Below are 57671 nucleotides of genomic sequence, written 5' to 3'. Positions count from 1 at the left end.
AAAATCACGGTTCACGGTATCAGTCAAAGTCTCCGTTTACAATCTGCTCCGTAACCGCCTTTGCCGCGGGAAAGAATATCCCGGCAAACTCTTCCATAGGATAATATAACACTGATTCTTTCTTTTTTGTTTTGCTAATCAGCGTATTGTCTCCGTCTATAAATTCGATGACACCAATCAGCAGGCTCGTCAGCAGGAGGTACTTCAAAGCCCCTAGACCAGCCCCCAACCAATGATTGAGCCAGCCCAGCGAGACGGCCTCCATTGCCCGGGTCAGCAGAGAAGCCACCAGGGAGAAGAGCAAAGGAACAGCCAGCCAGATGAAGACAAATGCCAGTACTTGCGCCACTGTCATAGAGTCTGTCAACGTGGGGCACAGCTTCACTGCCAACGAGGCATACAAAGCCTTTGCCGCCAGCAGACCGACAATCAGCCCCAGCAGAGAGGCCAATTGCTTCACAAAACCTTTCATGAAGCCGATGATTGCGCCCAAGCCGAAAGCAGCCAATATGATGATATCTATAATTGCCATAAAATTAATGTACCAATGTGACAATATGCTAATGTACCAATATGCTAATGGGTCAATGAGCAAATAACTAATATGCAAAATGTGCCAATTGCCCTGCGGCATTTTCTGTACGCGCAGCCAATTGGCACATTAGCATATTTGCACATTATTCAATTATAATGTTTGCTTCACTTCTATTTCTTCGTAAGATTCGATAATATCGCCCACCTTGATGTCGTTGCAGTTTGTCAGGCTGATACCGCACTCGAAGTTGGTACCTACCTCCTTCACGTCGTCCTTGAAGCGCTTCAGGGCATTGATGGCACCCGTAAAGATTACGATACCGTCGCGTATCAAACGGGCCTTGTCGCTGCGTTTCACCTTTCCGGTCTTGACCATGGCACCTGCCACCAGTCCCACCTTCGTGATGTTGAACACTTCGCGCACCTCGATGGTTGCCGTTATCTGCTCCTTCAATGTCGGTGCCAGCATACCTTCCATGGCAGCCTTCACCTCTTCGATGGCATCGTAGATGACGGAGTACTTGCGGATATCCACACCCTCCTGCTCTGCCATCTTGGCGGCAGCACCCGAAGGACGTACCTGGAAACCGACGATAATCGCATCCGAAGCGGCAGCCAGCGAGACATCCGATTCGGAAATCTGACCGACACCCTTGTGGATTACGTTTACCTGCACCTGCTCCGTAGACAGCTTGATTAAAGAGTCGCTCAACGCTTCCACAGAACCGTCCACGTCACCCTTCACAATCACGTTCAGCTCATGGAAGTCACCCAGCGCCAGACGGCGGCCCACTTCGTCGAGCGTCAGCATCTTCTGCGTACGCAAACCTTGTTCACGCTGCAACTGTTCGCGTTTGTTGGCAATCTCGCGTGCTTCCTGCTCCGTTTCGATTACGTGGAACGTGTCGCCAGCAGCAGGTGCACCGTTCAAGCCCAATATCAGGGCAGGTGTAGAAGGACCAGCCTCCTGCATGCGTTGGTTACGCTCATTGAACATAGCCTTCACCTTACCGTAGCTGGTACCCGCCAGCACGATGTCGCCCATTTTCAAGGTACCGTTGGAAACGAGTACCGTAGCCACATAGCCACGACCCTTATCCAATGAGGACTCGATAATGGAACCGGTAGCACGGCGGTTCGGGTTTGCTTTCAACTCCAGCATTTCTGCTTCGAGCAGCACTTTCTCCATCAACTCGGGTACACCGATACCCTTTTTGGCAGAGATATCTTGCGACTGATACTTACCGCCCCACTCTTCCACCAAGAAGTTCATGGCAGCCAGCTCTTCCTTAATCTTGTCGGGGTTGGCAGTCGGTTTATCAATCTTATTGATTGCAAATACAATAGGAACACCCGCAGCCATGGCATGGTTGATGGCTTCCTTTGTCTGCGGCATCACGTTGTCGTCAGCAGCCACAATGATGATGGCAATATCCGTAGCTTTGGCACCACGGGCACGCATGGCGGTAAACGCCTCGTGGCCCGGAGTATCGAGGAATGTAATCTTACGTCCGTCGTCCAGCGACACGTGGTAGGCACCGATGTGCTGTGTGATACCACCCGCTTCACCGGCAATCACATTCGCCTTACGGATATAGTCGAGCAATGAAGTCTTACCGTGGTCTACGTGACCCATCACCGTTACAATCGGAGCGCGAGGTTCCAAATCTTCCTCATCATCCTCTTCCTCTACGATGGCCTGCGCCACTTCTGCGCTTACATATTCTGTCTTGAAGCCGAATTCCTCAGCCACCAAGTTGATGGTCTCGGCATCCAGACGCTGGTTGATGGATACCATCATACCAATGCTCATACAAGTGGCGATGACCTGAGTAACAGAAACATCCATCATGCTTGCCAACTCGTTGGCCGTCACGAATTCCGTAATCTTCAGTACCTTGCTTTCTGCCATTTCCATGTCTTCCAATTCCTGCATACGGCTGGAAGCCATGTCACGTTTTTCCTTACGATACTTGGCACCTTTGTTCTTTCCTTTGGAAGTGAGGCGTGCCAAAGTTTCCTTTACCTGCTTTGCTACATCTTCCTCGCTAACCTCCTGCTTGATGACCGGCTTCTTGAAGCGGTCCTTATTGCGGTTGCGGTTATTATTGGCATTGTTTCCACCAGGCTGGTTTCCACCTTGCGGGCGGGCACCCTGACCTTGCTGGGCACCAGCGTGTCCACGGTCGTTGCCACCACGCTGGAAGTTGGAAGCATTGTTGATGTCCACTTTCTCCTTATTGATACGGACACGTTTCTTCTTGCCGTTGGCATCGCCGGCAGCGGTATCCTTCAACTTGCTGTCATCACGGCGGATTTCCTTGATGATAGCTTCCTTCATCTGCTTCTTCTGATCCTGGCGAATCTTTTCCTTCTCTTCACGCTCCTTGCGTTTCTCCTCTTTCGATTTCTTCTTCGGGCGTGTGGATTGGTTCAGAGCCGCCAGGTCTATCTGTCCGATGACATTAATCTTCGAAACAAACTCAGGCTGATGTATCTTGAAGATTTCTTCTCCTTCTTCTTTCCCCTCTTTTTCAACCGGTGCTTCTTCAGCCACCGGTACGGGAGCAGGCGCTTCTATCATTTCTTCCTTTTTAGATTCTTGTTGAGCCTCTACAACCGGAGCAGGCTCTTCCTTGACAACGGGTTGTGGCTGCGGTTCCGAAACGGGCTGCGGCTCGGGCTCAGATGCCGGCTGTACCTCCGGTTGCGACTGTGGTTCCGGTTGGGGAGCAGGAGCAGGTTCCGGTTTCGGCGTTTCTACAACTGCCGGTTCCTCCACCTTCTTCTCCTCTACCGCTTTTTCCGCTTCTTTCTCTTTTTCCTGAGCAGGAGCAGGTCTACGGTTCAGTTTGTCCAAATCAATCTTGCCTACCGGCTTGAACTTCGGACGTGCGTCTTCCGGAACAACCGTCTTAATCTCCTCGGGCTTCGCTTTCTCCTGCGTTTCCCTATAGCCGTCAATAGACACGGACGCCTTGTTGCGGTCCTTGCTCTGACGTTCCTGGCTGAAACGCTCCGACTTTATCTTAAGGTCCTTATCTGTACTAAACTCCTTTTTGAGCAGTTCGAACTGTTCATCCGTAATTTTTGTGTTCGGATTTGCCTCAACGGTAAATCCCTTCTTTTGCAGGAACTCGACAGCCGTCGTAATCCCTACATTTAAATCTCTTGTTACTTTGTTTAACCTTATCGTCATACTAATTTAATGAATTAATGTGCCAATATGCTAATGTGCTAATTGGCTGAGAAAAAAGGAGTGTGCACTTCATCCGATATGCTATCTGCATTGGCACATTAGCATATTACCCACATTACCACATTACTGCTCCTCCTCTTCAAACTCCTGTTTCAAAATGCGCAATACCTCGTCCACCGTCTCTTCTTCGAGGTCCGTCTTCTCAATCAACATCTCACGGGGAGCGTTCAACACAGCCTTAGCCGTATCGATACCGATAGCCTTGATGGCATCGATAACCCAACCGTCTATTTCATCACGGAATTCGTCCAAGTAGATGTCTTCATCCTCTATGGCCTCATCCAACTCACGGAACACGTCGATGGTGTACTCAGTCAACATACTGGCAAGCTTGATATTCAAACCGCCTTTACCGATAGCCAGCGACACCTCTTCGGGTTTCAAGAACACTTCAGCCTTGCGTTCTTCCTCGTTCAAGCGGATGGAAGAAATTTTGGCAGGGCTCAAGGCACGCTGTATAAACAACTGGATATTGGACGTATAGTTGATAACGTCGATATTCTCGTTGCGAAGCTCGCGGACAATACCATGAATACGGCTACCCTTCACACCCACGCAGGCACCTACCGGGTCGATACGGTCATCGTAGCTCTCAACGGCAATCTTGGCACGCTCGCCGGGGATGCGGGCAATCTTCTTGATGGTAATCAGTCCGTCATTGATTTCGGGTACTTCCATTTCGAACAGACGTTGCAGGAAGACGGGCGACGTACGGCTCAGGATAATCTTCGGATTATTATTCTTGTTGTCCACACGTGCCACTACGGCGCGGGCGGTCTCGCCCTTGCGGTAGAAGTCACTCGGTATCTGTTCGGTCTTGGGCAGCAACAGTTCGTTGCCTTCATCATCGAGCAGCAGCATCTCTTTCTTCCAAATCTGGTAGACTTCCGCATTGATGATGGTACCCACTTTATCAATGTATTTGTTGTAAATACTATCTTTCTCCAGTTCCAATATCTTGGAGGCCAGTGTCTGGCGCAAGTTCAAGATGGCACGGCGACCGAAGTTCGCGAAGATAACTTCATCCGTCACTTCCTCGCCCACTTCATAAGAAGCATCAATCTTTTGTGCTTCGGACAATGCAATCTGCAGGTTCGGGTTTTCCAAATCCTCGTCTGCCACTACCTCACGGTTACGCCATATTTCGAAGTCACCCTTGTCCGGGTTTACAATTACGTCGTAATTCTCATCGGTACCGAACATTTTCGCAATCACACTACGGAACGACTCCTCGAGTACGCTTACCATCGTGGTTCTGTCGATATTCTTCAGTTCCTTAAATTCCGAAAATGTATCTATCAAGCTGACAGTTTCTACTTTTTTGGCCATAGTCTTATTTAAAACTGATTAAGTATTTAGTATATTTTATCTCTTCATACGTAAAGGTCAAGTCCTCGTCCACCAGCTTGGGACGCTTGGCACCTTCCTCTTTCACTTTCTTCTGAATGGTCACGACGAAATGCTGTTCGTCGGCTTCCTTCAACACGCCGCTGAGCTTGCGGCCGTCCTTTGCCAGCACTTCCACTTCCTTGCCGATGTGGTTAATGTACTGCTGCAGTACCTTGAAGGGCTGTCCGATGCCAGCCGAACCGACTTCCAACTCATAATCCTCATCCTCACGGTTCAACTTGGACTCGATGTAGCGGCTCAGCTCTACGCAGTCCTCAATCCAAACACCTTCTTTGTGGTCTATTTCCACCAAAATCTTGTCATCCGGGCTGATTGTCACCTCCACAAGGAAGTAGTCCTTTCCTGCCAGCCACTCGTCAACAATCTGACAAACAGTTTTCTTTTCTATCATAGATTAACCATTAGGAACAAAAAAGAGGAGCTTAATCGCCCCTCCACCTTTCATCCATTTTCGGTTGCAAAGATATAAATAATCTGTTCGACTACAAAATATTAGAGAAAAAAAGATTGATTTAACGGTTCAAACGGGAATTATATTACAGACAAGCCCTTTCAACACTTCAAGATAAGGGGTAAAACATATAATCTTATGAGACAGAAGCTTATACTTTATGAAATGAATTATCACGTTCCATACTACATGAGATGCACATGTCAAGCACAACGAGATGCGCATCTCAAACAACATGAGATGTACATCTCATGCATACAATCTCTATTGTTTCAAGAAAAGAAGTAAGGAGGTACAAGCGGAAAGAAGATACTGTTGAAAGACAACGCGGAAAAATAAAAGGCCGATAGCTTGTTTCATGCTATCGGCCCTTTTACTATGGTTCTAAAGGTCTAAAAGACCTTGTCGTATCACTTATTCGGAGTCTCCCACTTCTTGGTATCCGTACAAACCACGTTCACTGTCTGGTCACCCGTCTGGATGCGGAAGTCACCTTTCTCCAGAATCCACTTGCCGTCATAGCCTACAAAAGCAAGGTCGGAGCCTTTCAGTTTCAGTGTCACGGTCTTTGTCTCGCCCGGTTTCAGTTCCACCTTTTCGAAAGCGCGAAGACGGCGGGTATCGGGAGTAAGGGAGGCAACGAGGTCGCTGCTGAAGAGCAGCACGCTTTCCTTACCAATGCGGTTGCCGGTATTCTTCACATCAACGGTGAAAGTAAGCACATCATCAGCGGTAAAGTCCGACTTATCCACCTTGAGGTTGCTGTATGCAAAAGTGGTATAGCTCAATCCATAACCGAACGCCCACTGTACGGACACTTGCGCATCGTAGTTATAAGCACCTTCCATCTGCTTGCCGATGTGTTCGCACGGTTTGTAGTCGTACGTAATCAGAGAGTTGATTTCTTTCGGATAAGTGAAAGGCATCTTTCCGCTGAAGTTGGCGTCACCGGCAATGAGGTTTGCCAACGCATCACCGCCGTAGTTGCCCGGAAGCATAGTATTGACAACCGCTTTAGCCAGTGGCTCGATGTCGGCAATCAGACGGGGACGGCCTTCGTTCAACACCAGAATGATGGGCTTCCCGGTCTTGGCAAGAGCCTTCACCAAATCGAGCTGGTTCTGTGAGAGGAAGAGGTTCGTCAGGTTACCCGGAGTCTCGCAGTAAGAGTTCTCACCGATGCAGGCAACGATGTAGTCGGCACCGGCAGCGGCAGCTACAGCTTTCTCTATCTCCGGAGTGTTTTCTTCCCACCAGTTGCCACCTTGCTTATAAGTGACACCGGCTTCGTAAATGATATTGTCCGCACCGAATTTATTGGTGAAGGCTTCAAGAATCGTATTGTATTGGCCTGCATGCTCATCGGCCTTGTCACCCTGCCAAGAGTAGGACCAGCCGCCGTTGAGGCAACGCATGGAGTTGGCATTCGGACCGGTAACCAGCAACTTCTTGCCTTTTGCCAGCGGCAATATACCGTCTGTATTCTTCAGGAGTACCAAAGATTCCTCGGCAGCCTGGAGGGCGGCGGCGGCATGTTCTGCACCACCGAACAAGGGGAAGTCTTTCAAATCATAATAGGGCTTTTCAAATAGGTTGAGACGGTACTTCAAACGCAGCACACGACGTACAGCATCGTCTATACGGCTCATGGGAACTTCACCTTCTTCCACCAGCTCCTTCAAGAGTGTACAGAACTTCCAGTCGTACGGGTCCATCGACATGTCGATGCCGGCATTGATGGCGAGCTTGATGGCTTCCTTCTTATCCTTGGCTATGTGGTCGCGGCTATAAAGGTTGTTGATGTCCGCCCAGTCAGTCACAATCATACCGTCCCAGTTGAGGTCTTCTTTCAGCCACTTGGTCAGCAGCTCATAGTTGGCATGGAAAGGCAGACCGTTGTTCATGGCGGAGTTCACCATCACGGAGAGGGCACCTGCTTTCACCATTTCCAGATAAGGAGCGAAATGCTTCTCACGCATATCCTGCTCGGTGATGGAAGACGGCGTACGGTCCTTACCGGAAACGGGAACACCATAACCCATATAGTGCTTCATACAAGCGGCAACGTTGTTCTCGCCAATCAGGTTGGGGTTCTCGCCCTGGAAACCGATAACTGCTTCACGTCCCATTTCGGCATTGACGTAGGCGTCTTCACCATAGTTTTCCCACATACGCGGCCAGCGCGGGTCACGTCCGAGGTCGGTCACCGGGGCATACGTCCAGGGAATGCTTCCCGCCTTTGTTTCATAAGCGGAGATGCGTGCACCTTCACGTGTCAGTTCACGGTTGAAGGTAGCTCCCATATTGACGCCTTGCGGGAAGAAAGTACCACCCAGCGTATAGGTAGTTCCGTGTATCTGGTCTACACCGTACACACAAGGAATACCCATCACCTCCATGGATTTCTCCTGAATGCGTTTGATGATTTCCTGCCACTTCTCCACGCTCTGTGCCACACCGTTGGGCACGTTCAAGATGGAGCCTACTTTGTATTTTCCGATGACAGAGTCGAGCATCGCCTCGTCCAACTGGAAGCCCTTGGCATTCTCAATGCCTTGGATACGCATATAGAGCTTCATCATCACATCCTGCGAAGGCATCTCCTTGCCCAGCTTGAATTCCTTTTCAAGCTTGTATCTCTTGATGATTTTTTGCAGGTCCTTCACCGTGATGTTCTTCGGGTCGAGGCCGGCAAAGGGATTGGCGCGTTTCTGCAGGAGGTCGATAGTGAGTTCGCACATCTGACCGACTTTCTCGTCAAGCGTCATCTTCTTCAGCAAAGTCTCAATCTGCTGTTCTATTTTCTCGTCTCTTGGAATGGCAGGCGCAATAGTGGTCTGCGCCGTAGCAGTAAGTACTAACCCTGATAGGGCTAAAGATAAGATTAACTTTTTACTCATGGTTGTGATATTGGTTTATAATAGTTGCACTATCTGTTTATACGAGGCACAAAGATAAGAACATCCTGCCATACCAAAGGGTACAACAGGATGTTTTTTAGGGTATGATTTGTTATCTTTTCAGACAATCCTACTCTCATCTCTTCAAGAGGCTCATCGGTTCCTGAAGTTTCAAGATGTTGTTCGTCTTCTGCGTTGCGGCAGCTACTTCAGCCTCCAGCGTAGCCTTGATGTCGCGTGAGGAAGCCCCGACGAGGAACTTGTAGTTTCCGGGAGTTACCACCCATGCCGATGCAGCCTCATCATAGGAAGCCAGGTCGGCAGCATTCACTTTCAGCGTCACCACAGTAGCTTCACCCGGTTTCAGTTCCTTGGTCTTGGCAAAAGCTTTCAGTTCCTTTTCGGGTTTGTTGGCGTCTGCAGCATCGGGAGCGGATACATAAAGCTGAACCACTTCCTTACCTGCTACCTTACCGGTATTCTTCACTTCTACAGATACGATATAGACACCGTTGTCTGCCTTGACAGCAGCCTTGTCGTAAGCAAAAGTAGTATAGGAAAGACCGTAACCGAAAGGATAGGAAACCTGCTTGCCAAAGGTGTCGAAATAACGGTAACCCACGTAAATGTCCTCTTCGTAATTGGTATAGTCCACGTTCTTCACGTCGTTCTTCTTCCCACCTTTGTTCATGAGGTCGGTGCTCACACGCATGTCTATCGGGAAGTTGTCGGAAGAAGCGGCATCTTCAAACTTCACCGGGAAAGTCATTGTCAGCTTGCCCGAAGGAGAAGCCTTGCCACTCAGCACGTCAGCCACACTGTTTCCTCCCTCCTGGCCTGCCTGCCATGCACAAAGGATGGCATCGGGAACAGACTTCCAAGAAGCAGTTTCAATCACACCACCGATATTAAGTACCACCACTACCTTCTTTCCGGCAGCGTGGAAAGCATCGGACACTGCTTTCAACATGTTCTGTTCCTCTTTGGTGAGGTTGAAGTCGGCTACCATACGGTCAAGGAACTCACCGGAGGTACGTCCCAGCGTCACCAGTGCCACATCGGCCTTGGCAGCCTGCTCGCGGATGACTTGTGCGGAAACAGCCATCTCAGCCGGACGGGTATCGGGCATGAACCACTCTTTCTTATCTTTGGACAGACGTTCTTTCTCGGTTTTCAAGTAAGCTTCATAGCTATTCTTCAGCGCTTCATCCACCACATAGCCGGCATTCTTCAAGCCGTCCAATAGCGAAACGGTATAAGCGCGGTTCACATTGCCCGAACCTGTACCGCCTGCAATGAAATCGTAGGAAGTGCAACCGAAGAGTGCCACGTTCTTCACGTCGGCAGCCAGCGGCAGAGCACCGTTATCGTTCTTCAGCAATACCATACCTTCCGTTGCCGACTGGCGAGTAACGGCAGCATGCGCCTTCAAATCAGGCTTGTTGGAGTATTTATATCCCTTGAAGTGGGGAGTCTGGAGAATCATCTCCAGAATACGCTTCACATTCTGATTGAGGATGGCTTCATCTAACGCTCCGTCCTGCACACCCTTCACGATGGCTTCGTACTGCTTGGGCAGACCGGGCTGCAACATGTCGTTGCCCGCCACCATCTGTGCCACAGCATCTTTACCACCGAACCAGTCGGTCATCACCATACCCTTGAAGCCCCATTCGTCACGCAGCATCGTTGTCTGCAACTCCTTGTTTTCCGAAGTATAGACACCGTTCAGGTAGTTGTATGAGGACATCACGGTCCAAGGAGCGGATTCCTTCACGGCAATCTCGAACCCTTTCAAGTAGATTTCGCGCAAGGCGCGTGGAGATACATGCGCATCCGTAGCCATACGGTTGGTTTCCTGGTTGTTCACAGCAAAGTGCTTGATACTGGTACCCACACCGTTGCTCTGCACACCACGTACGTAGGCGGCGGCAATCTTACCCGACACCAACGGGTCTTCGGAATAATACTCGAAGTTACGTCCGCAAAGCGGGTTACGGTGAATGTTCAGCGCCGGAGCCAACAGCACGTCCGCACCGTATTCCAGCACTTCGTTACCGATGGACTGACCTACACTTTCCACCAGTTCCTGGTCCCAGGTAGAGGCGAGCAAAGTTCCGATAGGGAAATGAGTACAATAGTACGTAGCCGAATCCCCCTCACGCTTGGGGTCGATACGCAGTCCGGCGGGACCATCAGCCAGCACCACAGCGGGAATGCCGAGGCGTTCAATCGGGTATGTGGTTCCTGCCGCACCCGGCACCAGCTTTCTCGTTGCACCGATTACGGCACTGTCACCCGAGAAACCTGCCATACCGGTACCCACTACCAGATGCGCCTTTTCCTCCAAGGTCATGGCGCCAATCACCTCATCCAGAGAGGACTTTCCAAGCTGCGGCACACCCGGTCCGCAAGCTGACAAAACAGCCATTGCTGCTGCCATGGATATGATATTCTTCTTCATAATCTTATTTAAATATCTTCGGTGCGAATTCTGTCAGGTAAATACGCCAGTTCTTCCAGATATGACCTTCTCCGGTTTCATAATATTCATATTTGTAACCCTTCTCGTCCAACATCTTGCGGTAGTCGTTATTGGCCTGGAACAAGAAGTCTTTATTACCGATAGCGATGTAATAGAGTGCCGGTTTCTTGGCAAACTGGGTTTTCAGTTTGACTTCAAGGTTGTCATAAATCGGAGACTTCACATCTTTGTTGGGCATGATGGCAGCCGAGAACAGCCCTACATAGTCGAACATGTCCGGATATTGCTTGGAGATGTGCATGGAGTGGAAACCTCCCATAGAGAGACCAGCAATGGCACGCCCCTTCTTGTTGGCCTGTGTACGGTAAGTCTTATCAATGAATTTCACCACGTCGGGGAAAGCCGTTTCGAAAGAACCTTCCATCGTCTTGGGCAGATTCATGCTGGGAGCGGCAAAACCCAGTGACGATTCACCCGGAGCAGCCTCCAACGCAGCGTTACCGTTGGTCATTACTACAATCATCGGCTTGGCCTTGCCTTGGGCGATGAGGTTATCCAGAATCTGTGCCGTACGTCCCAGTTCGCTCCATGCGTTCTCGTCGCCACCCATGCCGTGTAGCAGGTAGAAGACGGGATAGCGCTTGCCGCTTGTCTCATATCCGGCAGGCGTATAGACAGTCAGACGGCGGTCCATACCCAGCGTAGGGCTGTTGTACCATACCTTAGATACCGTTCCATGAGGAACTTTATTCACTTTGTAAAGGTCGATGCGCTCGTCACCACCGATGATGAATACATTCGTCACGCTTGCCACGTCTCGAATCATATAGACGTTGGCAGGGTCGTTAATCTTCAGTCCGTCTACCAGGAAAGTGTAGCTGTAGAGTTCCGGTTTCAGCGGTTCGGGAGTAGTGAATTCCCACACACCGTCCTTGTTCTCTTTCAAATCTGCCACACCCGGACCATCAAACTCACCAAAAGGAGTCTTGATTTTCTGCGTAGGCAGGAAGTCGCCGGTTACTTGCACCTTTACGGCTTTCGGCGCCTTCAAGCGGAAAGTTACTGTATTGTTGTCGTGTATCTCAGGTGAGACCACGGGAGCGCCTCCCCAGAGAGCTTGTTGGGCGAAAGTCATCGCACACATCAGCAACAGAGCTGACAAAATAGAAATTCTTTTCATGATACGTATGTTATTTTGTTATTAAATTAGTTATACCAAATCCTCTTATTTGAACAACTTCGGCGCGAACTCCGTCAGATAGATTCGCCAGTTCCTCCAGATATGTCCCTCGCCCGTTTCAAGATACTCGTACTTATAACCATTGTCGTCAAGCAACTTGCGAAAGTCGGCCACACCTTTATAAACAAAGTCCGTCTTGCCGCATGCGATGAAGTAAAGAGCCGGTTTCTTGGCAAACTGAGTCTTCAGCTTACCTTCGAAGTCGGTATAGACCGGACAAGTCGATTTATCGTTTCCGGTACTTGCACCGGAGAAAAGACCTACATAGTCGAACATGTCCGGGTAATACTTGGAAATATTGCAAGAGTGGAAACTACCCATAGAAAGCCCGGCAATAGCACGGTTCTTCTTATTGGCAAGAGTGCGGAAATTCTTCTCCACGAACTTCACAATTTCGGGAAACGAGAGTTCAAAAGCACCTTCCGCCACCTTCGCTCTTTCGTCGGGACGCATGGAGGGGGCAACAAAACCCTTGGGAGATTCACCTGCAGCAGCATCTTGCCAAGCATTGCCGTTAGTCATCACCACAATCATAGGTTTAGCCTTGCCTTGTGCAATGAGATTATCCAATATCTGCGAAGTACGGCCAAGAGCAATCCAAGCTTCCTCATCACCACCTGCACCATGAAGCAGATAAAATACCGGATAACGCTTGCCGCTGGTTTCATAACCAGCCGGAGTGTAAATCGTCAGACGGCGGTCCATTCCCAGCGAAGGACTATTGTACCACATGCGACTTACCGTTCCATGGGGTACCTTATTCACTTTATACAAATCGGCACGGTCACCACCGATGATAAATACATTGGTCACGGTAGCCACATCCCGAATCATGTAAACATTGCTCGGGTCCATCATTCTCAATCCATCCACAATAAAGGAGTATCCATAAAGTTCCGGCTTCAATGGTTCGGGAGTAGTAAATTCCCAAACGCCATCCTTCCCCTCTGTCAAATCGGCAATGCCCGGTGCATCATAATCGCCACGAGGAGTCTTAATAGTTTGTGGAGGCAGAAAATCACCAGTAATCTGCACCCTTACAGCCTTAGGAGCTTTCAAGCGAAAAGTAACCGTGTTGTCGTCATGAATATCAGGAGAGACAACCGCCGCACCTCCCCAAAGAGCTTGCTGTGCAAAAAGGGTGACACAGCAGACCAGCAGCATCGCTGCCGAACTTAATAATCTTTTCATAATTTCTTATATTAAATGAATTAGCTTTTTGTTATTTAGCAAAGCTGCGACTTACAAAAGGCAGGCACATATAAAGTGCCGAATGCCAATATTCGCTGGTATGTCCGCCATCCCGCACACGGAACTGGCAAGGGATACCGGCATTACGCATCGCTTGGAAAAACTCTATATTACGGTCCAGCAGAAAGTCATCATCTCCGCAATCCACAAACCACTGTACTGTACGAAGCTGTGCCTTACGCGCATCATCTGCCTCAACCACATACCTGATGCAACTATGTTCCTGCACAGAACGCGTCAGCACAGCCATCTTGTTTGTGGGGTCGGGATCTTTTCCCACCTCCTCACCACTGACGGGGATGTTCATCAAAGCACTCATGGCATAGGCAGCACAATACATATCCGGATAGCGTTGTGCATAGCTCGTCGTTCCACCTCCGCCCATAGAAAGTCCGGCAATGGCACGATGCCGCTTATCACCTTTCACCCGGTAAGTCTTCTCTATATAAGGAAGGAACTCCTTATAGAAGAAATCTTCGTAAGCCCAGCCCGGCATGTTGAAGTAGCCGTTCCAGCAAGTAGCCGGATTGCCTCCTGCATTGGGGCTGACGATAATCATCTCGCAAGCCTCGCCCGATGCCACCAACTGGTCCATCACGTCCTTCACACGTTGGTCTGTAAACCAACTGGTATTCACCCCCGACATGCCGTGCAACAAATAGAGGATAGGATATTTCCTATCCGTTTCATTGCTATAGCTTTGCGGCAGATAGATGGTGTAGGCACGGTGTGCTTTCAATACCTGGCTGTAGATGCTGTCGGTCACTACCTTGCTTTGCGGTCCCCATGCAGGATTTTGTGCATTTGCCATCCACAGCAAGCAGACGGCTAAGAGAGAGAGTATCAATCTTTTCATGGTATCGATTTAAAAATGTACTACAAAATAAGCGTTTTCCATTCTAAAACTAATTGATATATATCAGTTTTTTCACGCATATCCCCCTCATCTCTTCACCATCGGATACACAGCCACAGGCACTTGCGCCCGCATGGCATCATGCACTTTCTGCTTGCGTGCCTTTGTCACCCTCTGTACCGCTGTGCAACGCACATCGGCCGAAGATGCGGCAACCATCCACTGATATTCACCCTTAGCCAACTCCCAAGAGCTGTTTTTCTCATTAAAGGAAGCCATGTCCATCACGTTCCAAGTCAGAATCAGTGTCTGGCTCTCGCCCGGCTGGAGCAAGGCAGTTTTGCCGAAGGCCTTCAACTCCTTGGCAGGCTTGTCAAGTCCCCCATTCGGAGCTTTCACATAGAGTTGTACAGCTTCACGCCCTGCCACCTTGCCGATGTTCTTCACGCTCACTTTCAACTCACAGCGGTCGGCATCCATTTTGGCGTTCTCTACCGCATAGTCAAAAGCAGTATAGCTCAAACCATGACCGAACGGATAGGAAACCTCTTTACCGAAAGTGTCGAAATAGCGATAACCCACATAGATTCCCTCTTCATAGTTGGTGAAATCCACATTTTTCTCCGGTTCCTTCGGTTTCTCCTCTTTCTTTTCGGACTTGAAGTTCATGCCGGTACCCATAGCAAACGACGGCATCTTGAACTCGTAATCAAAAGGGAAGTTAGCATCCGACGGCGCATCGCCATATTTCACGGCAAACGTCATGGGTAACTTGCCCGAAGGATTCACCTCTCCGGTCAGGATATCCGTGATACAATTGCCCACCTCTTGTCCCGGCTGGAAGGCACAAACCACTGCATCTGCCAGTCCCTTCCAAGAAGCAGTCTCCACCGGGCTGCAGATGTTGAGAACCACCACCAGTTTCTTGCCTGCAGCACGATAAGCGGCAGACACTTGCTTAATCAGAGCCAATTCGTTCTCCTTCAGGAGGAAATCTTCCACACGGCGGTCACAGCCCTCGCCACTGACACGCCCCAGCGTAAGCACGGCAATGTCGTTGGCTTTCACTTGTGCAGCCAGTTCCTCGGCAGTGGGCAGGAACTCCTCGGCACGGGGCAGCGGAGTAAAGGCGAAAGGCGGTTTTCCGTGAGGAAAAAGCCGTTTCTGCTCGTCGGCCATATGCTTCTTGTAGCGGTTCAGCAATTCTTTGTCCACGGTGTAGCCCGCATTGCGCAAACCTTCTACCATAGAAACCGTGTAATAACCGATGCCCGTACTGCCAAAGCCCATGCCGGCAGGAACCATGTCATAGGAAGTAGTTCCATAAAGGGCCACTTTTTTGATGCCGGCAGCCATGGGTAGCGCCTGCTTGTTATCCAGCAGCACGATACCTTCCGCACCTATCTCACGGTCTACTTGCGCATGAGCCTCCAAGTCGGTTTTATTGGGATACTCGTAGCCGGCAAAGGTATGGCTCTTGACCACAAACTCCAGCACACGCTTCACGCTGCGGTCGAGGAGTGCCAAATCCAGTGTACCACTCTCTACGGCTTTCAAAATAGCTTTATACTGGCGGTCCTGCCCCGGTTGAAGCATATCGTTTCCTGCTACGATGGAGGTCACGGCATCTTTTCCGGCATTCCAGTCGGACATCACCAGTCCCTTGAATCCCCATTCGTCGCGGAGGATGTCCTCTGTCAGTTCGCGGTCCTCGCAGGTATATTTGCCGTTCACCTTATTGTAGGCGGTCATCACGCTCCAGGGCTGAGACTCTTTGACAGCAATCTCAAAGCACTTCAAATACAGCTCGCGCAAGGGGCGCTGTGTCAGGCGAGAGTCGTTGTTATTGCGGTTGGTCTCCTGGTTGTTTACGGCAAAGTGTTTCAGGCAGGTACCTGTCCCCCGGCTCTGGATTCCGTTGATATAAGCAGCAGCCATTTTGCCGGTCAGCACCGGATCTTCCGAATAATATTCATGGTTACGTCCGCAGAGCACATTTCGCATCAGGTTGACACCCGGTGCCAGCAACACATCCAAACCATAATCCTTCACCTCCGTACCCAAAGTACGTCCCACCTTGTGGGCTGCATCCGGATTGAAAGTTGCTGCCACCGTGGTGCTGGAAGGAAATTCCGTAGCATGATAAGTACGGCTGTCGAATTCCCGCTTGGCAGCCATCGCCAACCGGTGCGGTCCGTCGGCAAGATAGGCGGAAGGGATACCCAGTCGGGGAATGTCGTAAGTACGTCCCGCTGTTCCGGGAAACTTGGTATCACTTCCCATCGACATTCCACAACCGATAACGAGGTGTACCTTCTCTTCGAGGGTCATGGCACTGACTACTTCGTCGATATTATCGGCACGCAGTCTGACTGACTGATTCGAACCGGTCGTCTGTGCAGTCAAGGCAGATGCCAGACAGAGTGAAAATAAAGTAATTGACAATCTTCTCATATATATTATATTTAAAAAGCCACAAAAGAAGCCCCCGTACAATTAGATGATTTCCACGGGGGACTTCTTCTACAAACAATTAATCAGTTAGAAAAATCTAATTTTGTCTATCTGCATCAGATGACGAAGTTAGATTTTGATTCTTTATGCGCTTTACCAACCTGCATTTTGTTCCATATTCGGATTCAAGCGGATTTCCTTTGCCGGAATAGGCAACAAATAATGTCTTTCCTTGAAACCATAACGCGTTTTATCCTTGTTATACTGAATGTATTCTACCGCTACATTATCCGGCTCATCTTTTCCTGCCTTATTTGACAAGATAGGTGTTCTTTCACCCTGATCCTTAAGCAAAGCCTCCGCATCTTTCCAACGGATAATATCCTGATAACGGGTATATTCAGAACAGAGTTCCAGTCTCTTTTCCAATTTAATGGCATCCAGGGTAGCTGTCTTGGCATCCAATCTTGCACGCTGACGCACCTCATTCAAGCAAGCATCAGCTTCAGATTGATTGCCATCCTTCAGGTTTGCTTCAGCCGCCAGTAACAAGACTTCAGCATAACGCATCCAACGATAGTTATTATATGAACACCAGAACCCAGCAGGAGATTCTACATTCGAGAAGCGACGCTTCCACATGAAATAACCTTCATTAATCAAACTCTGCCCTTTGGCAACCTTGACACCTAATTGAGAAATTTGGTCATAGGTTTTCATTGTCTGATTCAACCGATAACCATCTACACCCTCTTCCTGAACAAATGCATCATACAACTTTTTCTGAGGAACCATAAATCCCCATCCGGTACCATTAAACTGATTGTTAGAGCCAGACATATCCAACTTATCAGTGCGCCAATGATTCATCACCTCAAAGAAACTGAACTCATCCATGGAATTACTTGCATCAAAAATACGGTTACTTTCGAGCATACTTTCACAATTATACTCAGCCTTGTAGGTCAAGATATCCTCATAATTTCCATCATAAAGTTTATACTTACCGCTAGCTCTAACCTCATTCAAGACAACAGCAACTTCATTGCATCGTTTGCCTTATCCTTTCGTGCTTTGGCAACCTTTTGGGTGACGATACAACGTATGTCTGCAAAGGAGGCAGCTACCATCCACTTGTATTCACCTTTTGCCAATTCCCAAGCATTGATTTTATCGTTGAAGGAAGCCATGCCCATCACGTTCCAAGTCAGAATCAGTGCCTGGCTCTCGCCCGACTGGAGCAAGGCAGTTTTGCCGAAGGCCTTCAACTCCTTGGCAGGCTTGCCCATACCACTCTTGGGAGCCTTAACATATAACTATACAGCTTCACGTTCCATTAACTTACCAGTATTCTTCACATTCAAAAAGTAATCACCGTCAATATTGGTAATACAAGCGTTAGTAGTGCCTTTCTCCAGAATACTTACACCAATCATCTGTTCATTTAGGTTGTCCGTCACTATACCTGCCACTTTCAAGGCTTAGGTTTGCGCCTAACTGAAAGAGAGACAATACAGAAGCAGTACGGCAAATAACATATACCGCCTCAAGTTCATATTCTTTATTTTTTCATTTACAAATTAATTTAATTATTAGTTTAGCTTCGTACCATCGTTCATCGCCGTCACCCATACATTCACGTACAAGCAATCTAAGTTAGGTGGGAGGGAAGACCGTTGTTTCAATAAAAAAGATACCTATTTCGCATCATTTTTATAAAACATCTCTAATGCTTCACTATATATTATATCAAGACATCAACTTTATTATTTTCTTCCATGATAAATAAGCTCCTTCGTTTGTGGATCACGTGAGAATTGCATAAAATAATCCCACATCATTTTTGCTGCAGGTTTAAAATTCCAATGTCCATAATCATTGACCGCAACCATCTGAATAAGAGGTACCCCATTTTTACTCAACACACCAGTTTCCATCGAAATACCTTTATTCGTCCAAATTGTTTCACGATTCTCAAGAGTAATACCAAAAATAGTGTCCTTACTAAAATCTGGACGTTCTGTAACCGACATACCATTCATAATCTGATATATTTGCCATGCAGCAAAAAAAGCATTCTTCTGCCAATTATCTTTATTTATAAATGGTACTACAGTATCACTGGTTCCTGTTGCAGAAAAATAGGGCATTTCTACTGCACCACTCTTTTGGATCGCTTCACCCAACAAAGATTGCCGATCACAATCAAACCGGTAACTTCCAGGCAATATACCTGCCGAAAAGCCACCTACCGCAGCAAACAGATATGATTTTCGTATTCCTAATCCTGTAGAAGTGGCAGATCCAGCAGACAAACCTTCTGTGTAGACACGTGAAGCATCAAGCTGAGGATAAGTCTTCAACAAATAATATACAACCTGTTCAATACCATCCATACCCATCCGGGCATAATCTTTACTACCCTGCCATTCAAGTTCCACAACTACAAAATTTTCTTTTGCGCAGAGTTCAATGAAACCAGAGGTCTCAGCTTGTGTACGCGGATCATTCTCATTGCCATGCAGCAAGAGCAATAAAGGTACAGTTCCTCTAGGCGCTTTCAATGTTGCTTCAGGATGAAATTCATACCACAAAAAAGTTCCAGTACCCAGCAAATTCGTTTCCATAACCCGCCGAGTTATCCCCCACTCTTCAGGCATGATATATGGTTCAAGCTCATAAGTTCCATACTTTTCAGGAGTACCTCCCATATACCATGTATGTTTATAATTATTAAAACGATAGTTTTTAGACAACACTTGAACCCAAGCTTCCAAAAAAGTCTCTTTCAACGATGCACTTGTATCGCTCGATGAAACTACTTGCAACAGTTCTTCATCTGTATTGACATAGAATGTTAGGTTGCCCTTTACTGCAGTCTTAACAGCCTTATTAAGTTTTACATAAGAGTTGGTCACCTGTTTACTTCTAGCACCAGCAACGAATGTCGGTACAGGACAATCATCTAGTTCATACTTGCCAGGATTACCGCCAATAGTAACTATACCAGCCACAGCCTCAGCGTTCCGTGCTATGGCCTTGTTCACAAAAGTTGCTCCTTGTCCAATACCTATAACTTTTAGATTATTAACAACACGCATACCTTTAAAAAAAGTTTGGAAAGCCGACAAATCTTTTTCCATATCATAAGTATTACCCAAAGGATTCATAACACATACCGATGCAGAAAATTTATGTAGAATACTATCCATCCCCATCTCCTTAATCAAGGATTCAGCTTGAGTTACGTCACAACGTTTATCCGGATATATAAGGAAAAAAGGAGAAAAGCCCGCAAAACGGCCATCAACCTGCGTACAAGTATCACGATACATATATGCTTCTTGCTCTACTTTGGGGAGACGATCCAATATAATTGCATGATGCGAGTCAATACTTTTCCTTTTAATGACAATGTTTCTGACATCATAAACAATCTTGCAAAAACCGTCAGATATGCTACGAGTTGTAGAGGGTTGCGGAATTGCAAAATTATTGTATGGTCTGGCTCCATTTTGTTCTCCATCAGCCAACCGGCGGGACATTTTTTTCATAGTCTGAATATAGCTTAGAGACAGATAATTCTTTAAATATGGATAATGTCCACACCATATTCTACTGATACTTCCATCCGTCATCAGTTTCTCCATACGACAACAAGATTGATAAAAAGTTTCTATTGGAGACATTGGTACACATTGCAACCATACCTCTCCTGAGCCGAAAGCATCACCCGAATAACAATCTCCTTGTTCACGGTCAAGAAGAACAATAGAACCCGGTGTATGTCCTGCCATCAGCATAACTTCCAGTTTACGTCCTCCCAAATCAAATACTTGTCCTTCCTCCATATAACGTACCTTACCAGTATAGTTCACTGTTCGTTCCTTGATAAGTATACTATCGTTACGATGCATCCAAACCTCGTCGAAATAGCCGATACACCCAGCATGATCCGGATGTGCGTGAGTGATAATGACATCATAAGGTTTATTAGTGATACTCTCTACAATCTTATCCAAATCAGCGCAACGAGTACCCGCATCAATCAATGCAGCTTTATCATTACCCTCCAACAAATACATAGTAGTAAAATCCCATGTTTCAAACACCCATGTTTTATCTTTCAGCTTAGATACAGTCACCTCATCATTCTTGAAAACAACTTGTGACCATGTTCCCACAAAAGAAAATAGAACAACTATAAATAATAAACCTTTCTTCATAATCATATATTTAAGAATCTCTTGACACAGATAATACATTATAAACTACATAATCAACTTTCATATAAACTAGAGACAGCCTCCCCCCAGCAAAAAGAGAGAGGCTATATCATCAATCCACATCAATATCCCGGGTTTTGAACAATATTAGGATTTACCTCAATCTCATTTTCCGGATATGGCAGTAATTCATCACGATTAGGTGTCCAACCTGCCAATTCTCTTTCATTCTCTGTATAAGATACAGAAGTATCATACTGAGCATTATATATACCTTTAGCAGTAGTCAAATCATTTCCTTCTTTAGGAACTATAAGGAAGTTTGGCAATTTCTTACCTTTATCAGCCAACACAATAGGTGCATCTCCCCAACGTATCAAGTCTTGGAAACGCACTGCTTCCATAGCAAGTTCTAACCGACGTTCCAGCTTTAAGTCATCCATCGTAACATTTGACTTAGAAGGCAATTGAGCTCTTGTACGTACTTTATTCAGATAAATATCGGCATCAGGATCGTTTGTTTGAATACAGCATTCTGCCATCATCAGCAAGACATCAGCATAGCGAATAACCGGTGTACAGCTCTGATTACCGCACCAATATGACACATTTTCGTCATCTAAGCTTGCCAACCATTTCAAACGGAAATAGCCCTCATTGCCATATCTATTTGCTGTAGAATTTATACCAATGTTCATTCCTACAACTTGTTCAAAGGTACGAATCCAGCTACTTACACGATACCCATCCACTCCTTCTTCTGCTACATAAGCCTCATACAACGATTTAGTAGGATTGAAATAACTATAGCCACTGGTTGCATTAAATCTAAAATGAGAGGACGATTCCGGACCTGCTATAAACCCATAACCAAACGCCCAGTTAGCCAAAATACCATACCAGCCACCTTGTGCATACATATTAGCAGTATCATAATGACGGGTACACTCCAATACATATTCCTTACTTCCATTTCCTGCTGTATGATAGAAAATATTGATATCGTCTTCCAAATCATACTTACCAGAACCAATAACATCCTTGAACAGACTTTTAGCATCAGTAAATTTTTGTTGGTATAAGTAAGACTTGCCCAATAATGTCTTGGCTGCTTCCAAAGTAGCACGGGTACATCCATCCTTATCATCCACACTAGTTTTCGAAGTAAGCACACCGGAATTAATAGCTTCCGTCAAATCTGTTTCAATAAACTCCCACAATTTTTCACGTGTAGAATTAGACACTTTATATTCTTCCGAATTCTTCAACACCCTATCTACCAAAGGAGGATTACCCCAAAGAGTAGTCAGTTCAAAATAGCAAAGCGCACGATAGAACTTAGCTTCAGCAATATTGCGAGCTTTAATGACACTGTCCTCTGAATTGAATTTTTCTATCACCAGGTTACATAAATAGATCGTAGTATACAGATCCTTATAATAAGTCTCTATCCAGCCATTAGTAGGCATGGCTGCACTTTCAAATATTTCCTGTGCATAAGTCTGGTCTGATCGTGAACCTCCTGTATTAAAATCATCTGCCAAAAGATTCTTCACGAAAAAGCCGTTGGCATATTGCGAAGCTCCTCTATGACCTCCGGAGAAAGCCGTACGCCACGAACGATAAACGGCAGCAATAGCCTCTTCACAATCCTGGTCAGTTTTATAAAAAGCCTCTTCATTTGTCACACCTTGCTGTGGAATGTCCAATAAGTCAACGTCGCAAGATGTAAACGAGATCACACCTGCCATTAATCCCAATAATATTTCTCTTTTCATAAGTTTATTAATATTCAAAAGGTTATATATTAAAATGTTACCGATAATCCAAATACTACCTTTTTTGTTGTCGGATAGTTACCATAGTCTACCCCCATACCACTTGTGGTAGTAGAAGACACTTCAGGATCGAGTCCAGGATATTTGGTAAACAAGAAAAAGTTATCCAAAGATGCATAGACACGTAAGTTGTCTATCATGATTTTCTTTGTCCATTGTTTTGGGAAGGTATATCCCAACTGAATTTGCTTGATACGGAAATAAGAGCCATCGAAAACATAAGCATCAGACAAACCGTATTTATCCGCATTCGTCAGTTGCGGACGAGCATATTTGGCAGAAAGATTTTGTGGCGTCCAACGCTGATCGTACATCTCTTTCAACGAATACAGAATCCGGTTATAGCTGTAGGACATAAACACATCATTACCTACCGAACCATTACCAAATACCGACAAGTCAAAGTTTTTGTAGCTGGCTGTCAACGTAAGACCATAAGTAAAATCCGGCATTGGTTTGCCAATCATAGCCTTGTCATTGGCATTGATAGAACCATTACCATCATTATCTCTGAATACGGGATCACCGTTTTCATTCAAATGGTCTACTTGATAACCACGGAAATACCATACCGGAAAACCTTCCTCAAAAGCAGAGAATGAACCATTGGAAGCCATTGTAGTACTTCCTTCAATACGTCCACCACTAACGTGTGGATCAAGGTAAGTAACTTCATTCTTCAACGTAGCGATGTTTCCTGAAACCGAATAGCTAAAATCTCCAATATTATCGCGCCAAGAAGCTTCCAGCTCAAAACCTTCATTTACTACATTACCAGCATTCATAGGAGCAGCAGAATTTCCTGCCTCATACGGAATAATAATGTTAGATACAATCAAATCTTTCGTTTTCTTCTTATACCAATCCATACTCAAAGAAAAGCGGTCCTTGAAAGCGCGAAGGTCAAGACCAATATTCAATTGCTCAGAAGTTTCCCACTTCAAATCAGGATTATAAAGTTGGGAAGGCTGAGCAGATGTCATATAATTTATTTTACTATTGCTGAAAGGATACCCAGCTGCATTCGTAATCAAGGCATTAGAATATTTATACCCACTCAGATTACTTGTACTACCATTCTGTCCCCAACTGCTCCTCACTTTCAGAAATGTAATAGGAGTGTGATTGTTCTCTGCAAAAAAGTCTTCATTGGATATAGTCCATCCCACCGAAGCAGAAGGAAAGTATCCCCAGCGATTCGTCGGAGGCAATACAGAAGCATCAGCAGCGTCAGCACGCATGGCAAACTGAGCCATGTAGCGGTTCTTATAGTCATAACCCACACGACCAAAGTAAGACAGTTTGCGGTAAATATAATTATGTCCACCGGTACTTTTTACCGCATCGCCGGCCGGCCAGTCCACATCCGCATACAAAAGGTTATCTTTGGCTATCTTGTCTACACCAGCAGACACATAAATCTGGTCAGACTGCGAATAAGACATACCCAACATGGCAGAGATATTATGTGTATCCAACAAGGTGGTATTATAGTTGACAAAGTTCTCCCATTGGTAATAAGTAGTAGATAAGCTGGTGCGAGTTACGCCGTTTCTGTCTTTATTTGAAGCTGAGGCAGAACCATAATACAAATTGTTGTGAGTGTAAGTATTATCCGTGGCAATACGATAACCCAAACGAGTGGTGAACACTAAATCCTTAATCGGAGTAAAATTGGCATATAGGGTACCCATCAGGCTGTTGCCCGTATTCTTCTTGTCGTTCATACGGATAGCCACCATCGGATGTACTTGTTCCATTGTGCCCAAACAGCTGTAATAATCACCATTGGCATTCTGTAAAAGTGTAAAACCATTAGCTATCTGTGCTTGCATCTGTGTGGGCAAAGCGTCAGCCGGATAAGTATCAGCAATGTAAGGAGCCAAGGTCATAACAGTAGCTATCATACTTACATAAGAAGTTCCACCACTACCATCACTGATGGCTTTGCTCGTATAATTGGCATAATTGGCAGTAGTACCCACTTTCAGCCAAGGCTTGATCTTGTAGTCAGCATTCAGCATGACAGAAAGGCGCTTGTAGGTATCACGGTCCTCACGAATGATACCATTATCATACAAATTATTAAGTGACAAGAAATATGAGCCTTTGTCATTGGCACCTTGAAAGGTGACTGTATGACGGGAAGCAGGAGAAGCATTAAATGCCACATCATACCAATCTGTTGACGACACTCCATCCCATACACCATTGCTTATCAACTCTCGAATATTAACGTCAGTAAAAGTAGGGTCAGCTTCCTTCATCTGTGTAAGGTACTCCTGAGAATTCAACAATTCAGGACGACGTGCTAGGCTGTTGATAGAATACTGGAAATCGTAAGAGATACTACTAGTACCCTGACTTCCACTTTTGGTCGTAATCAATACAACACCATTACCAGCCTGGGCACCATAGATGGCTGCCGAAGCGGCATCCTTCAATACCTCCATACTCTTGATATTATTAGGGTCGATAGAGCTTAAATCGTTGACGATAAGTCCATCCACTACATACAAGGGGTCAGATGTTCCATTGGAAGAGAAACCACGGATACGGATAGTAGGTGATGAACCCGGCTGAGAAGTAGTAGACACCAGCTGTACCCCGGCCGTCTTGCCTTGTAAGGCTTCTTCGGCACGGGTTATAGAACGATTCTGGATATCCTCGGACTTCACCTGCGAGATGGCACCCGTCACTGAACTTTTCTTCTGTACACCATATCCCACTACAACTACTTCGTCCAATGCCTGAGCGTCTTCTTTTAAGATGATGTTCATTACTCCCGCTACGGCTTTCCGTTCAAGAGCGACATAGCCGATATAAGAATACACAAGGGTAGCCCCTTGCTTCACATTCAGAGTATAGTTACCATCAATGTCGGTAATACAACCGTTGGCAGTACCTTTCTCAACGATACTCACGCCAATCATCGGTTCGTTCAGGTCATCAGTAACTCTACCATTCACCTTCACCGTCTGAGCTTGTACCAGACTGAAAGGGAGACAAATCAATAGGAAGAGTGTCATAGCCGCAAATCTCTCCCGAGCTGTTTGTTTCAGATTTTGTTTCATTTGATTAAATATTAGATTTATGTTAATAATAAAAAGGGCTCTTAAAAAAATGTCAGAATCCACGCACCGGAAAGGTCATCACCACCTCAAGCAGTTCCTTGTCATGATTGTACTTCATGCCACAATCATTATCGAAAATCATCGTTGCTCCCTTATCAGCTGTATAAGGTTCCCACTCGGGCAAACCTTCAGTATTGGGATTCCCCGTACGGGCAAAGTTCAGCCACGCACTGCTCATCTTGTCCGCCAGCACTTGTGCCGCCTTTCCGCCTCCGGTCATCGAAGCATGGCGCACGACATTGTTGAACACAAAAGGAATCTCCATACAATGCGTGCTGCGGAGTATTCCGTCCATCACGGGCGATTCCCAAGCAAACATATACATATAGACCGGTGCACCTTGCTGTGCCGACTTCAGTTTGGCCTGCTCCACTGCGCCGGGGCGGAAAATGAAGTCCACATCCACCAGGTCCTTGGGCTGATAACCGGGGTAGGCCTGCTCAAAAGCTTTCAGAAAATCATCCGTACGTTCACCATATTTCTTTTTAATCTGCTCCACAACCTGCTCCTTCGTCATGCTCCGCAAAGGCGGGAAGTAAGTGCTTGCGGTAAACTCGTGCAGGGTAGTGCCTATCATCACCGGAATGTCCTTGCTTTGCACCGGAGCCTGAGGGTCGAAAGGCTGTGCTGGCAGCACATCGCCATCTACCGTGGGAGCCCAGCCAAAGATAAAAGAAGCCACTCCTTCTTTATCAGCCTCTACACGCATTTTGGCAACGGCCTTTTCGCCTGCGGCAAGCAATTTGTCGTAAGGTACTTTCTGTAATTCATCTATCTGCGAAGCATTCAGTCCCAGCTCCTCCATAACCGCACTGCCAATGCGACGAGAATACTTTTGCTCCATCGTACGAAGCATAGATCCGCTTTGTACAATGGCTTTATGGAACAAGCCTCTCGCCGACGGTGTGGCAAGCAACGTAGAGACCTTGCCTCCCCCACCGGACTGACCGAAAATGGTAACATTCCGGGCATCTCCGCCAAAAGATTCTATATTCTTATTCACCCATTGCAGTGCCGCCACCAAGTCAAGCAGTCCGGCATTGCCCGATTTTGCATATTTATCGCCATAGGCGGAAAGGTCGAGAAAACCCAGGACGTTGAGACGATGATTCAGCGTCACAACCACTGCATCCCCTTTCTTTGCCAGATTTGTTCCGTCATACGAGGGAAGCTCCTGACCACTGCCGGCGGAATAACCTCCACCATGCAGCCACACCATGACGGGGCGTTTCTTCCCGTCTTTCAGTCCCGGTGTCCAGATATTCACCCGCAGACAATTCTCGTCAGGATAACCGTCATCCCAGTTGAAGGCAAACGCCTGTTCGTCGCTGTACCATCCCATGCGCTTGCCTTGCGGACAAGTAGGGCCATAGGCACGGCTGCTGCGGACGCCTTCCCATTTATCAGCGGCCACGGGCGGCATAAAACGTTCGGCTTTGGCATATGGGATACCTTTATATATATAGATACCATTTTCCACATATCCGGCTACTTTTCCTGATTCGGTCTCGGCAATGGCGGTTGCCGAAGAAGCCGTAATCTCCCCCTCCTGCCCACAAGCAGATGCTTTCTCTATTTTAGCTGTCCCTCCGCACGAGGAAAGTAGGATGGCGGTGAATGCTAACACTGACAAGAATTGCTTTTTCATATTATGTATTAGTTTTATGTTTTTATGATTGCAATATTAGCACATTCTCCCCAGAAGGATTTTCTACGTTATCCAAACGGCTTTCCCCGATGTTCAAAACAGCTTTCTCCAATGTTCAAATGTTTGCAGATTTGTTCAAAACATGCTCTCCGGCAGTCTCTCTCTCAATTTTTATGAGTATTTTCGCATCGTAATGCAGAGATTCGTTGAACAAAACAAATGGATGACATGCCAATGCTTTTAGTCTACACTATATATTATGAAATACATTAAATACCTACTTCTATTGTGTTTAATCACCGCATGCAACCCGTCGGACACAAAGACCGCACCGGAAGGCAGCATCGAAAGCCCGGTCATCACCAATGACCTCTCCAACCAGAAGGTCACCGCCTTTGCCGAAGATGCACAAGGACACATTTGGATAGGAACTTCACGAGGGGTGAACAAATATAATGTACATGAATATCATCAGTATTACTGTACGGATGACTCACTGGATATACCCGATAATCAAATCAACGACCTCTTCCGCGATTCACAAGGCCGGTTGTGGGTAGTCACCGTAAATGGAACCAGCCTATACACGGACAAAGATAATTTCCAAAATATCCCACTGGACTTCCCCAACAAGAACGGCATCCAGATACTTGAAAACAAAGACGGAAAGATTTTTCTGAACATGATGCACAACCTTGCCGTATATAATCCGCAAACACATAAATTTGACGTACCCATCAAGATATTCGACCCGAACTATACCTTCAACAACCGCTGCTTCATAGACCAGAGCAACAAACTGTGGGCAGTGACCCCGCTGTCTCTGCGCCGCTACAACTCCTCCACACTGGCACTGGAAGACTCCATTCCAATGCAGGGCTTTTCTCCCACCTACTTCTTCATGCAGGCTAACGGAATCCTATGGCTGGCGGGAAACCGCCAGATAACATTGTTCGACACACATACGCACAAGTTCAAGGAAACACCCCAAGCCCTCCGGAGCCATCCGCTGCTGCATGCCAACGTCAATTACATCCACCCTTACGGCAGCAACAGCTTGTTGCTGAATACCGACCAACAAGGAATGTTTCTCTACAACTACGTGGAAGGATACGTGATACATCAGAGCGAAAACGGTTTTCCCTTCGAAGTGCCTCACTTCAAGATAAGCACCATGTTTACCGACTCACAGAAAAACCTGTGGATAGGCTCTGTAGACCAAGGCTATGTCGTGCGTTACAACTATAAAGAACGTTTCAACACCAATAATCATCTCAGCTCATACCTGAACCGAAAGTCAGTGCTGTCCGTGGCAGTGGACAAGGAGCGAAATCTCTGGATGGCCACCATGATAGACGGGCTGTACGTTTACAACATGGACAGCCACGCAGTGAAAGAAGTGGACTCGGCTGGACTTCCGGGAAAAAGCGCTACCGACAAACCGGACATCACACGCGTATTCGTAGATGATGAGGGCTACATCTGGCTGGCGGTCCTCTATGCGAGCAAGGTGATGAAATGCAGCTATAAAAACGGCATATTGAAGACAGAGGCTATTCATGACATCTTCCTACCACTGTCGTTTGCACAAGATAGCCGTGGAACAATTTGGGTGGGTACACACAGCCCCAAACTTTACGCCAAAAAGCGTGAAGAAAAAGAATTTGTCCAAACAAAAGTATTTTCCTGGACGGGAACCTTCATACCCGGACTCCTTCCACTCAACAACGGAAAGATGTGGGCCACTGCCTTCATGACCCCAGTCATGCAAATCAATCCCGACAATTGGGAAAGCGCTGAAGTACCATTCGAGAACACCGACTGGCAAGCTTGTATCCAACGTTCAGTATTCATCCCTACCGACATCTTCGAAGACAGTCGTGGAGATGTATGGATTGGAACCGTCAGCAACGGACTGCTGCACTATTCTGCCGCCACCGGAAAAATCGAGACCATAGAGGGTACACCCTGCCGGGACATCTCTTGCATTGAGGAAGATGCACAAGGCAATATATGGGCAGGCACACAATACGGGCTGGGCAAATATGACCGCACCGTAGGGAAATTTACCAACTACTATGCCGCCGACGGCATAGGCGGCAATCAGTTTTACGACCGTTCTTCATGCCGCCTGCCCGACGGGACACTTGTTTTTGGCGGTACGCACGGGCTGACTTTCTTCAACCCTATGGACGTAAGTACCAAACGGGAAATTCCACTGCTCTTCGAGGATTTGAAGATACACAACCGGTTGGCACGCCCACAAGACAGCGAAAGTATAGACAAGCACCTCTCCTACCGACCGGACATCTGCCTGGACCACAATCAGAATGGTTTCAGCATCTCCTTTGCCGCACTGGACTACTGCGAATATGAACGCGTACATTATTATTACAAGATGGACGGTTTCGACAAATATTGGATTGATGCCCGCAACAACCGCGAGGCCTACTATGCCAATCTGCCTGCCGGTACCTACACCTTCAAAGTTAAAATAACCAATAACGACAAGAGCATTGTAGAAAGGGAGAATTCCATACGCGTCATCGTAAAGCCCGCCCCTTGGCAAACGTGGTGGGCATGGTGTATCTATCTGCTTATTGCCGCCGCCATCATCGGTATCTTCATCCGTGCCTGGCTACGCATTAAGCAGGAAAAAGAAACCGCCCGACGCGCCAAACAGGAGAAGGAGCAGGAACAACGGGTGAACCGCATGAACATGAGTTTCTTTGCCAACATCTCGCACGAGTTCCGCACCCCACTCACCATGATTTCGGGTCCGGTAACACAACTTTGCGAAAGTCCCAAAATAGAGGGAGAAAACAAACAACTGCTTTACATCGTACAACGCAGTGTGGGGCGCATGCTCCGTCTGGTGAACCAGCTGATGGACTTCAACAAACTGGAGAATGACACCCTGAAGCTGCGAGTGAAACGGACTGACATCATCTCGCAACTGCAACGCTTTGTAGATATTTTCCGCATCAACGCCAACGAGAAAGGCATCGCACTGAACACTTATGGCCTGGAGGATACTTTCCTCATGTGGCTGGACGTGGACAAGCTGGACAAGATTGTAGGAAACCTGCTTTCAAACGCCTTGAAGTTCACTCCGAACGGTGGGAAAGTGGAACTGTGCTTCGACGTCATTACCCGCGAAGAGGCTGCGCGTCTCTTTACGCTGACCGACAAAGACATCGACACGCAATACGTCAAAGTTGCCGTGGCCGACAGCGGGAACGGAATCCCCGAGGAACAGTTGGAGAAGGTATTCGAACGCTACTACCAACTGGACAATCAATCCAAAGGCACCTATAACTGGGGAACCGGCATCGGCTTGTACTATGCCCGCAGCCTGGCGCTGCTGCATCACGGCTATCTGAAAGCCGGTAACCGTACCGAAGGAAGCGGAGCCGTCTTCACCCTGCTGCTGCCGGTGAATGACCTCTCCTATACCCCCGAAGAATGTACCCTCCCCGAAGAAGAACAGAACAAGGCGTTTCCGATACAAACGGAAGAACAGTATCAACTGGAAAACACAGAGAGCATCCGGCAACAAAAGCAAACCCTGCTGGTGGTAGACGATGATACGGAAGTGGGCCACTACCTGAAGGCCCTGCTTTCTCCCGTCTACAAAGTTGTCTGCCGCTTCGATGCCGACAGCGCCTTCAAAGCCATGAGCGAAGAAGCTCCCGACCTCGTACTGAGCGATGTAGTGATGCCCGGAAGAAACGGTTACGACCTCTGCCGACAGATAAAGGAAGACTTGCAACTATGCCACATCCCCGTGATACTGGTAACAGCCAAAGCTACTGTAGAGAACCAGGTGGAAGGTCTGAATACCGGTGCAGATGCCTACGTAACGAAACCTTTCGAGCCCAACTACCTGCTGGCGCTTATCAAATCCCAGCTGAAGAACCGTGAGAAAGTGCGCAGTCTCCTGAGCCGTTCCACCCAAACGGATGAGATTGAGGAGAACGTGCTCTCCCCGCAAGACAACACCTTCATGACCGAACTTTACCACCTGATGGAAAACGAACTCTCCAATCCGGAACTGGACGTGGCGCGCATGACCGAGCTGCTGAAAATCTCCCGCACCAAATTCTATTACAAGGTAAAGGGGCTGACGGGTGAGAACCCCAGCGTATTCTTCAAGACCTACAAGCTGAACCGTGCCGCCAAATTGATAAAGGAAGGGAAATATACCATCTCAGAGATAGCGGACATGACGGGATTCAGTACACTGTCCCATTTCTCGACCAGCTTCAAGAAACAATTTGGGACGACGCCGAGCGAATACAGCAAGTAAAAAGCCGGTCGGTTCAAATTTATTCATTACATTTGTACCATTCTTAAAAAACCTTTTTATCCATGGCACACCGACTGAATACCAACAAGCAGTTTATGATAGGCAACGGCATCCTTGCTTTCGCCGTGATTTTTGTAGTTGTCATCTTTGTCTACATGAGCATGAGGCTGCAACAACGGAAAGAAGGAGAACGCAACTTCATCGAGACATACACCATCACACTGACGAAAGGATTTGCCGGAGATTCCACTTCCATATTCATCAACGACAGCCTGCTAGTGAACCGCACCATTGCAGAAGAACCTTTCACCATCGAAGTGAAACGTTTTGCCGAGCAAAACGCACTCATGATTGTAAACAATGCAACTGAAAAGCTTTCCTTATTTGAGCTAAGCGAAAAAGGGGGCGAATACCGGTTCGAGAAGGAAGGGGAAGAGGTGAAGCAGCTGGCAAAAAATTAGGGATAAAAAGTTGTGAAGCATTTTGCTCTCATATTTCGGAGTCAACAAGCTTTTTCCTGGCTTACCAACAGCCACTACAAAGACATCACATAACTTTTGCAGTGCTACTGCAAAGACATTACACAACTCCTGCAGTGACACTGCAGCGATACTGCACTCCTTTTGCAGCGTTACTGCAAAACAGTTGCAGTGTCACTGCAAAGGTGTTGCAGCAGCACTGCAAAAGGAGTGCAGTGACAGTGCAAGAGGTATGCAGTAGTTTTGCAGTATCACTGTCTGTAAAACAAGGAACTACTTACCGTCCATACTAATCTCTAACCATTTATTTTCGTTTGATATTTCCGAAGCTCCGCTCTCAATGCTTGTGCCTTTCCATCAGTCATCCGGTCGAGCAAATCCCAGAAACGCTCCCCGTGATTCATCTCGCGGGTATGTGCCAGTTCGTGCAGTAGCACGTAGTCTATCAGATGCTTGGGAAGAAGTACCAGATAATAGGAAAGGTTGATATTGCCTTGTGCCGAACAGCTTCCCCAACGCCCGCTGCTGGAATTTATCTTCACACTCTTGTAAGGAAGGTTGTGCTGCATGGAAAGCATATACAGACGGGGCGGAAGAACAATTTTCGCATTTCGCCGTAAAGCTTCCTCAATTACATTGCGCAGCCAAGCCTGCAGCTTCTCATCCGAGAAATCGGCATCAGGAGGACAGATTATCTGCATTTCCCCCAATTCCGAACGGGACAAGAACCGTTCCCGTTGTCCGCTGACCAATGTCAGTTTAAAGAACTCCGTATCAATGCGGTAATCCAAATCAATCAGCTTTCTGACCTGCTTCTGTATGGCAGCCTTCAGACGCGGACGAAGCTGCTCGATGGCATTCTCTATCTCGGCAAGGGAAGTCCGGGGAGGCACAGTCACGTAAATTCCGTCCTCCTTTGTACGGAAAGTGAGGCGCCGTGCCCGGGCATTGACCCGGACAAACAAAGGACCAAGCTCTTTATCTTCTATAATGCGGTTTACTGTCATAAATCAAAGCCTCTCCCATAGGAAAGGGGCGGGAAGAGGCTTTGCAAATGAACAAAGAATCGTCCAAAAACGCAAGCAAATACCTGACAAAAGCGGACGGAGTGTCCGATAATGAACACTACACAAAAGCGACTATCCTTTAATAATCAACATTTTACACTTATGGCACAATAATTGATTAAAGTATGATGACCGAGCGTCCTTTGAAAAAAGCATTTTTATATGCAACTTTTTCAAGGTAGATCACGTCTAACTAATAAATACTGAATCACAAAAAACAAAAGAATATGAAAGCTCTAACAACATTTATCGCAATCGCCTTATTGGCATTCAGTACAACCGCTTGTTCACAACAACACACATACCGTTCCGGAGGCTTCGGCAGCAAGACGGTCAAGGCAAGCAAGAATTATGTAACCAAAGACATAAAAGTGGACAACTTCACCAAGCTGAGTGTAGCCGGCAGCCCCGACGTGACCTACACGCAGAAGTCCGGCAAACCGACAGTGGAAGTATACACCTCGGACAACATTGTAGACTTACTGGATATCCGTGTCAAGGACAATACCCTCTATATCGGCTTCAAGAAGAACGTCAGCGTATCCTATAATAAACTGGAAGTACGTGTGTCCGCAGAAAAGCTGAACGGCATTGCCGTGGCAGGTTCGGGAGACGTGGAACTGAAAAACGGACTGAAGACGGATGACCTCAAAATCTCTGTGGCTGGTTCGGGTGACATCAGTGGAAACAACATCTCCTGCACAGACCTCGATATTTCCATCGCAGGCTCGGGAGACATCAATAGCAGCAACATCACTTGCAATGACCTCCAAGTATCCGTTGCAGGTTCAGGTGACATGAAGCTGAATAACGTAACCGCCAACTTCACCAGAGCATCCGTTGCCGGTTCGGGTACCGCCATCCTGAGCGGCAGTACCCAAGAAGCTGAATACAGCGTGGCAGGTTCGGGTGATTTGCTTGCTTCCGATTTCGTTGCCAAGAAAGCATCTGCCAGTGTTGCCGGTTCAGGCGACATCAAGTGCCATGCCACAGATTTCCTGAAAGTACGCACCAGCGGAAGCGGCAGTGTAGGCTACAAGGGTAATCCGGAACTGGACTATCCCAAGAAAGGACTGTATAAACTCTAACATAGAAAACATAGATTCTCAGATTGATGACTATAAACCTAAACTAAATTCTCTCTCAAATAATTACCTGCAAAAAGAACGAAGGACTCCCGCGAGGAAGCCCTTCGTTCTTTTATCACCCCACACCTCCGAAGCACGGGAACAGTTGTCATTTATCTATATTCAGAATGCCCGATTCATTGTCGCTGTTATTGATGCGTCTGCCGGATGATTTGTAACGCTTACCAAACTCGAAGTTATAACTCAGCTTGATAACCGCCATCTGTCCTATTTCTTTCGCATGACTCCACGAGGTATAGGGCGCCACTTTGCTCACCCGTTCCTTGCCCGTCTTGTAGTTGTTGGTGAACGGGAACATCATCCCTGCTCCTAATTGCAGCCGCTTGTGGGTATAAGTGGCTAAAACAGCAGCCTGGTTTTCACCCTTATAAATCGTTTCGCCCATCAGCTCGTTCGCCCTTTTACTGAATTGTCCCAACAGAGAGAACTGCTTATAATTGAACACGGCACCCAGGTTGTAATAGAAATCATTATACGTATGGGTATAGGTATTGCCGTTAGACCAGTAACGTGTAAATCCACCATCTATACTCAGCGTCAGGAAATTCTTCAGACTACCAATGTTCAGTCCGCGGAATGTGAAAGAAGGGCCAAAGCGCAGAAACTGTGCAGAACGCTGGTTCTCGTTCATCGAAACCAACTTGTCTCCCTCGGCAAACACACTCTCCATGATGATATTCTTGTGATAGCCATGTGTCACATTCAGCATGAAGACGAACTTCTTCTTCATATAGGAATAGTTCAACGTATTGTTGAAAACGCTGTAAGTCTCCAATGCCGGGTTACCGCGTACTATCTGGATGGTATCTATCGCCTGCTCCACATTGGTCAATGCACTGAGCGAAGGAATCTTGGGTTCGACATTGAACCGATAGTTGATGTTGCCGTTCTTGTGCGGAGAGAAGTTCAGACGGACAGTGGGAGTAAAGGTATAGTAGGTATGTTCCTCCCCTCCTTCCTTGAAATAAGAGCGGGTCAGTCCGGCACTCACACCATAGCTCACTTTCCTGATATTACCCTGCACCTCGGCAAACGCCGCTGTCTTTGCCTGGTTCATTTCCGATACGACGGGTGAAGAGCCTGCATACTCGTTCCTGGCATACATCTGGTAGTGGCGCAATCCGGCGCTGAATACGAGGAACTTGAAACGCTTGTCGTAGATGGCTTCACCGATAATGGAACGCTTATTCCCCGTCACATCTGTTTCAATCATCGCCAGGTCTTCGGCTTGAGGCGTATATTCGTGGTAGAGCCTATTATTGTCGGTGTGCATCAGCGTACCGGTCACGCTCATCGTAAGCATCTGATTCTTCGGTAATGTACGCTGGTAATAAAGGTCGAGCGAAGGAGTGTAGCTGGACTGCTTGTTCTTCAGTCTGGAGAAGATATAGTTATCGGCATCCGCAGCATCATACAACTTGTTCGACTGGTTCAGGCAAGGGGCATCATAGACACTGTTGCGGAACACGACGTTGAATACGTACTTATCCTGCTCCGTCAGATTGTAAGAGAGGTCGATATTGTGGGTAAAGTGCTTGTTTTGGTCGTGAAGCCCCTCCTGCACACGATGTATCGTCTTATTTTCCAACACATATGTCTCGTCTATATCCGTATATGTTTTTTTGAAGTTACGGGCAGACAAGTTATAGAACAATCCCCATTGTGACTTGTTATGATTGAACTTTGCCACCACATTGTCCTCGCTAAACAACATGTGGGGAGCATTAGTGGCTTGTATATTGACCAGTCCACCCGTTTCGCGGCGGCGGACAATGATGTCCACCACAGCGCCCAGGCTGCTGTCGCCATAGCGCTCTCCCGGATTTTCGATGAATTCTATTCTTACAATCTCCTTGGGCAGGAGGGCTGCCACTTCGGTGGAGGTAGCCACAATACCGTTGATACGTGTCTGTACGCTGCCGCCATTGGCTTCCAGGCCTTTACCAAGAGCATCCACCTTCAAGTGCGGAATGGCAAGGTTCAGCATCAGGTCGTAGGGATTATAGGAATTCTTCATGGCAGTAGCGGTGGGTACTACAACCATGCGGTCTACCTTCTGCGTGATATTGCTGCCCGATATTACCACCTCGTCCAGTGCTACCGACTGTTCTTTCAAGATAATGTCTCCCATCTGCACAGTGCCTTGGGGAGTCCTGATGACAATCTGTTCGCCGACGTAACCGATATAAGAGAGTCTTAACAGGAAATCCGAACCGGCAGTGGCTCTCAAAGCAAATTTACCTTTGCCATCAGTGGTGCTTTCCGTAACGAATGAAGAGTCGGGCAAGGAAATCAGGGCTACATTGACAAATTCCACCGGACGGTTCTGTTCATCTACAATTGTACCGTTTACTTTCACTGTTTGTGCCGCTGCGGCAAAGCTACCCAACAGGCATACGATAGCTATAACAAGAATCTTTTTCATAAATGCCGGTGTTTAGAGTTTGTCTTTTAAAGCTGACTCGATGATTGCCTTTATCTCTTCTGACGAAAGAGTTTCTTTATTGGTCCACTCCTTGTCTCTCTCCTCCGAGATATCCAATACGGAATCGCAATGTTCCGACATCAGCAGAAAGAGCATTTTCTCTGAAGTTTCGCCCGACGCGCTTATTACCTCATAGTGCACTTCGGCATACTTGCAAAATTTGCCGTCTACGTTACGACCACATTTACGCTCCAGGTATCCGTAACGGAATTTCTCACCTTCGCCTAACTGCGACTTAACATATTCCTTAGTTGCCGACTTTATTTTATACTGGTCGCTTCCGGGGAAGTAACATGAAGTAAGAGATACAAGTGCGAAACACGCTGCGATTGCCATTGTTCTGAATGTACTTTTCATAAGACTTTCTGTTTTTTGATTTGATGCAAAGTTAAGGCAAGAAGTCTCTTAACTCCTACTAAATCGCACTATTAAAAGTCTTAATACTTAGCACATAAAGCACTGATTATCAACAATGACATATTATAAAAGTCTTAATCCGGCCTCTTCCGGTCTAAATGCCTCTTATGCACTCCACAATATCCTGTTTTTCGCCTGCATTTATCTTCTTTCGGATGGAAGTCTTACGCACGTAGATGGTTGCACTTGTCTGTTGGGTGACCACACCGATTTCTTTCGTGGAGAAACCGGCACAGAGCAGACAGCATATCTGCACTTCCTTATCAGACAATACCTGTCCGAACTTTTCCATCATGCGGGAATAAAAGCCATCGTATAGTTTATCAATTACCGGATAAAGGTCTGCCCAGGCAAGAAGTCCTTCCACCGGAATCTCCTTATTGCCGATGCCCGAAATAAGTTTCAGCAACGCCTGGTTCTGTGAGGTAGGCGTATTGGCAACAAGCCGTATGATACCCAGCTGCTGAAGAAGCAGCTTCTTGAAGAAAGCACCGCTATTCTCTTCCTGATTGTCCGATACCTTCTGGGCATCTTCCAGCAGGCGGGTCAGTGCATCAATACGTTCCTCGGCTTCGGCAAGGCGCTTCCGTCTGTTACGGATATAAAAGGTAAGGGAAACAAGTACCCCGACAAACACAACAACAACCAGCATCGAATACATCCGTGTCTTCTGCCGTTTGATTATCAACTCATAGTTCAACTGTTGAAGCTTGTTCCTGGTCACCAGCTGTTGCTCTATCACGCTATTCTGGTCCCTCATCTCATTCCTGACAGAATCAGCAAACCTACCGAAAGTGACAATGTCCAAAGGTGCCCCGGAAGTATAGTCCAGAATTGTTTTCAACTGTGCCAGCGCACTGCGTACAGAAAAGCCCTCGGCTCTCTTTTCTTCCTGCTTCAATTCATTGTTCCACGCCTGCTCCCAATAGTAACGGGCAGAATCCAACTGATGAAGGTTCAGGAAGTTTTCAGCAAAGATTACCTGCAGAATGGGATAGTTGTCGGTCATAGGCATCAGCCGTCTAACCCGGTGAAGCAGTTCATTGGACTTGGTATATTCATGGCTGTTGGCAAGAAAAGCGGCATAATTCCTCAGATAGTGACAGGCCGAAGCTGTATCGGCTGCCGCCAATGCCATGTCAATACTCTGTTCCAGGTAATCCGAAGAAGAAGGGTGGTTGGCAAGCGCCATATTGAGTCCCAGGTCATAGAGTATGGAGCAATGTTCCCGGACAGATAGCTTATCAGCATATTGCAATATCTTTTCCATCAACTCTATCGCCTGGGAGTGGTCATTTCTCAGATAAGCTATCTCTGCCTTTCCCCGATAAAAAAGAAGAAGCCAGAAGGTGTCTTTCCGGGCTATGGCATAGTCCAAGCCATTCTCAATCGCTTCATCCATGCGTTCCTCCTGCTTCATCCATTTATAATAGGAGGCTTCAAGCAGGTAGCCATCAAGCATACGGGAAGAGTCTTTCCGCTCACGATAGTAGTGTATCGCTTCAGGAAGCAGCGAATCTTCCGCCAATGACATACCCATACGGTAGCGGGCCTGCGCACAGTTCCAAACGAACTGCATCCACTCCGCTTCTGAAAACCCGACATCCTTTTCTATGGAATTAAGCAACTTCAGCGCACTGTCCGGACGGCTCTGCAACAAAGAGTCGGTCTGCGCCAAAAGTTTTTTGTTGCCATGACAGTCATTACAGCCTACAAAGCACATAATGCCTAAAAGCATAATACAGATGTATAGTATGTTTCTCATCTTCTCCATTGTATATATTTGCAGTGAGTAAAGTTGAGAAAAAAAACGGCAGACTCCAAACTATATATACTGTAAATAATAACTCCCTTAAATAAAAAGCCTTGTAACCCACAGGCAAGAACAACAAAGGGACGCTGCATCACGCGGCGTCCCTTCTATTTTAGTTAGTTTTTATAAGATTTTGAGAGAATTGAAACTTCACAGCCTCAAGTTGTTTTAATAAAGCACACTAACTATTATTATGTTTAAAGCAAATGAAAATGTTATTTTAAAAGCAAATGAAAATATCTATTCCTTGATTTCCAGCTCCTTGTTCACCCGGCGCAGGCTGTCCATCACCTGCTTCTCATGAGACACGGGCACATCTCCCGAAAGAGCTACCGACGGTGCGGAAATCTGTTTACCGATAGTATCGGTTGCGGCTACTTCCTCTACATCCGAAAAGAATGAATGCTGCATCACATTTCCCAGCGAAAGAACCACTGCCACTACTGCGGCGGCTTTGAACAGCGGCATGAAGCGTGCGGCCAGTGTCAGGCGCTTTGCCTTGACCACCGGAACTTCCACTTCGGCAAGCACCCGGGCATCAAAATCCTCACCCAGATGCACTTCCTGCTGAAGCTGCTGATATACGAACAAATCCTTGTAGCGAAGCAAGTGCTTGGGCACATCGCTTCCGCTAAAGAAAGCACGCAATTCAGCCTCATCTTCCAAAGAAGTTTCGCACTGCCAGTAGCGCTCCAAGAGTTGTTCTATATATTTAGAGTCCATAACCTTCTATATCAATAAACGTTTGTTTCACTTTTTGCCGCGCCCTGAAGAGGTTCACTTTTACCTGCTCCTCGGTCAAGTTCAGGACTGCTGCTATTTCTTTATAGCTTTTACCTTCCACATCCCTAAGCTGCATAATCAGCCGCTGCTTTTCGGGAAGTCTGTTCATCAGCCGGTGTATCAACGCCATCCGTTCCTTGTTCACCAGCTTCTCGTAAGGGCCCGATGCATCGGAGGCCTGCTCCATTTCGGGGGTCAGCTCCACGGTACGGGAGTCTTTTCGCTCGCTACGGTCTATCGCCAGATTTCTTGCCACTGTCAGGCAATAGGCCTCAATAGAACCAAACTGCGACCACTCGTCACGCTTGTTCCAAACCCTTATCAGCGTTTCCTGCACGACATCCTCTGCCTCTGCCCTATCAAACGTAATTCTCAAGGCTAACCGAAAAAGCTTATCCTTCAGCGGGAGAATGTCATTGCGAAAGCTGAGTTCTTGCATCTCTAATAAATTGACGGTTAAGTATTCAGAAAGTTACAGCCTATTGCCGTTTTTTTTGAATTATTTTCGGATACGGGTTCCACTGTTCCCGTTGATGGCTGATGCTAAAGTGATTACGACTTCGGACACACCCGCATTCAACGCCTCGAAAGAGTTCTCCAATTTTGGAATCATGCCACCTTGAATCACACCATCTGCCACATATTGCTTGAATTCCTCCGGCGTTATCTGTGGAATCACGCTATCATCGTCGTTCTCGTCACGCAGCACCCCTTTCTTCTCAAAGCAGAATACCAAAGTAACATCGAACAAGCCCGCCAAAGCCTTGGCGGTCTCTCCGGCAATGGTGTCGGCATTCGTATTCAGCATGTGCCCGTCTCCATCGTGTGTCAACGGAGCCATCACGGGAACCACACCCTTATGAATGAGGTCTGCCAAGAAAGCATCATTCACCTGCTTCACATCGCCCACAAACCCATAATCCACCTCCTTCACGGGACGCTTTACCGAACGGATTACATCCATATCGGCTCCCGTCAAGCCCAGTGCATTGACACCACGCGCCTGCAAGCCGGCAACGATATTCTTATTCACCAGTCCGCCATACACCATGGTCACCACCTTCAGCGTTTCGGTATCAGTGATGCGGCGGCCATTCACCATTTTACTTTCAATACCCAGTTGGGCAGCGAGCTTCGTGGCCGAGCGTCCGCCTCCGTGTACCAAGACCTTGTAGCCTTCGATGGCTGCAAAGTCATCCAATAACTTATAGAGGGTGGCTTCCTCTTCTACAATCTTGCCACCCACCTTTATTACAGTCAGTTTCTCCATTTTATTCCAAATAAGTATATCCGTACAGTCCGGAACGGTAATTAGACAAGAATTCCTTCCCTTCTTCCACAGAGATACGCCCTTCCTTGACGGACTGCGTCACCCAAGTTTCCAGCGTACGTACCAGTTTTTTAGGATTATATTGCACGTAGTCCAACACCTCAGCCACCGTCTCGCCGTCAATCAGTTGGTCGATGGTGTAGCCTTTGGAATTGACAGACACATGCACGGCATTCGTATCACCAAACAGATTGTGCATATCTCCCAGAATCTCTTGATAAGCTCCGACCAGAAAAACCGCCAGATAGTAGTGTTCCTTGTCGCGCAACGAGTGCAGCGGCAGGGTGGTCGTATCGGCACGCGAGCTGACGAAATTGGCAATTTTGCCGTCCGAGTCGCAAGTCATATCCTGCAAGGTAGCCTCGCGGTCGGGTCTTTCATCCAGCCGTTGTATGGGCATGATGGGGAACATCTGGTCGATAGCCCAGGAATCGGGCAATGACTGGAACAGCGAGAAGTTACAGAAATACTTGTCGGCAAGCAGCTTGCTCAACTTGCGGAATTCCTCGGGGCAGTGCTTCATGCCGCTGGCAATGGAGTTGATTTCGCGGCAGATACTCCAGTAGAGTTTCTCTATTTGTGCACGCGTATTCAGGTCGACGATGCCATGGCTGAAAAGGTCGAGTGCCTCTTCGCGTATCTGCTGCGCATCGTGCCAAGGTTCCAGCATACTGCGCTGGCTCAGATTATCCCAGATGTCATACAGTTCCTTCACCAGTTCGTGAGCATCCTCTCCCGGTTCCCAGTCGTCGTCCATTTCGGGCAGGGAAGCCGTTTCCAGCACTTCGAAGATAAGCACGGAGTGATGGGCAGTCAGGCTGCGTCCCGTCTCGGTAATGATATTGGGATGAGGGAACCCGTGTTTGTCGGCAACATCAACGAAAGTCGACACCACATCGTTGACATATTCCTGGATGGAATAGTTGACGGAGCTTTCGCTACTTGAAGAGCGTGTACCGTCATAATCAACTCCCATACCGCCACCAGTATCCACGAATTCGATGTTGAAGCCCATCTTGTTCAGCTGCACAAAGAATTGCGAAGCTTCACGCAAAGCATTCTTGATGCGGCGTATCTTGGTTATCTGACTGCCGATATGGAAATGTATCAGCTTCAGACAGTCCTTCATATCTTTTTTCTCCAAGAAGTCCAGCGCTTCGAGCAGTTCACTGGATGTCAGTCCGAACTTGCTGGCATCTCCTCCGCTTTCTTCCCATTTGCCACTTCCACTGGAAGCCAATTTAATGCGAATACCGATATTAGGTTTCACCTTCAATTGCTTCGCCATCTTGGCAATAAGATTCAACTCATTAAGTTTCTCTACAACAAGAAAAATGCGTTTGCCCATTTTCTGTGCCAACAGTGCCAGTTCAATGAAGCTCTCGTCCTTATATCCGTTACAAACCACGAGGGAACCCGGGTCTGTATTGACCCCTATCACAGCATGCAACTCCGGCTTTGAACCCGCTTCCAGCCCCAGATTGAACTTCTTCCCATGGTTAATCATCTCTTCTACCACGGGACGCATCTGATTCACTTTAATGGGATAGATAATAAAGTTCTCTCCTTTATACCCGTACTCGTCGGCTGCCTGTCTGAAGCAGCAGGACACCTTCTCGATGCGGTTGTCCAGAATATCGGGAAAACGCACCAATACCGGAGCCGCTACATCGCGCAACTGCAACTCGTCCACCAACTCTTTTAAATCGACGGCAACCCCATCCTTACGCGGTGTCACCACAACATGACCTTTGTCATTGATACCAAAGTACGAAGTGCCCCAACCAGTTACGTTGTACAGCTCTTCTGAATCTTCAATACGCCATTTTCTCATCAGTACATTTACTATTAGACTATTTACAATTTACTATTTTCCCACTATAGTGTGTCTTATAAAGGGGGCGACAAAAATACACATAAATCTAATATATCCAGCTCCTCGGACTGAAAAATACACATTTACAAGGGATTAAAGTCCTAAAAGTTGGCGTAACCGTTGCACGGATTCGCTAATCTGGCTGCGGCTTTCCAGATAACCGGCATCAAAGCGATAACGGGCCTGCGAGTAGAAAGGCTCACGCTTATCCAGCGCCTCCACAATGAAGGTGCGCAAATCTTCGTCCGTCTTGCCTTGCAGGATGGGGCGTTGCTGCTTCGCCACCCGGAGCCGGCGGAACAGAATATCGGGGTGTACATCCAGAAACACCGTCTGCCCGCAACCGTTCATATACTCCATATTGTCAAAAAAACAAGGAGTACCGCCACCGGTAGAGACCACGACATCCTCAAATTCCCCTACTTCATGCAGCATGTTTCGCTCCAATTCACGAAAAGAGGCTTCTCCCCGCTCGGTGAACAATTCACGGATTGATTTGTGAAAACGTTCTTCGATGTACCAGTCCAAATCAATGAACGGCACATTCATTTCGCGGGCAAAAGCCTTTCCTAAAGTAGTTTTACCGGCTCCCATGTAGCCGGTCAAGAAAATACGTATCATATCTGCTACGAGTTACAGGTTTCCTGCAAAGGTAGCAATTCCAAGCTGAAAACGCCTCTGTATCAGAGAAAAATTTTGATACGCTTGCTTAAATCTTCGAATTCCTTTTCTCCCGGTTCACCGGTGGGTGTACCGAAGGGCATCTGTGCAATCATCATCCAGTCGTCGGGCAGGTTCCAGGTGCGACGTACCTCGTCGTCAATCAAGGGGTTATAATGTTGCAGGGAGGCGCCCAACCCCATATCTTCCAGCATAGTCCAGATGGCAAACTGGTGCATAGCGGAGGTATGCTGTGACCAAGTGGGGAAATTATCCTTATAGGAAGGGAATGCTTCCTGCAGCTTCTTGACTACAGAAGTGTCTTCAAAATAGAGCACAGTACCGTGTCCGCTAGCAAAACAGCCGTCAATCTTGGCTTCCGTCTTGGCAAAAGCCTCGGCAGAGATGCGTGCTTTCAGGGTTTCCTTCACAATGTTCCACAATTTCTTATGTTCGTCGCCCAGCAGCAATACAATTCTTGTAGACTGTGAATTGAAAGCTGACGGCACATTCTTTACGGCTTCACGAATAATGTGTACTATTTCTTCATCCAGCACCGACGAATCGCTGCCGATAGAGTAATAACTACGGCGATGCGCCATGGCTTCTGCAAATGTTCTCTTCATTTTTTGTCCTTTCTTTTTTTATTGAGTTTTCTCTTATTTATTTTATATCCGCCATACAAAGAAACAAATAAAAGAGTTAAGTTGTTCGGATTTTCTTTTTTACCTTTGTCCGCAGTTATGAAGAAAGAAAAATATTACGTCGTATGGGCGGGAGTCAGCCCGGGTATCTACACTTCCTGGACAGACTGCCAACTACAGACCAAAGGCTACGAAGGAGCAAAATACAAGTCGTTCGAATCACGCGAGGAAGCGGAAAAAGCCTTTGCCTCTTCGCCGTACGTGTACATCAAGCGGTCGGCCCCTTCTCCTGCCAAGACTATTCCCGGCGCCGACGCTCCCCTTCCTGCCGCCGTCGCAGAAAACAGCCTTGCCGTAGACGCCGCCTGCAGCGGAAATCCCGGTGCCATGGAGTACCGGGGAGTACACGTCGCCAGCCGTCAGGAAATCTTTCACTTCGGGCCGATGTATGGAACCAACAATATCGGCGAATTCCTCGCCATTGTCCACGGACTTGCCTTGTTGAAACAGAAAGGTTTCGACATGCCCATCTACAGTGACAGCGTGAACGCCATCAACTGGATAAAACAGAAAAAATGCAAGACCAAACTGCCGCGCGACGCCAAGACCGAAGAGCTTTTCCACCTAATAGAACGTGCGGAGAAGTGGTTGCGCGAAAACACCTACACCACCCGCATCCTAAAATGGGAGACAAAGCAATGGGGGGAAATTCCGGCCGACTTCGGAAGGAAGTAAAAAAACGCGGGCACCCCGGATTCTTCATCCGGTTGTGCCCGCGTCAAGAAAATGATGCGGCCGAGCTTATGAATGAATAGCCGCCATCATGTTTTATTTGCTATACGATGCCTTCACGAAAGGAGCATCAAGCAAGTAGTCAAGACTCTGCTTCACACTCTCTTCTACGGGGCAGCTGTATTTCTCAATCTCAGCTACGATGTGGCGCACGCCAGCAGTATCCGTATTCTTGAAGATAGCATCATAACCTACCATACCACTCTGCCCAATCTCGCGGTGATCCTTGATATGGAGCATGGTGAAGCGTCCGGGATACTTGTTGAAGTAATCCACCGGGCTGTTCTGGCCGCGCACTACCCAGTAAACGTCCATCTGGAAGAATACATATTCGGGATTGGTGTGTTGCAGCATGTAGTCCAGCATCAGCTCCTTGTCTTCCACTTTCTGGAATTCATGGGCATGATTGTGGTAACCGTATTTCAAACCAGCAGCCTGGCAGCGCTTGCCCACTTCATTGTAATAGTCGCAGTAGGTCTGCAAGTCTTTCAATGTCTTGGGAACGGAGAGATACGGAGTCACGATATACTCCATACCGGCCTCCTTATGGGCAGCAATGCACTGATCCCACCATTTCAAGGCTTCCGTAAAGTCGCCCGAAGCCAGTTCCTCGTCCGACAACCCGTGGGTAGTGTGCGAAGAAAGCACGGTCATACCGCTCTTTTCCACCATCTGTTTGAACTCCTGGGGAGTCTTGCCGTAGAACTTACCGTCATTGTAGTTGGCGGCCTCCACACTGGTATAGCCCATATCAGCCAAATCCTTCAGAATCTGGTCGAGGTTACTGCCGTCCTTCACCAAGTCTCTTACAGAATAGAGCTGGATGGCTACTTCCTTTTTCGTCGTTTCCGGCGCCGTTTCCGTGCTGTGGCTGCTGCAGCTTGTGGCCATCATGGATAAGCACAGTGCTGACAAAATCATCATATGTTTGATTCTCATAGTACTATCTTTTTAGAAGGAATTAGTCGAGAACCTTTACACGGATGTTGCGGTACCAAACATCGTCGCCATGATCCTGCACACCGATAAAGCCTTCGTGGTTTTCGCCGCCACAGTTGTTCAACAGTTCGAAAGCCAAGGGCCACTTCTCTTCGCTGAACTTGCTTGCCTGCAACATTTCAGTCCATTGCTTAGTCCACAAGTGATATTCCAGTACGTTTTCATCGTTCTGTCCGTGAACTACAGTACCTTTGTATACCATAATCTTTGCCTTGTTCCATTCGCCGAAAGGTTTGGCGTTCTGCGGAACAGCCGGTATCATGTCGTACAAGGAAGCAGCCTGACGGTTGTTGTCCTTACCCAGTTTGGCATCCGGATGATTGGCGTTATCCAGCACCTGGAACTCGGGAGCAGAGATATAGATGGGTTCCAACACTTCGTTGCCGTCCTTGTCCTTTGAAGTAACTTCCTGAGCCAGATAGAAGATACCGGAGTTACCACCTTTGGAAATCTTCCATTCCAGTTCCAGCTCAAAGTTCTTGAACTTATGGGCGAAAATCAAGTCACCGCCCTCACCGGTCTGTCCTTCGCCGGTACCGGTTCCACAGAATTTGAGGCAACCATCCTCAATAATCCATCTGGAAGGCACTTTGTCCTTACCGTATCCACGCCATCCGTCCAGGCTCTTTCCATCAAAGATAGTGATATAACCGTCCGCATCAATCGGCAGGTTCAAGCTGTCCGTTTCAGGCGCTTTCAGAGACTTGGAATAAGACACCGCAGTAGTAGTAGGAGCTGCAGCTTCCTCCGTAGCGTTCGATTTCTTTGCACCGCCACCGCAAGAGGCGAGCATACCTCCGATAAGGCAACAAGCCAAAGAATAATATATTTTCTTCATAATCTGAAAAATTAAATGATTAGTATTCGTTTATGAGCATCGGAACCTGGTTCCGATACTCTTTTTAATGTTTATCTGGGCATATCGGGCAACTTCCAGCCTTCACGGTAGTTATGCTTGATGAGCTCTTCTGCAAAAGCCTTGGCATTTACCGGATCTGTCCATGTCTTGTCGAAGCTCGGATGGCCGTTGTGTATCTTGAAGCCGTCCTTGATGACTGTACGCAATGTCTCGTCGTCGCCGATATTGGTGAAGCGCATGTTGGCTCCGTCCCATTCCAGTGTCTTGTTCAGGCCCTGCAGACGGATGGCCAATACACCCATTGCCACCATTTCGTTCATCGGTCCCGCTTCGGAGAAATCAGACTTAGGCATCACGCGGCTGGAAGGACTTTCCTTACAAGCACGTACCCAATCCATCTCATGACCGCCATTCATAGCCTTCGGCACACGGCGGCAAACCTTCGGTGCATTGGGCACGCGGCCAGAAAGTAACCACGGGTTCTGTCCGTAGCAACCGCAAATCAGCGTATCCTTCGTTCCGTGGAAGATAGTCAGACCGCCACCGCTCTGCATCAGTTGCTTTCCTTCGGGGAAGCCTTTCGGACGGTCGGGCATCATGCCACCATCATACCAGTGAACTTCCACTTCGGGCATAGCCACCTTCGGCATATTCTCACGTGCGGGGAAAGTCAGCTTCACATGCTGTGCTTGCGGAGCGCAGGCATTGAGCAACAATGTAGATGAACCTTCTACCTTGGTAGGATACAGCAACTTCAAAGCTCTGAACGGCTGGTGCAGGATGTGGCAAGCCATATCGCCCAAAGCACCCGTACCATAATCCCACCATCCGCGCCAGTTCCAGGGATGATAGATTTCGTTATATGGATTCATCTTGGCAGGACCGGTAAACAAATCCCAGTTCAGGGTTTTGGGAATGCGGTCTTCCTTTTCGGGAACATTCAATCCTTGCGGCCAGATGGGACGGTCGGTAGCACATTCCACCTTCGTCACGTCACCGATTTCGCCGTTCCATATCCACTCGCATACCAAGTCGGTACCCTCGTCCGAAGAACCCTGGTTACCCATCTGGGTAACTACTCCCGTAGAAGCGGCCAGGCGGGTAAGCAGACGGGACTCATATACGGAGTGCGTCAACGGTTTCTGGCAATATACATGTTTGCCCATCGTCATGGCATCAGCAGTAATGATGGCATGTGTATGGTCGGCAGTAGCGATGATAACGGCATCGATGTCCTTACCCATCTCATCGTACATCTTACGATAGTCCCAATACTTCTTCGCATTGGGAAGCTCATCGAACACACCTTTCGCGTAGCGCCAGTCTACGTCACAAAGCGCCACGATATTTTCCGTAGCCTTCACATGGTTGATGTTGGTGTGTCCCATACCGCCGATACCTACGGCAGCAATGTTCAAACGGTCACTGGGAGGCACGTGTCCGTGGCTCTTACCCAAAATGCTGCTTGGAGCAATGGTAAGACCCGCCAAAGCTAAACCTCCGGTCTTAAGAAATTCTCTTCTTGTAAATTTCGACATGGTTCTTTAGATTTTAAAATCGGTTAATATAATGAGTTTTAAAACAATCCTTAATTACAGTAGGCATCAGACTACCGTTTTCTTCGGACGGAGCAGTCCGTAACCTTCTTTCATATGCCTCCGGCGCTCCTTGATTTCCTCCAGCGTCTGCAAGTCGCCTATGCCGGGCAGGTCGTGGCGGCGCGCATCCTCCAGGAAGGTCCATCCGTATTGGGAAGCAATGGCCGAGTCTCGCATCTGCGGCAATCTCGGATCGCGTTTCCCGCTCTCGATGGAGTCTGCCATAATGTTGCAGAGCTTGTCCAGGTTCTTTCCGCCAAACGGTTTCTCCAGGCGAAGCGTACGGTTCACGCCGTGAAGTTCCACTACGGCAGTCCGGAAATCATGCGTCATGCGCACGATACCTTTTGTACCGATAATGTCCGTATATGCATTATGAGTCTGGTTTCTGGAGAGTTGTCCGTAGACGAAGCCTTGTGTGACATCGAAGGCGATGCCGTTCTCGAACGTACCGTGGCACTGTACCCACCAAGGGTCCTTGTAGTCCCACATCCGCATGCCTTGGGCATGCCAGGTCTTGTATTCACTGTCGGCATACCAGCGGGCGATGTCTATGTAGTGCATGCCGCAGTCGTGGTAGGCGGGACCCTCATATTCGTGTCCCTCGCCCGGCGCCAATCCCGGAGTCATGTGGCAGATGCGCAAGATAGCCAGTTCACCAATCTCGCCTTCATCGATAAACTGCTTCATAGCCTGGTGATACCAGGAGTTCCGCAGATAAAGGTTGACAGCGGCAATGCGATCATACTTTTCAATCAGGTCCACAATTTCCCATTCCTTATCAATGGTATCGGCAATGGGTTTCTCCGTCAGGATATGCTTATTGCTCCGGACAGCTTTCTCTATTTGTTCTTTTCTGGAATTTGCCAATGCAAAAAGACCAACAGCTTCTACACTCTGGTCATCAAAGATTTCTTGTTCATCGGATATGATTCTGGATGAAGGGGAAAGGTTTCTTGCCAATTCTCGGGAGGCCGGATCGGTATCGCAGATATATGCGATGTCCCATCGACCGCTTTTCTGCATTTCCTCCCAATACATTTGCCCCATTCTGCCGAACCCTATCAAACCAACTTTTATTTTCATGGTAGGCGAATATTAAATATTTACAGTTATAGTATTATCGGGGTCGATTGAATTACATGATTAAGAGTACTTGGACTGATAGTCATAGTAGCTGTCGTCGTAGACGTTGGATATAATTTTTTCATGATATTTGCAATGTTTATGTATGTGTTCTTTGCAAAAATAGGATAATTAGTGATAGAATGGAAGCAAGCAGATATTAAAAAAGCGTAAAAGACAAAAGAACGCCCTTTATTCATCATCGCCTAACAGCCGTGAAACACTCTGCCGGCAGCCGTCAACACCCACCTGCATCATAGATTCTGCGTAAGAAATATAGAAGAGAAAGAAGAATTAATAGGCTGTTTGCAGGAAATTAACTTCCTATTTAGTCATAACAGCCTAGCACAAGCGGGTGGAAGCAAAGTACGCAGAATTTTATTTCTATGAGAGAGACTGCATATCATTCAGTCTCTTATAATAGCCGTTCTTCTCGAGAAGTTCCTCGTGCTTACCACGTTCCACGATTTCACCTTCATAGAGTACACAAATCTCATCCGCATTCTTGATGGTGGAAAGGCGGTGGGCGATGGCAATCGTGGTACGGGTCTTCATTAGCCGTTCCAGAGCCTCCTGCACCAGTCGTTCGCTTTCGGTATCGAGTGCTGAAGTGGCCTCATCGAGTATCAGGATAGGCGGATTCTTCAAGATGGCACGGGCAATACTGATACGCTGGCGCTGTCCGCCGGAAAGCTTGCCGCCACGGTCGCCAATGTTGGTCTGATAACCGAGTTCGGTCTCCATGATGAAGTCGTGGGCATTGGCAATCTTTGCCGCTTCGATCACCTGCTCCATAGTTGCATTTTCCACACCGAAGGCAATGTTGTTGAAGAAGGTGTCATTGAACAGGATGGCCTCCTGGTTCACGTTTCCTATCAACGCACGCAGGTCGTGGATGCGAAAATTCTTAATATTCACACCGTCAATTGTAATCTCACCTAACTGCACATCGTGATAGCGCGGCAGCAAATCCACCAATGTAGATTTGCCGGAGCCGGACTGGCCGACAAGTGCAATGGTTTGTCCTTTGGGCACCATCAGATTGACGTGCTTCAACACTTCGCGCTTGCCGTCGTAACTGAAGGAGAGGTCCTTAAATTCAATCCGGTCATTCATCCCGTGCAGCGGCAACGGGTTTACCGGTTCCTTAATGGGGTTCTCGGCTTTCAGTATTTTGTCCACACGTTCCATGGATGCCAGACCCTTTGGAATGTTGTATCCTGCCTTTGCAAAGTCTTTCAACGGATTGATGATACTGTACAGAATCACCATATAGAAGATGAACGTTGATGCTTCCATGGAAGTGCCGTCGCCCAGAATAAGCAGACCACCGAACCACAGTACCAATACAATGAGCAGCGTACCGAGGAATTCACTCATCGGATGTGCCAACGACTGACGGATGGCTACCTTGTTGGTTGCATCACGCAGCTCGTCGCTGCATTGCTTAAAACGGTCCACCATCTTGTCTTCTGCTATAAAAGCCTTGATTATACGCAGTCCGCCAAGCGTCTCTTCCAGTTGCGACATGGTATCACTCCATTTCCCTTGGGCTTCCAACGACTTACGCTTCAGTTTCTTGCCGACTTTTCCCATCAGCCAGCCCATACCCGGCAATACCAGGACAGTAAACAGAGTCAGCTGCCAGCTGGTTACAATCAGAGTGGAAAAATAAAGCAGAATCAGGATAGGATTCTTGAGCAGCATATCCAGTGAGCTGGTAATGGAGTTTTCAATTTCGCCTACGTCACCACTCATACGTGCAATGATGTCCCCTTTCCTTTCTTCAGAGAAAAAGCCGAGCGGCAAGTGCATCACTTTGGAATAAACCATCACGCGGATATCGCGTACCACTCCCGTACGAAGGGGAATCATAATGGCGGAAGAACCGAAATAGCAGGAAGTCTTCAGCATGGTCATGAAAGCAAGGAAAAGCCCCATGAACAGCAATGTCATCTGTGGCCCGTGTGTCTCAATCATCTGAGTGACGTAATAATAGAAATTGTTCACCGCCACTTCCTTCAAGCTACCGCTTCCCCACTCCATGAAGTGATACACTTGGGTGTTCTCCCCCGTCTTGAAAAGGATATTGAGAATAGGAATGAGCAGTGTGAATGAAAAGACATTGAATATAGCGGACAGCACATTGAGCACGATTGCCCAACCGATATATCTCTTGTAAGGCGACACAAAGCGCCGCATCAGTTGTAGGAATTCCTTCATTGCTTGTAGTTAAGTGAATTATGAGGTCGCAAAGATACAAGAAAACGAGGGAATGGAAAAGGGTTTCAGGTTATTTCTGCCTAAATGCCCACATTCTCTACTTTCTTTTGTGTCCTTGCATACTTCTCCAGCACCATGTACACTCATACATTGTCATCTTAATAATAGCCGGCTCATTTATTTTCCATCTTTACTCCTAACTTCCACACAATTTTCTTCAAACTTCAATATGCCCAAGCAATTATATGAGTAAATAATGAAAAAGATGTACCTTTGCACCCGACTTAACTGAGAACTTTGTTCACCACATGAGAAAAGCTATTATCACAACCCTATCTGTCCTAATCGTACTTCTGTCCATTGCTTGCAATACCCGAGTGAACTATAATAAGTACCTGATTGCAATTGACTCGCTCATCGTTCAGCAACCGGACACTGCCCTATCTATGCTCGAAGCATTCCCGACAAACAGCCTGCAGACCCAAGCTGACAGTGCTTATTATGACCTATTAATGACAGAAGCAAGAGATAAGAACTACATTATCCAAACCAATGATTCCCTGATACAATCGGCCCTGACCTACTACAACGGCACAAACGACATAGAAAAGCGGGCAAGGGCCCATTACTATTCCGGCTGCGTCTACCGGGATTCACAGAGAAGAACAGAATCTATGACTCAATACCTCATAGCAAAGCCCTTGGCTGAAAAAGCAGGAGAAAGACGTCTATTAAGTCTTATCTACCTGAATATAGGTTATCTATACTATTCACAAAACCTAAATACACAAGCCGATTCCAGCTATCAATTGGCACAACAAATAGGTATTCAGCTAAAGGACTCTGTTCTTCAAGCAGAAGTTCTGTCACGACGAGGACTCATCCGAATGGAAAAAGGAGAGGAATTCTATCCCGAAGCCGAAAAAATGATGTTGAAGGCACTCGCTATCGTCCAAAAACAGTCCAACATACAATTAAAAGAAAATGTGTTCTCCTCACTATGCCAACTATACAACTGGATGGAAAACGGAGAGAAAGCTATAGAATTCGCCAAACAGAATCTTGGCGTACAGAAAGACCGCACAACATGCTACAAAGCTTTCGAACTACTTGGAAGCGCATATTACCTAATATTGCAATATGATTCTGCCCGCTACTACCTACAAAAATCCCTTTTCACAACAGACTATGCCACCAAAGCCGGGGCTTACATGTATCTGGCAGACATAGCCAAAGAGCAAGGAGACTTAGCTACTTCCTTAGAGATGGAACGCAACTACTCTGCCTATTTGGACAGCATGCAGAAGTCCAGACAGCCCGATGCCATTGTCTGCGCAGAACAAGGGATGCCAAGCAACAAGCAAAACATAATCAGCAAACACACCCATTACTCTATCATAAGTATATCAATAATCACATTAACCCTCATTGTAGCTGTAATCATCCTATCCTATAAGAAAAGAAAGCAAAAGCCCAATAACCGAACCGAAAAAGAAATGCTGTATAAGGCAGGACTTGTTCTATTCGAACAATCTGAGGTATACAACAAGATGACTCTAATCATCCGCTCTCATAAAGAAAAGGCAGAATCAGAAATAATGCATCAAGGTGACTGGCTACAACTAATTGCAGAAACCAACAAATGTTGGAATAATATTGCCCGGGAACTACAATCAAAATATCACCTGACAGAAGACGAAATCTACTTATGTTGTCTGTACCTGACAAACCTCCCGATAAGCCACTTTTGCCATATATTGAGCTGCGAACGGGATACTATTTACAAAAAGGCAGACCGCATATTAGAAAACAAAATGGGCTTTGCACACAAAGAGATATCTCTTAAGGAAGCTTTAAAAAAGAATCTCCAATCATCTAGCCAATCATAACAATCATTAGCAAGTACAACAATTATACAATATTATACGCCATTATACACCGAAATTATACAATATTATACACTTATCCTGCCGTATTAAACCGACCTTTGCGGCATCAATAATCAAAAAAGTGTATAATGATGAAAAAACTATTGTCTATCTTAATTGCGACATTCTTTTTAAGCAATATTGTGACATACGCACAAAAAGAGAACAATCCTTTTACAGAAATTGCCCTAACCCAAGCAAAAAGAAAAGATCCGATTAGTAAAGGAGATACCCCTATATCTCGTAGTATCATTCAAACCGCCAACGCCTACTTATATAATAACACAGTATGTGTCGACTTCAACGAGGTATTACCTAACGTCACCATAACCCTCATCAATGAATCAACTAGTAAACTCATTCATTCAGAAGCATACAATGAACCCACAAACATTGACATCACTTTGGATGAAGGATACAGTAGTGGTAACTATTTGATTAAAATAGAGTCTGATGAAGTTCTTTTATATGGTTATTTCTCATTATAACAATCATACAACAAACAATACATTATTTAAAAAGATAGAGAGCCATGAAAAAGTTATTCCTATTTATGAGTTGGGTAATGCTTATATTATCCGGTTGTGCCGATGAAGATATCATCGAACGTAATTCCCCGTCATTTCCACAAAGTGTAAATACCCGATCTGCAGGAGATGGTGTATATGATATTTTAGGGTACGGCTATGATATAACTGGGCCATATTTAGATACTAAGTCCAGTCGTGCAATAGTATTTGATACTAATAAACTATTAGAAAAAGGACTGATTACCCCCTACAAACTAGAAGAATCTCGGTTCCGTTACTCTTCAGGGAAAGATGTCATTGATTTTACCACCAACATGTCATCTTCATTACAAATGAGCACCCCCGGCATCCTAAAAGTCATAGGTGGCGCCTCTTTAAATATAGCATTCGGAGGTAATTCTCATTATAATTCTGACTACTCTTTTGCATACTGTACTCAGCAATATATAGATAGCAGGTATCGAATTTCAGAAGCTGACATTAATGTTTTAAAGACATGTCTCACAAAACAGTTTATTGAAAGACTCTCTACATATACACCAGAACAAATTGTTGAAGAGTATGGAACTCATGTGTTAAAGGATATATATTTAGGAGCAAAATTCGAAGTGTATTATATGGCTAAATCAACCTCATCATCAAAAAAAGAAAGTATAAACGCTGGGTTAGGCGCTTCACTCTTTAGCCTTTTCAAGATGGATGGAAAATTCCAATATGATGAATCTTTAGCTATAACTAATAAAGAGCAGTCCTTATATTATTTCACAATAGGAGGTGACCCCGCCGTAGGAGTGCAAGGTTCTTTAAATCCAGAAAATTCACCATCAATAGATATAGGTAAATGGATGGCATCAGTAAAATCTTCCACACCGAAATTTATTGATGTCGACAATAATTCACAATCATTTATCCCCATTTATGAATTAGTTACAGACCCCACAAAAAAGCAAACTCTCAAAGCATATATAGACAACTACATAAAGAGTAAAGAAGTATGTTCTATAAGCCTATATCCATCAACTACTGGTACACGTCAAGTCAGCGGACTAGGACATATTAATCAAGGGGCAGGAGTTGCTATCGGTGATATTGATAAAAATGGAAGGCCTGATATGATATTGATGGGAATAGATAATCCTAAAGGAAAGAATAATTTTTGGTATAAAGTCTTATATGATATTGATGAAAATGGATACTATTCAAAAGAATCATCTATTCTTTCAATTTCTGCTGAGGGTTGGGAAAATTCTGGAGGTGATATCGCCCTCTGTGATTTGAATAATAATGGAATATTAGATATGGTTCTTTTATGCACAGACAAGCCCACTACAGCAGGTCGTGCCTACCGATGGTATTACGTAGCTTATGACCTCAAACCTGATGGCCACTATAACTCATTATCTTCGCTAAATACATTAGATGAACTCGGATTTTTTTACGATGGAGCAGGTATTGATATATGTGACATAAATAAAAATGGAACTCCTGATTTATTAATGATGGTCTATGATGCCCCAGAAGGAGAAAATTCATTTCGATATCAAATTGCTTTCGACCTACAATCAAATGGCAACTATTTGAGTCTATCACCCGTATATGAAGTTCCAGGATTAGGTCATGATGGAGATGGAGCAGGAGTTGCAGTTGGTGATATTGACAATAATGGTACATTGGATATCCTATTTATGGCATTAGATGCTCCCTCTGGTAAAGATAAATTCGTATATGAAATACTACCTGATATAGATAAGTATGGTAACTCTTATGCAAAACCTATATATACCCCTCGTTTCCCTGACTCTTTATCACCGTGTGACACTGGACAAGGAGCAGCATGTTGTCTTTATGATTTAGACAATAATGGTTTCTTAGATGCCATTTTTGTTGCTATTGAAAATATTAAAGGGAAAAGTAACTCATGGAAATATGTAACAGGACATAATTTGAATAAACAAGGTGTACCAATGTGTTGGAGATAACTTAATACCCAATTATTGTATATGAGTTTATATTACCCACTCTCTGCATGCAATTTATTCAAAAGCATTGAAGTATGTCAGGTCTATATATTATGTTTATATCAATATAAATTAAAACAACATGAAAAAGATTTTAGTTTTATTCGCATTACTGATGACCGGCGTTATGGGCATCCACGCGCAAGAAGGACTCAAATGGGGAGCGATGGCAGGTATGAATTCCAGCAAGTTCTCCACCGATGGTTTTGACAGCAAGGTAGGTTTCCATGTCAGCATCAAGGCCGAGAAAGACTTGCCCCAGATAGCCCAAGGTGTTTATCTCGACATGGCTGCACTGCTGTCCTTAAAAGGTACACAAATAAATGGGAATGATGCATCTCTGAAATTCAATCCCTACTATTTAGAAATACCTATACACATGGGCTACAAATATGCCATCAATGACAATTTTGCCATCTTTGGCAATTTCGGTCCTTACTTTGCAGTCGGTCTCTTCGGTAAAATGAAGGCAACGGGATATTTGATTGATGAAGTGGAAGGATTGACAAGCATTCATGATTCTGCCAAAGTATTCGGAAGCAATGCCATGAAACGTTTCGACTTTGGTCTCGGACTCAAAGCAGGAGTCGAATTCTTTCAAAAATATCAAGTCTCTATCGGATATGACTGGGGATTACTGGACAATATAGAAGATAGCGGAAACAAAAACCGCAACTTGATGCTCTCCGTGGGGTATTTCTTCTAAGATTTAATAGTGTGGAAAAGGGCACGAAAACCCTCTCCACACTTTTTATTGCCGATATACAAGAAACAAACTGTTCAACATAGAAATAAAATCACTACTTACGAAAACAGAGACAACCACTGAGCCGAATCTATAAAAATATGGCATTTGGTAGTGTAAAATAAACTGTGTCACGCATTATTTATCTCTAGAAAAC

38 protein-coding genes and 1 pseudogene are annotated in these 57671 nt (G+C 46.5%); 8 read left to right on the top strand and 31 right to left on the bottom strand.

The features are described from left to right. Nucleotides 1-19: 19 nt before the first annotated feature. The 16 genes and pseudogenes from DW896_RS12550 to DW896_RS12470 all read right to left on the bottom strand — a co-directional run bounded on the left by DW896_RS12550 (nt 20) and on the right by DW896_RS12470 (nt 27686). Nucleotides 20-532 (bottom strand): CvpA family protein, encoded by a 513-nt coding sequence (locus DW896_RS12550; protein ID WP_117688914.1) that lies wholly within the window; start codon nt 530-532, stop codon nt 20-22. A 153-nt stretch (nt 533-685) separates the two neighbouring features. Beyond that, nucleotides 686-3733, bottom strand: a complete 3048-nt coding sequence (gene infB, locus DW896_RS12545; protein WP_008661990.1) for a translation initiation factor IF-2 — start codon at nt 3731-3733, stop codon at nt 686-688. Between the two features lie 123 nt (nt 3734-3856). Then, nucleotides 3857-5122 (bottom strand): transcription termination factor NusA, encoded by a 1266-nt coding sequence (nusA, locus tag DW896_RS12540; protein WP_005824354.1) that lies wholly within the window; start codon nt 5120-5122, stop codon nt 3857-3859. A gap of 4 nt (nt 5123-5126) precedes the next feature. Then, on the bottom strand, nt 5127-5594 hold the full coding sequence (rimP, locus tag DW896_RS12535) for a ribosome assembly cofactor RimP (RefSeq protein WP_005824352.1): 468 nt from the start codon (nt 5592-5594) through the stop codon (nt 5127-5129). 470 nt (nt 5595-6064) lie between these two features. Then, nucleotides 6065-8554 carry a glycoside hydrolase family 3 N-terminal domain-containing protein gene (locus tag DW896_RS12530; RefSeq protein ID WP_119993310.1) on the bottom strand — a complete coding sequence of 830 codons (2490 nt, stop codon included), beginning with the start codon at nt 8552-8554 and terminating at the stop codon, nt 6065-6067. A 136-nt stretch (nt 8555-8690) separates the two neighbouring features. Next, nucleotides 8691-11018: a glycoside hydrolase family 3 C-terminal domain-containing protein gene (locus DW896_RS12525; protein ID WP_119993308.1), complete on the bottom strand. Its 2328-nt coding sequence runs from the start codon at nt 11016-11018 to the stop codon at nt 8691-8693. Between the two features lie 4 nt (nt 11019-11022). Then, entirely contained in the window at nt 11023-12219 is a 1197-nt protein-coding gene (locus DW896_RS12520) for an esterase (RefSeq protein ID WP_005825852.1), read from the bottom strand. 45 nt (nt 12220-12264) lie between these two features. After that, nucleotides 12265-13470 carry an esterase gene (locus DW896_RS12515; protein ID WP_005825853.1) on the bottom strand — a complete coding sequence of 402 codons (1206 nt, stop codon included), beginning with the start codon at nt 13468-13470 and terminating at the stop codon, nt 12265-12267. 31 nt (nt 13471-13501) lie between these two features. Continuing rightward, nucleotides 13502-14386, bottom strand: coding sequence for an esterase family protein (locus DW896_RS12510; protein WP_035447705.1), 885 nt, complete (start codon nt 14384-14386; stop codon nt 13502-13504). Between the two features lie 87 nt (nt 14387-14473). Next, the gene (locus tag DW896_RS12505; RefSeq protein WP_119993306.1) at nt 14474-16840 is read right to left on the bottom strand and encodes a glycoside hydrolase family 3 C-terminal domain-containing protein; all 2367 of its coding nucleotides are present in this window, start codon (nt 16838-16840) and stop codon (nt 14474-14476) included. Nucleotides 16841-16993: 153 nt separating this feature from the next. Then, nucleotides 16994-17776, bottom strand: coding sequence for a RagB/SusD family nutrient uptake outer membrane protein (locus DW896_RS12500; protein WP_230373587.1), 783 nt, complete (start codon nt 17774-17776; stop codon nt 16994-16996). 89 nt (nt 17777-17865) lie between these two features. Continuing rightward, nucleotides 17866-18204 (bottom strand): annotated as a pseudogene (locus DW896_RS21740) (fibronectin type III-like domain-contianing protein); the annotation flags it as partial. Nucleotides 18205-18606: 402 nt separating this feature from the next. Beyond that, complete coding sequence (locus DW896_RS21730) at nt 18607-21066, bottom strand: MBL fold metallo-hydrolase (RefSeq protein ID WP_230373588.1); 2460 nt, start codon at nt 21064-21066, stop codon at nt 18607-18609. Between the two features lie 122 nt (nt 21067-21188). Beyond that, nucleotides 21189-22844 carry a RagB/SusD family nutrient uptake outer membrane protein gene (locus DW896_RS12480; RefSeq protein ID WP_117878269.1) on the bottom strand — a complete coding sequence of 552 codons (1656 nt, stop codon included), beginning with the start codon at nt 22842-22844 and terminating at the stop codon, nt 21189-21191. 29 nt (nt 22845-22873) lie between these two features. Next, the gene (locus DW896_RS12475; protein ID WP_117878271.1) at nt 22874-25978 is read right to left on the bottom strand and encodes a TonB-dependent receptor; all 3105 of its coding nucleotides are present in this window, start codon (nt 25976-25978) and stop codon (nt 22874-22876) included. A gap of 52 nt (nt 25979-26030) precedes the next feature. Then, entirely contained in the window at nt 26031-27686 is a 1656-nt protein-coding gene (locus DW896_RS12470) for a carboxylesterase/lipase family protein (protein WP_117878273.1), read from the bottom strand. Nucleotides 27687-27945: 259 nt separating this feature from the next. On the opposite strand from DW896_RS12470, the gene DW896_RS12465 reads away from it, so the two are divergent. Both DW896_RS12465 and DW896_RS12460 read left to right on the top strand, forming a co-directional pair. Then, the gene (locus tag DW896_RS12465; RefSeq protein WP_119993303.1) at nt 27946-31995 is read left to right on the top strand and encodes a hybrid sensor histidine kinase/response regulator transcription factor; all 4050 of its coding nucleotides are present in this window, start codon (nt 27946-27948) and stop codon (nt 31993-31995) included. A gap of 62 nt (nt 31996-32057) precedes the next feature. After that, the gene (locus DW896_RS12460) at nt 32058-32456 is read left to right on the top strand and encodes a hypothetical protein (protein ID WP_005825862.1); all 399 of its coding nucleotides are present in this window, start codon (nt 32058-32060) and stop codon (nt 32454-32456) included. A 314-nt stretch (nt 32457-32770) separates the two neighbouring features. Here the strand turns inward: DW896_RS12460 and DW896_RS12455 are convergent, their stop codons facing one another. Continuing rightward, complete coding sequence (locus DW896_RS12455; protein ID WP_035447697.1) at nt 32771-33481, bottom strand: SprT family zinc-dependent metalloprotease; 711 nt, start codon at nt 33479-33481, stop codon at nt 32771-32773. 287 nt (nt 33482-33768) lie between these two features. Between DW896_RS12455 and DW896_RS12450 the strand changes: the two genes are divergently transcribed. Continuing rightward, complete coding sequence (locus DW896_RS12450) at nt 33769-34629, top strand: head GIN domain-containing protein (protein WP_119993301.1); 861 nt, start codon at nt 33769-33771, stop codon at nt 34627-34629. A 148-nt stretch (nt 34630-34777) separates the two neighbouring features. Here the strand turns inward: DW896_RS12450 and DW896_RS12445 are convergent, their stop codons facing one another. From DW896_RS12445 to DW896_RS12405, 9 genes are all read right to left on the bottom strand, one after another. After that, on the bottom strand, nt 34778-37114 hold the full coding sequence (locus tag DW896_RS12445) for a carboxypeptidase-like regulatory domain-containing protein (protein WP_009037382.1): 2337 nt from the start codon (nt 37112-37114) through the stop codon (nt 34778-34780). A 12-nt stretch (nt 37115-37126) separates the two neighbouring features. Then, entirely contained in the window at nt 37127-37531 is a 405-nt protein-coding gene (locus DW896_RS12440) for a hypothetical protein (protein WP_005825870.1), read from the bottom strand. Nucleotides 37532-37685: 154 nt separating this feature from the next. After that, nucleotides 37686-39356, bottom strand: a complete 1671-nt coding sequence (locus DW896_RS12435) for a LuxR C-terminal-related transcriptional regulator (protein ID WP_009037383.1) — start codon at nt 39354-39356, stop codon at nt 37686-37688. Nucleotides 39357-39644: 288 nt separating this feature from the next. Next, complete coding sequence (locus tag DW896_RS12430) at nt 39645-40127, bottom strand: hypothetical protein (protein ID WP_009037384.1); 483 nt, start codon at nt 40125-40127, stop codon at nt 39645-39647. Next, on the bottom strand, nt 40117-40626 hold the full coding sequence (locus tag DW896_RS12425; protein WP_009037385.1) for an RNA polymerase sigma factor: 510 nt from the start codon (nt 40624-40626) through the stop codon (nt 40117-40119). Before DW896_RS12425 ends, DW896_RS12430 begins: the two co-directional genes overlap by 11 nt. Before the next feature lie 60 nt (nt 40627-40686). Further along, on the bottom strand, nt 40687-41457 hold the full coding sequence (argB, locus tag DW896_RS12420) for an acetylglutamate kinase (RefSeq protein WP_005825877.1): 771 nt from the start codon (nt 41455-41457) through the stop codon (nt 40687-40689). A gap of 1 nt (nt 41458) precedes the next feature. After that, nucleotides 41459-43351: a biosynthetic arginine decarboxylase gene (gene speA / locus DW896_RS12415; protein WP_005825878.1), complete on the bottom strand. Its 1893-nt coding sequence runs from the start codon at nt 43349-43351 to the stop codon at nt 41459-41461. Between the two features lie 135 nt (nt 43352-43486). Then, entirely contained in the window at nt 43487-44014 is a 528-nt protein-coding gene (locus DW896_RS12410) for a shikimate kinase (RefSeq protein ID WP_005825881.1), read from the bottom strand. 62 nt (nt 44015-44076) lie between these two features. Further along, on the bottom strand, nt 44077-44679 hold the full coding sequence (locus DW896_RS12405; RefSeq protein ID WP_009037386.1) for a nitroreductase family protein: 603 nt from the start codon (nt 44677-44679) through the stop codon (nt 44077-44079). A 117-nt stretch (nt 44680-44796) separates the two neighbouring features. Here DW896_RS12405 and DW896_RS12400 point away from each other — a divergent pair, with 117 nt between their 5' ends. Continuing rightward, nucleotides 44797-45432 carry a viroplasmin family protein gene (locus DW896_RS12400; protein ID WP_034529164.1) on the top strand — a complete coding sequence of 212 codons (636 nt, stop codon included), beginning with the start codon at nt 44797-44799 and terminating at the stop codon, nt 45430-45432. 93 nt (nt 45433-45525) lie between these two features. Here the strand turns inward: DW896_RS12400 and DW896_RS12395 are convergent, their stop codons facing one another. The 5 genes from DW896_RS12395 to DW896_RS12375 form a co-directional block, all read right to left on the bottom strand. Next, the gene (locus DW896_RS12395; protein WP_005825894.1) at nt 45526-46428 is read right to left on the bottom strand and encodes a sugar phosphate isomerase/epimerase; all 903 of its coding nucleotides are present in this window, start codon (nt 46426-46428) and stop codon (nt 45526-45528) included. Nucleotides 46429-46450: 22 nt separating this feature from the next. Further along, on the bottom strand, nt 46451-47326 hold the full coding sequence (locus DW896_RS12390) for a DUF1080 domain-containing protein (protein ID WP_005825897.1): 876 nt from the start codon (nt 47324-47326) through the stop codon (nt 46451-46453). 71 nt (nt 47327-47397) lie between these two features. Further along, the gene (locus DW896_RS12385) at nt 47398-48885 is read right to left on the bottom strand and encodes a Gfo/Idh/MocA family protein (protein WP_005825899.1); all 1488 of its coding nucleotides are present in this window, start codon (nt 48883-48885) and stop codon (nt 47398-47400) included. A 66-nt stretch (nt 48886-48951) separates the two neighbouring features. Continuing rightward, nucleotides 48952-50031 carry a Gfo/Idh/MocA family protein gene (locus tag DW896_RS12380; protein ID WP_009037388.1) on the bottom strand — a complete coding sequence of 360 codons (1080 nt, stop codon included), beginning with the start codon at nt 50029-50031 and terminating at the stop codon, nt 48952-48954. 423 nt (nt 50032-50454) lie between these two features. After that, nucleotides 50455-52293 carry an ABC transporter ATP-binding protein gene (locus DW896_RS12375; RefSeq protein ID WP_009037389.1) on the bottom strand — a complete coding sequence of 613 codons (1839 nt, stop codon included), beginning with the start codon at nt 52291-52293 and terminating at the stop codon, nt 50455-50457. Nucleotides 52294-52601: 308 nt separating this feature from the next. On the opposite strand from DW896_RS12375, the gene DW896_RS12370 reads away from it, so the two are divergent. The 4 genes from DW896_RS12370 to DW896_RS12355 all read left to right on the top strand — a co-directional run bounded on the left by DW896_RS12370 (nt 52602) and on the right by DW896_RS12355 (nt 57475). Next, complete coding sequence (locus DW896_RS12370) at nt 52602-54182, top strand: lipopolysaccharide assembly protein LapB (protein WP_008662045.1); 1581 nt, start codon at nt 52602-52604, stop codon at nt 54180-54182. Nucleotides 54183-54310: 128 nt separating this feature from the next. Continuing rightward, nucleotides 54311-54709 (top strand): DUF3244 domain-containing protein, encoded by a 399-nt coding sequence (locus DW896_RS12365; protein WP_005825909.1) that lies wholly within the window; start codon nt 54311-54313, stop codon nt 54707-54709. A gap of 44 nt (nt 54710-54753) precedes the next feature. Next, entirely contained in the window at nt 54754-56730 is a 1977-nt protein-coding gene (locus tag DW896_RS12360) for an MAC/perforin domain-containing protein (RefSeq protein ID WP_008662046.1), read from the top strand. Between the two features lie 121 nt (nt 56731-56851). Beyond that, nucleotides 56852-57475, top strand: coding sequence for a porin family protein (locus DW896_RS12355; protein WP_009037391.1), 624 nt, complete (start codon nt 56852-56854; stop codon nt 57473-57475). The last annotated feature ends 196 nt before the right edge of the window (nt 57476-57671 follow it).

Origin of the sequence: Bacteroides sp. AM41-16 (assembly GCF_003603495.1) — a bacterium.
Taxonomy (GTDB): Bacteria; Bacteroidota; Bacteroidia; order Bacteroidales; family Bacteroidaceae; genus Bacteroides; species Bacteroides uniformis.
This window is presented reverse-complemented; position numbering and strand designations above follow the sequence as displayed.

Bases quoted from the DNA above. Each gene is read 5' to 3' on its own strand.
- DW896_RS12550 (WP_117688914.1), bottom strand. From the start codon at position 532: ATGGCAATTATAGATATCATCATATTGGCTGCTTTCGGCTTGGGCGCA.
- infB (WP_008661990.1), bottom strand. From the start codon at position 3,733: ATGACGATAAGGTTAAACAAAGTAACAAGAGATTTAAATGTAGGGATT.
- nusA (WP_005824354.1), bottom strand. From the start codon at position 5,122: ATGGCCAAAAAAGTAGAAACTGTCAGCTTGATAGATACATTTTCGGAA.
- rimP (WP_005824352.1), bottom strand. From the start codon at position 5,594: ATGATAGAAAAGAAAACTGTTTGTCAGATTGTTGACGAGTGGCTGGCA.
- DW896_RS12530 (WP_119993310.1), bottom strand. From the start codon at position 8,554: ATGAGTAAAAAGTTAATCTTATCTTTAGCCCTATCAGGGTTAGTACTT.
- DW896_RS12525 (WP_119993308.1), bottom strand. From the start codon at position 11,018: ATGAAGAAGAATATCATATCCATGGCAGCAGCAATGGCTGTTTTGTCA.
- DW896_RS12520 (WP_005825852.1), bottom strand. From the start codon at position 12,219: ATGAAAAGAATTTCTATTTTGTCAGCTCTGTTGCTGATGTGTGCGATG.
- DW896_RS12515 (WP_005825853.1), bottom strand. From the start codon at position 13,470: ATGAAAAGATTATTAAGTTCGGCAGCGATGCTGCTGGTCTGCTGTGTC.
- DW896_RS12510 (WP_035447705.1), bottom strand. From the start codon at position 14,386: ATGAAAAGATTGATACTCTCTCTCTTAGCCGTCTGCTTGCTGTGGATG.
- DW896_RS12505 (WP_119993306.1), bottom strand. From the start codon at position 16,840: ATGAGAAGATTGTCAATTACTTTATTTTCACTCTGTCTGGCATCTGCC.
- DW896_RS12500 (WP_230373587.1), bottom strand. From the start codon at position 17,776: ATGCTCGAAAGTAACCGTATTTTTGATGCAAGTAATTCCATGGATGAG.
- DW896_RS21730 (WP_230373588.1), bottom strand. From the start codon at position 21,066: ATGAAGAAAGGTTTATTATTTATAGTTGTTCTATTTTCTTTTGTGGGA.
- DW896_RS12480 (WP_117878269.1), bottom strand. From the start codon at position 22,844: ATGAAAAGAGAAATATTATTGGGATTAATGGCAGGTGTGATCTCGTTT.
- DW896_RS12475 (WP_117878271.1), bottom strand. From the start codon at position 25,978: ATGAAACAAAATCTGAAACAAACAGCTCGGGAGAGATTTGCGGCTATG.
- DW896_RS12470 (WP_117878273.1), bottom strand. From the start codon at position 27,686: ATGAAAAAGCAATTCTTGTCAGTGTTAGCATTCACCGCCATCCTACTT.
- DW896_RS12465 (WP_119993303.1), top strand. From the start codon at position 27,946: ATGAAATACATTAAATACCTACTTCTATTGTGTTTAATCACCGCATGC.
- DW896_RS12460 (WP_005825862.1), top strand. From the start codon at position 32,058: ATGGCACACCGACTGAATACCAACAAGCAGTTTATGATAGGCAACGGC.
- DW896_RS12455 (WP_035447697.1), bottom strand. From the start codon at position 33,481: ATGACAGTAAACCGCATTATAGAAGATAAAGAGCTTGGTCCTTTGTTT.
- DW896_RS12450 (WP_119993301.1), top strand. From the start codon at position 33,769: ATGAAAGCTCTAACAACATTTATCGCAATCGCCTTATTGGCATTCAGT.
- DW896_RS12445 (WP_009037382.1), bottom strand. From the start codon at position 37,114: ATGAAAAAGATTCTTGTTATAGCTATCGTATGCCTGTTGGGTAGCTTT.
- DW896_RS12440 (WP_005825870.1), bottom strand. From the start codon at position 37,531: ATGAAAAGTACATTCAGAACAATGGCAATCGCAGCGTGTTTCGCACTT.
- DW896_RS12435 (WP_009037383.1), bottom strand. From the start codon at position 39,356: ATGAGAAACATACTATACATCTGTATTATGCTTTTAGGCATTATGTGC.
- DW896_RS12430 (WP_009037384.1), bottom strand. From the start codon at position 40,127: ATGGACTCTAAATATATAGAACAACTCTTGGAGCGCTACTGGCAGTGC.
- DW896_RS12425 (WP_009037385.1), bottom strand. From the start codon at position 40,626: ATGCAAGAACTCAGCTTTCGCAATGACATTCTCCCGCTGAAGGATAAG.
- argB (WP_005825877.1), bottom strand. From the start codon at position 41,457: ATGGAGAAACTGACTGTAATAAAGGTGGGTGGCAAGATTGTAGAAGAG.
- speA (WP_005825878.1), bottom strand. From the start codon at position 43,351: ATGAGAAAATGGCGTATTGAAGATTCAGAAGAGCTGTACAACGTAACT.
- DW896_RS12410 (WP_005825881.1), bottom strand. From the start codon at position 44,014: ATGATACGTATTTTCTTGACCGGCTACATGGGAGCCGGTAAAACTACT.
- DW896_RS12405 (WP_009037386.1), bottom strand. From the start codon at position 44,679: ATGAAGAGAACATTTGCAGAAGCCATGGCGCATCGCCGTAGTTATTAC.
- DW896_RS12400 (WP_034529164.1), top strand. From the start codon at position 44,797: ATGAAGAAAGAAAAATATTACGTCGTATGGGCGGGAGTCAGCCCGGGT.
- DW896_RS12395 (WP_005825894.1), bottom strand. From the start codon at position 46,428: ATGAGAATCAAACATATGATGATTTTGTCAGCACTGTGCTTATCCATG.
- DW896_RS12390 (WP_005825897.1), bottom strand. From the start codon at position 47,326: ATGAAGAAAATATATTATTCTTTGGCTTGTTGCCTTATCGGAGGTATG.
- DW896_RS12385 (WP_005825899.1), bottom strand. From the start codon at position 48,885: ATGTCGAAATTTACAAGAAGAGAATTTCTTAAGACCGGAGGTTTAGCT.
- DW896_RS12380 (WP_009037388.1), bottom strand. From the start codon at position 50,031: ATGAAAATAAAAGTTGGTTTGATAGGGTTCGGCAGAATGGGGCAAATG.
- DW896_RS12375 (WP_009037389.1), bottom strand. From the start codon at position 52,293: ATGAAGGAATTCCTACAACTGATGCGGCGCTTTGTGTCGCCTTACAAG.
- DW896_RS12370 (WP_008662045.1), top strand. From the start codon at position 52,602: ATGAGAAAAGCTATTATCACAACCCTATCTGTCCTAATCGTACTTCTG.
- DW896_RS12365 (WP_005825909.1), top strand. From the start codon at position 54,311: ATGATGAAAAAACTATTGTCTATCTTAATTGCGACATTCTTTTTAAGC.
- DW896_RS12360 (WP_008662046.1), top strand. From the start codon at position 54,754: ATGAAAAAGTTATTCCTATTTATGAGTTGGGTAATGCTTATATTATCC.
- DW896_RS12355 (WP_009037391.1), top strand. From the start codon at position 56,852: ATGAAAAAGATTTTAGTTTTATTCGCATTACTGATGACCGGCGTTATG.